The 56,326-nt window shown below is 71.1% G+C and carries 41 protein-coding genes, 2 tRNA genes and 1 pseudogene; 18 read left to right on the top strand and 26 right to left on the bottom strand.

Annotation, left to right across the window (positions count from 1 at the left end):
• Positions 1–212: 212 nt before the first annotated feature.
• Positions 213–286: transfer RNA gene (locus AB0I04_RS47950), tRNA-Ile, on the bottom strand.
• A gap of 99 nt (positions 287–385) precedes the next feature.
• Positions 386–1,780 carry a cation:dicarboxylase symporter family transporter gene (locus tag AB0I04_RS47945; protein ID WP_360901047.1) on the bottom strand — a complete coding sequence of 465 codons (1,395 nt, stop codon included), beginning with the start codon at positions 1,778–1,780 and terminating at the stop codon, positions 386–388.
• Between the two features lie 132 nt (positions 1,781–1,912).
• Here AB0I04_RS47945 and AB0I04_RS47940 point away from each other — a divergent pair, with 132 nt between their 5' ends.
• The 6 genes from AB0I04_RS47940 (at position 1,913) to AB0I04_RS47915 (ending at position 12,030) form a co-directional block, all read left to right on the top strand.
• Positions 1,913–3,802, top strand: a complete 1,890-nt coding sequence (locus AB0I04_RS47940) for an ATP-binding protein (protein ID WP_360901044.1) — start codon at positions 1,913–1,915, stop codon at positions 3,800–3,802.
• Positions 3,799–4,473, top strand: coding sequence for a response regulator (locus tag AB0I04_RS47935; RefSeq protein ID WP_360901041.1), 675 nt, complete (start codon positions 3,799–3,801; stop codon positions 4,471–4,473). The genes AB0I04_RS47940 and AB0I04_RS47935 overlap by 4 nt, the downstream gene beginning before the upstream one ends.
• Before the next feature lie 200 nt (positions 4,474–4,673).
• A complete protein-coding gene (locus AB0I04_RS47930) occupies positions 4,674–5,129 on the top strand; it encodes an ATP-binding protein (RefSeq protein ID WP_360901038.1) in 456 nt (151 codons plus the stop codon).
• A gap of 451 nt (positions 5,130–5,580) precedes the next feature.
• The gene (locus AB0I04_RS47925; RefSeq protein WP_360901035.1) at positions 5,581–8,484 is read left to right on the top strand and encodes an AAA family ATPase; all 2,904 of its coding nucleotides are present in this window, start codon (positions 5,581–5,583) and stop codon (positions 8,482–8,484) included.
• Between the two features lie 94 nt (positions 8,485–8,578).
• Positions 8,579–9,673, top strand: a complete 1,095-nt coding sequence (locus AB0I04_RS47920; protein ID WP_360901032.1) for an alpha/beta hydrolase — start codon at positions 8,579–8,581, stop codon at positions 9,671–9,673.
• Positions 9,670–12,030: a GMC family oxidoreductase gene (locus AB0I04_RS47915; RefSeq protein ID WP_360901029.1), complete on the top strand. Its 2,361-nt coding sequence runs from the start codon at positions 9,670–9,672 to the stop codon at positions 12,028–12,030. The genes AB0I04_RS47920 and AB0I04_RS47915 overlap by 4 nt, the downstream gene beginning before the upstream one ends.
• 13 nt (positions 12,031–12,043) lie before the next feature.
• Here AB0I04_RS47915 and AB0I04_RS47910 read toward each other — a convergent pair whose 3' ends face one another.
• Complete coding sequence (locus tag AB0I04_RS47910; protein WP_360901026.1) at positions 12,044–12,835, bottom strand: DeoR/GlpR family DNA-binding transcription regulator; 792 nt, start codon at positions 12,833–12,835, stop codon at positions 12,044–12,046.
• 172 nt (positions 12,836–13,007) lie between these two features.
• Positions 13,008–14,390, bottom strand: a complete 1,383-nt coding sequence (locus AB0I04_RS47905; protein WP_360901023.1) for an FAD-linked oxidase C-terminal domain-containing protein — start codon at positions 14,388–14,390, stop codon at positions 13,008–13,010.
• Positions 14,391–14,834: 444 nt separating this feature from the next.
• On the opposite strand from AB0I04_RS47905, the gene AB0I04_RS47900 reads away from it, so the two are divergent.
• Together AB0I04_RS47900 and AB0I04_RS47895 are read left to right on the top strand one after the other, a co-directional pair.
• On the top strand, positions 14,835–15,998 hold the full coding sequence (locus AB0I04_RS47900; protein ID WP_360901020.1) for a MalY/PatB family protein: 1,164 nt from the start codon (positions 14,835–14,837) through the stop codon (positions 15,996–15,998).
• Positions 15,999–16,063: 65 nt separating this feature from the next.
• Positions 16,064–16,642 carry a GNAT family N-acetyltransferase gene (locus tag AB0I04_RS47895; protein ID WP_360901017.1) on the top strand — a complete coding sequence of 193 codons (579 nt, stop codon included), beginning with the start codon at positions 16,064–16,066 and terminating at the stop codon, positions 16,640–16,642.
• A gap of 196 nt (positions 16,643–16,838) precedes the next feature.
• On the opposite strand, the gene AB0I04_RS47890 is transcribed toward AB0I04_RS47895, so the two are convergent.
• Positions 16,839–17,324 (bottom strand): hypothetical protein, encoded by a 486-nt coding sequence (locus AB0I04_RS47890; protein WP_360901014.1) that lies wholly within the window; start codon positions 17,322–17,324, stop codon positions 16,839–16,841.
• Between the two features lie 243 nt (positions 17,325–17,567).
• On the opposite strand from AB0I04_RS47890, the gene AB0I04_RS47885 reads away from it, so the two are divergent.
• Positions 17,568–18,779 (top strand): sulfite oxidase, encoded by a 1,212-nt coding sequence (locus AB0I04_RS47885; RefSeq protein ID WP_360901011.1) that lies wholly within the window; start codon positions 17,568–17,570, stop codon positions 18,777–18,779.
• A 349-nt stretch (positions 18,780–19,128) separates the two neighbouring features.
• Here AB0I04_RS47885 and sigE read toward each other — a convergent pair whose 3' ends face one another.
• Positions 19,129–19,740, bottom strand: coding sequence for an RNA polymerase sigma factor SigE (sigE, locus tag AB0I04_RS47880; RefSeq protein WP_360901007.1), 612 nt, complete (start codon positions 19,738–19,740; stop codon positions 19,129–19,131).
• Positions 19,741–20,070: 330 nt separating this feature from the next.
• On the opposite strand from sigE, the gene AB0I04_RS47875 reads away from it, so the two are divergent.
• On the top strand, positions 20,071–23,232 hold the full coding sequence (locus AB0I04_RS47875; RefSeq protein WP_360901004.1) for a BTAD domain-containing putative transcriptional regulator: 3,162 nt from the start codon (positions 20,071–20,073) through the stop codon (positions 23,230–23,232).
• Here AB0I04_RS47875 and AB0I04_RS47870 read toward each other — a convergent pair.
• A complete protein-coding gene (locus AB0I04_RS47870) occupies positions 23,186–23,695 on the bottom strand; it encodes a CHAP domain-containing protein (protein WP_360901001.1) in 510 nt (169 codons plus the stop codon). The genes AB0I04_RS47875 and AB0I04_RS47870 overlap by 47 nt on opposite strands.
• Positions 23,696–23,831: 136 nt before the next feature.
• A tRNA-Asn gene (locus tag AB0I04_RS47865) sits at positions 23,832–23,904 on the bottom strand.
• A gap of 364 nt (positions 23,905–24,268) precedes the next feature.
• Between AB0I04_RS47865 and AB0I04_RS47860 the strand changes: the two genes are divergently transcribed.
• Positions 24,269–24,604 carry a hypothetical protein gene (locus AB0I04_RS47860; protein WP_360900998.1) on the top strand — a complete coding sequence of 112 codons (336 nt, stop codon included), beginning with the start codon at positions 24,269–24,271 and terminating at the stop codon, positions 24,602–24,604.
• A 97-nt stretch (positions 24,605–24,701) separates the two neighbouring features.
• Here the strand turns inward: AB0I04_RS47860 and AB0I04_RS47855 are convergent, their stop codons facing one another.
• The 4 genes from AB0I04_RS47855 to efeO form a co-directional block, all read right to left on the bottom strand.
• Positions 24,702–25,166: a hypothetical protein gene (locus AB0I04_RS47855; protein ID WP_360900995.1), complete on the bottom strand. Its 465-nt coding sequence runs from the start codon at positions 25,164–25,166 to the stop codon at positions 24,702–24,704.
• Positions 25,167–25,236: 70 nt separating this feature from the next.
• Positions 25,237–26,511 carry a hypothetical protein gene (locus AB0I04_RS47850; protein WP_360900993.1) on the bottom strand — a complete coding sequence of 425 codons (1,275 nt, stop codon included), beginning with the start codon at positions 26,509–26,511 and terminating at the stop codon, positions 25,237–25,239.
• A gap of 178 nt (positions 26,512–26,689) precedes the next feature.
• A complete protein-coding gene (gene efeB, locus AB0I04_RS47845; RefSeq protein ID WP_360900990.1) occupies positions 26,690–27,910 on the bottom strand; it encodes an iron uptake transporter deferrochelatase/peroxidase subunit in 1,221 nt (406 codons plus the stop codon).
• Positions 27,910–29,037 carry an iron uptake system protein EfeO gene (gene efeO, locus AB0I04_RS47840; protein ID WP_360900987.1) on the bottom strand — a complete coding sequence of 376 codons (1,128 nt, stop codon included), beginning with the start codon at positions 29,035–29,037 and terminating at the stop codon, positions 27,910–27,912. The genes efeB and efeO overlap by 1 nt, the downstream gene beginning before the upstream one ends.
• A 333-nt stretch (positions 29,038–29,370) precedes the next feature.
• On the opposite strand from efeO, the pseudogene AB0I04_RS47835 reads away from it, so the two are divergent.
• Positions 29,371–29,466 (top strand): annotated as a pseudogene (locus AB0I04_RS47835) (zinc ribbon domain-containing protein); the annotation flags it as partial.
• A gap of 166 nt (positions 29,467–29,632) precedes the next feature.
• Here AB0I04_RS47835 and rpoD read toward each other — a convergent pair.
• Together rpoD and dnaG are read right to left on the bottom strand one after the other, a co-directional pair.
• Complete coding sequence (gene rpoD / locus AB0I04_RS47830; RefSeq protein ID WP_360900984.1) at positions 29,633–30,775, bottom strand: RNA polymerase sigma factor RpoD; 1,143 nt, start codon at positions 30,773–30,775, stop codon at positions 29,633–29,635.
• Between the two features lie 71 nt (positions 30,776–30,846).
• Positions 30,847–32,724 carry a DNA primase gene (gene dnaG / locus AB0I04_RS47825; RefSeq protein WP_360900981.1) on the bottom strand — a complete coding sequence of 626 codons (1,878 nt, stop codon included), beginning with the start codon at positions 32,722–32,724 and terminating at the stop codon, positions 30,847–30,849.
• Between the two features lie 264 nt (positions 32,725–32,988).
• Here dnaG and AB0I04_RS47820 point away from each other — a divergent pair, with 264 nt between their 5' ends.
• Positions 32,989–34,263 (top strand): ABC transporter ATP-binding protein, encoded by a 1,275-nt coding sequence (locus AB0I04_RS47820; protein WP_360900978.1) that lies wholly within the window; start codon positions 32,989–32,991, stop codon positions 34,261–34,263.
• A 465-nt stretch (positions 34,264–34,728) separates the two neighbouring features.
• Here AB0I04_RS47820 and AB0I04_RS47815 read toward each other — a convergent pair whose 3' ends face one another.
• Positions 34,729–36,459: an L-lactate permease gene (locus tag AB0I04_RS47815; protein ID WP_360900975.1), complete on the bottom strand. Its 1,731-nt coding sequence runs from the start codon at positions 36,457–36,459 to the stop codon at positions 34,729–34,731.
• Positions 36,460–36,922: 463 nt separating this feature from the next.
• On the opposite strand from AB0I04_RS47815, the gene AB0I04_RS47810 reads away from it, so the two are divergent.
• Positions 36,923–38,170, top strand: a complete 1,248-nt coding sequence (locus AB0I04_RS47810; RefSeq protein ID WP_360900972.1) for a transposase — start codon at positions 36,923–36,925, stop codon at positions 38,168–38,170.
• Here the strand turns inward: AB0I04_RS47810 and AB0I04_RS47805 are convergent.
• From AB0I04_RS47805 to AB0I04_RS47790, 4 genes are all read right to left on the bottom strand, one after another.
• Complete coding sequence (locus tag AB0I04_RS47805) at positions 38,153–38,608, bottom strand: carboxymuconolactone decarboxylase family protein (protein WP_360900969.1); 456 nt, start codon at positions 38,606–38,608, stop codon at positions 38,153–38,155. The genes AB0I04_RS47810 and AB0I04_RS47805 overlap by 18 nt on opposite strands.
• A gap of 86 nt (positions 38,609–38,694) precedes the next feature.
• On the bottom strand, positions 38,695–39,558 hold the full coding sequence (gene sigJ, locus AB0I04_RS47800) for an RNA polymerase sigma factor SigJ (protein WP_360900966.1): 864 nt from the start codon (positions 39,556–39,558) through the stop codon (positions 38,695–38,697).
• Positions 39,559–39,580: 22 nt separating this feature from the next.
• Entirely contained in the window at positions 39,581–40,816 is a 1,236-nt protein-coding gene (locus tag AB0I04_RS47795) for an FAD-dependent oxidoreductase (RefSeq protein WP_360900963.1), read from the bottom strand.
• Positions 40,817–41,053: 237 nt separating this feature from the next.
• Positions 41,054–42,313, bottom strand: a complete 1,260-nt coding sequence (locus tag AB0I04_RS47790; protein ID WP_360900960.1) for a deoxyguanosinetriphosphate triphosphohydrolase — start codon at positions 42,311–42,313, stop codon at positions 41,054–41,056.
• Positions 42,314–42,462: 149 nt separating this feature from the next.
• Here AB0I04_RS47790 and AB0I04_RS47785 point away from each other — a divergent pair, with 149 nt between their 5' ends.
• Positions 42,463–42,966 (top strand): NUDIX domain-containing protein, encoded by a 504-nt coding sequence (locus AB0I04_RS47785; protein WP_360900957.1) that lies wholly within the window; start codon positions 42,463–42,465, stop codon positions 42,964–42,966.
• An 85-nt stretch (positions 42,967–43,051) separates the two neighbouring features.
• Positions 43,052–44,572, top strand: coding sequence for a M48 family metallopeptidase (locus tag AB0I04_RS47780; RefSeq protein WP_360900954.1), 1,521 nt, complete (start codon positions 43,052–43,054; stop codon positions 44,570–44,572).
• A 29-nt stretch (positions 44,573–44,601) separates the two neighbouring features.
• Here the strand turns inward: AB0I04_RS47780 and AB0I04_RS47775 are convergent, their stop codons facing one another.
• Positions 44,602–45,096 (bottom strand): cupin domain-containing protein, encoded by a 495-nt coding sequence (locus tag AB0I04_RS47775; protein WP_360900951.1) that lies wholly within the window; start codon positions 45,094–45,096, stop codon positions 44,602–44,604.
• A 32-nt stretch (positions 45,097–45,128) separates the two neighbouring features.
• Complete coding sequence (locus tag AB0I04_RS47770; protein WP_360900948.1) at positions 45,129–45,500, bottom strand: DUF4267 domain-containing protein; 372 nt, start codon at positions 45,498–45,500, stop codon at positions 45,129–45,131.
• A gap of 90 nt (positions 45,501–45,590) precedes the next feature.
• Here AB0I04_RS47770 and AB0I04_RS47765 point away from each other — a divergent pair, with 90 nt between their 5' ends.
• Entirely contained in the window at positions 45,591–46,163 is a 573-nt protein-coding gene (locus tag AB0I04_RS47765) for a TetR/AcrR family transcriptional regulator (RefSeq protein ID WP_360900945.1), read from the top strand.
• A gap of 141 nt (positions 46,164–46,304) precedes the next feature.
• Here AB0I04_RS47765 and AB0I04_RS47760 read toward each other — a convergent pair whose 3' ends face one another.
• The 5 genes from AB0I04_RS47760 to ppdK all read right to left on the bottom strand — a co-directional run bounded on the left by AB0I04_RS47760 (position 46,305) and on the right by ppdK (position 54,036).
• Positions 46,305–47,879: a cellulose binding domain-containing protein gene (locus AB0I04_RS47760; protein WP_360900942.1), complete on the bottom strand. Its 1,575-nt coding sequence runs from the start codon at positions 47,877–47,879 to the stop codon at positions 46,305–46,307.
• A gap of 75 nt (positions 47,880–47,954) precedes the next feature.
• Positions 47,955–49,580, bottom strand: coding sequence for a cellulose binding domain-containing protein (locus tag AB0I04_RS47755; RefSeq protein WP_360900939.1), 1,626 nt, complete (start codon positions 49,578–49,580; stop codon positions 47,955–47,957).
• Positions 49,581–49,873: 293 nt separating this feature from the next.
• Positions 49,874–50,293 carry a PPOX class F420-dependent oxidoreductase gene (locus AB0I04_RS47750; protein ID WP_360900936.1) on the bottom strand — a complete coding sequence of 140 codons (420 nt, stop codon included), beginning with the start codon at positions 50,291–50,293 and terminating at the stop codon, positions 49,874–49,876.
• A gap of 38 nt (positions 50,294–50,331) precedes the next feature.
• Positions 50,332–51,342 (bottom strand): ElyC/SanA/YdcF family protein, encoded by a 1,011-nt coding sequence (locus AB0I04_RS47745; protein ID WP_360900933.1) that lies wholly within the window; start codon positions 51,340–51,342, stop codon positions 50,332–50,334.
• A gap of 33 nt (positions 51,343–51,375) precedes the next feature.
• The gene (gene ppdK / locus AB0I04_RS47740) at positions 51,376–54,036 is read right to left on the bottom strand and encodes a pyruvate, phosphate dikinase (protein WP_360900930.1); all 2,661 of its coding nucleotides are present in this window, start codon (positions 54,034–54,036) and stop codon (positions 51,376–51,378) included.
• Between the two features lie 228 nt (positions 54,037–54,264).
• On the opposite strand from ppdK, the gene AB0I04_RS47735 reads away from it, so the two are divergent.
• Positions 54,265–56,148 carry a glycoside hydrolase family 15 protein gene (locus tag AB0I04_RS47735; RefSeq protein WP_360900927.1) on the top strand — a complete coding sequence of 628 codons (1,884 nt, stop codon included), beginning with the start codon at positions 54,265–54,267 and terminating at the stop codon, positions 56,146–56,148.
• Positions 56,149–56,326 lie beyond the last annotated feature (178 nt).

Raw genomic sequence — 56,326 nt, 5'->3', positions numbered from 1 at the left:
TCGCCCCCCGGAAGGCATAGCGGCCAACGGCGAAGCCACCCCGAAAGGGCGGCAAGCAGGAAATGCGAGCGTGGCGGCCAGCGCGGCGACGGTCGGCACCACCAGGCGGGGCGAAGCCCCGCACCGGGGGGTCCGGGGGGTCGTCCCCCCGGACGGCATAGCGGGCCCCGGCGAAGACGAGCACAGCTCGTCGAGCAGGCAAAGCCGCCCCGTGGGGCGGGTGGGACTCGAACCCACGACCAAGGGATTATGAGTCCCCTGCTCTGACCGGCTGAGCTACCGCCCCCGAATGGTGAGCATCAAGCCCCCCTACCTTGCCTGCCCGCAGACGCCCGCGCAACTCGACACTTCTCGAGCCGCGCGGGCGTCCGGTGGGGGAAGGGGATCAGGTTCCGGCGCGTACGGGTGCCGCCGTGTCGGCGGCGGGCGCTGGGACGGGGACGGTGCCGGTTTCGGCGGGCGGCTCGTCGTCCAGGAGGGTGGTCTCGTCGAAGGGGAACCGCCCGGCGAGGACCTCGCGGGCGCGGTCGCGGTCGAACTCCTTGGTCCATGTTCCGATGACCACGGTGGCGACGGCGTTGCCGGCGAAGTTCGTGACGGCGCGGGCCTCGGACATGAAGCGGTCGATGCCGACGATGAGGCCGACGCCGTCGACGAGGTCTGGCCGGTGGGCCTGCAGGCCGCCGGCGAGGGTGGCCAGTCCGGCTCCGGTGACGCCGGCCGCGCCCTTGGAGGCGACGACCATGAAGAGGAGCAGGCCGACCTGCTGGCCGATGGACATCGGTGCGCCGGTGGCCGAGGCGATGAACAGCGATGCCATCGTGAGGTAGATGGCGGTGCCGTCGAGGTTGAAGGAGTACCCGGTCGGCACGGTGATGCCGACGACGGACCGGTCGACGCCGAGGTGCTCCATCTTCGCGATCAGGCGTGGGAGCGCGGTGTCCGAGGAGGACGTGGAGAAGATCAGCAGGAACTCGCGGGCCAGGTAGCGCAGCAGGGCGAATATGTTGATCCGCGCCGTGAGCCAGAGGACCGCCCCGAGGACGACGAACACGAACAGCCCGCAGGTCACGTAGAAGGCGATCATGACTTCCGCGAGGCTCTTGAGCGCGTCGACGCCGGTGGCTCCGACCACCGCCGCGATCGCTCCGAACGCACCGACCGGGGCGGCCCACAGAACGATCGAGAGGATGCGGAAGACGAGCCGCTGGAGGTGCTCGACGCCGCGGAGGATCGGCGCTCCGGCCCGCCCCATGGACTGCACCGCGAAGCCGGTGAGCAGGGCGATCAGCAGCGTCTGCAGGACCTGGCCCGAGGTGAAGGCGGAGAGCAGGGTGTCGGGGATGCTGCCGAGCAGGAAGTCGACCCCGCCTTCGGCCTTGCCCGTCACCGCCTGCGCGTGACCGGCCTGCTTCAGCGCCGCGGTCAGGTGCATGCCCGCTCCGGGGTGCACGACGTTGCCGACGACGAGCCCGATCGCCAGGGCGACGGTGGACATCACGAGGAAGTAGCCGAGCGCGAGCCCGCCCACGGCACCGACCTTCGCCGCCTTGGCCACCGAGCCCACCCCGAGCACGATGGTGCAGAAGATGATCGGCGTGATCATCATCTTGATGAGGTTGACGAAGCCGGTCCCGATGGGCTTCAACTCGACGGCGAACTTCGGCGCGGCGAAGCCGACGATGATGCCGGCGATGACCGCCGCGATCACCATCAGGTAGAGCAGATGGGTACGGTCCCGACGTCCTCCGGGTGTCCGGCGCACAGCCTCGGCAGCCATGTCCGCTCCTTCATTTCGGGGGGATTTGCCAGGGACTATGCGCAGGTTCGGAGGTCGAGTCACCGTTACGTTCATTTCGTTCACGAAAACCGCCGTTCACACCAGCGCAACGCACAGTGCACACTTGCGTACATGCGTTGGGTCTCCCGACCTGCGGGTCGGCGGCATCGAAGCCTGGCGAGCCGGCTCTTCGTCATGCAGATCATCGTGGTGGCCACGGTGGTCGCGGGCGGGTCCGTGCTCGCCTATCTGTACGCCGCCGGGCGCACGGAGGACGCCGCCCGGAGGCAGGTGACCGCCGTCACCGCAGGGGTGGCCGACTCACCGGCCGTCGTCGCGGCCGCCGAGGGGCCGGATCCGTCCCGGGTGCTGCAGCCGTACGCCGAGCAGGTGCGGCGGGACACCGGGGTGGCCTTCGTGACGATCATGAGTCCGGCGGGCATCCGATACACCCATCCCAACCCGAAGTTGATCGGGCAGTCCTTCCTCGGCCACATCGAGGAGGCGCAGGCCGGGCACGCCTTCACCGAGACCTTCACCGGGACGCTCGGGCCGTCGGTCCGGAGGGTGGCCCCGGTCTTCGGCCCGAGGCATCGGGTGGTGGCGCTGGTCAGCGCGGGCATCACGGTGCAGATCGTCGACCGGCAGGTCCGGGAGCAGCTGCTCGCCCTGGTCCTGCTCGCCCTGCTGGCGCTCGGCGTCGGCGGCGCGGGCACCTATCTGGTCAACGCGCGGCTGCGACGCCACACCCATGGCATGGACGCGACGCAGCTGGGCCGCATGTACGAGTACCACCACGCGATCCTGCACACCGTACGGGAAGGGCTGCTGCTGCTCGATCCCCACGCCCGGGTGGCGCTGGCCAACGGCGCGGCGCGCGAGCTGCTCCGGCTGCCCGACGACGTGGAGGGGCGCGAGGTGGAGACGCTGGCCCTGCCGGAGACCCTCCGGGCGTCACTCGCCTCCGCCGCACCGTGCGTCGACGAGATCCACGTGACGCGCGAGCACGTCGTCGTGGTGAACAAGTCGGCCGTGACCTCGGACTCACGGGACCTGGGCAGTGTGGTGACGCTCCGGGACCACACCGACTTGCAGGAGCTGAGCGGCGAACTGGACTCGGTGCGGGGGTTCGCCGAGTCGCTGCGGTCGCAGGCGCACGAGGCGGCCAATCGGCTGCACACCGTCGTCTCCCTGGTCGAACTGGGCCGTCCGGATGAGGCGGTCGAGTTCGCCACCGCCGAGCTGGAGCTGACCCAGCGTCTCGCCGACCAGATCGTGAACGCGGTGGCCGAGCCGACGCTGGCCGCGCTGCTGCTCGGCAAGGCCGCGCAGGCGAACGAACGCGGGGTCGAACTGGTCATCACTCCCGACACGCGCATCGACGACACGGTGATCACCGAGACGCTCGGCTCCCGTGACCTGGTGACGCTCCTGGGCAACCTGATCGACAACGCCGTCGACGCGGCCGTGGAGGCCGCCGGCGACGCCCCGCCCGCCGACACCTCCCCGTCCCCCGCCGGCACCTCTCCCGCCGACACCGCCCTCTCCCCCGCCGACGACGCTCCGCCCGTCGACACCCCTCCCTCCCACGTCGGCGACGCCCCACCGGCCGGCGTCCCTCCGTCCCACATCGGCGGTGCTCCGGCCGCCGGCGCCTTCCCCGCCTCCCCGACCGCCGACGGCGCCACCGGAGGCGGCTTCCCCATCGGTGACGGCCTTCCCACCGACGGCGCCGCCGCCGGTGCCGCCTCGTCCAAGGTCTTCGTCACCGCCCGTACGACAGGAGACGACCTGGTCATCCGCGTCGCCGACACCGGGCACGGGGTCGGCCCCGACGCTGTCGAGGACATCTTCAAACGCGGCTGGTCGACGAAGGACGGGGAGCGCCCGTCCGGGCGCGGGCTCGGGCTCGCCCTCGTCGCCCAGGTCACCGCCCGGCACGGGGGACGGATCGAGGTGGGCCGTGAGGTCGGTGCGGTGTTCACCGTGACGCTGCCGGTAGCGCGGAAGGCGCCGGCGTGATCAGCGTTCTGGTGGTCGAGGACGATCCGGTCGCGGCGGAGGCGCACCGGATGTACGTCGAGCGGGTGCCCGGGTTCACGGTCGTCGGAGTCGTGCACTCCGGGGCGGAGGCCCTCCGGACGCTGGAACGCCGGCCGGCCGACCTTCTTCTCCTGGACTTCTTCCTCCCGGACTGCCACGGCCTCCAGCTGTGCCGGCGGCTCCGCGCGGCGGGGTCGCGGGCCGACGTGATCGCGGTTACGTCGGCCCGTGACCTGACGACCGTGCGTTCGGCGGTCTCGATCGGCGTCGTGCAGTACCTCCTCAAGCCGTTCACCTTCGCGACGCTGCGCGCCAAGCTGGAGCGGTACGCGCAGTTCCACGCCACGGTCGCCCGGCCCGGGGAGGCGGCGGACCAGAACGAGGTGGACCGGGCGCTAGCCACGCTGCGCACCGCGGACCGTCCGGCGCTGCCCAAGGGGATGAGCGCGTCGACGCTGGAGACGGTGACGGCCACTCTGCGTAGTACCGATGAGGGGCTGACGGCCGGTGCGGTGGCCGCGGCCGCGGGCATCTCTCGGGTCACCGCCCGCCGGTACCTCGAGTACCTCGTCGATGGGGGGCAGGCGGCCCGGACTCCGCAGTACGGCCAGGTGGGCCGCCCCGAGCTTCTCTACCGCTGGTCCCACTGACCGCGCATCTGCACGTGCATTTGATTGTGCATCAGTTCTTGCATCGGAACGCGCTCCGAGGGAAGATAGCCGATCAAGCCCACTCGGCATGCCCGAGTCGTCTGGAGGCCACCCAGATGCCCCTATATCGCACGAGCTGTACGTCCACGCGGCAAGAACGCGCCGAGGATCCCCCCTCAGCGGCGTTCACGCGCGACAGTGTGCACGTACTGCCTCAGCTCGCGGCGTACGGCCCCGCCCTCGGGTCTTTCCAGGACGCCATGTGCCCCCTGCGGGCCACCGGCGCATCCCCCGGCATCGCACGCGAGTTCACGGTCGCGACCTTGCGGGCCTGGGGACTGGCGGACCTGGTGGACGACGCGACCGTCATCGTATCGGAGCTGGTCACCAACGCCCTGCGCTACGGGCTCCCGGTCGGCTTCGGGGCCGCCGACGACCGGCCGATCCGGCTGACGCTGGTCCGCCACGCCGGACTGGTCGTGTGCGTCGTCGCGGACGCCAGCCGCCAGGAACCCCTGGTGCGGGACCCCTGCGACATAGCCGAGAACGGCCGCGGGCTCCACGTGATCGACGCCCTCAGCCGTACGTGGGGCTGGACGCCCCTCCCCAGGGTCGGCAAGGCGGTATGGGCCGCCCTCGCCGTCCCCGCAGCCTGAGCCGTCCCCGCAGCCTGAGGCACACCGCGATGGCCGCCCTCACCGGCCCGTGCCCCGATCTCACGGAACCGGCCCGCCGACCCATTCCCCGGCCCGGCCCCGCCGGCCCATCCACGGGACCGGCCCGCCGACCCATTCCCCGGCCCGGCCCCGCCGGCCCATCCACGGGACCGGCCCGCCGGCCCCCTCCCACCGGACCTGTCCAGCCGGCCCGTCCTACCGGACCGGGCCGCCGACCGATCCGACCGGGCGTGTCCGTCCCCGGCCTCCGACGGCCGCCCCGGGATGCTTCCCCGAGTAACAATCTGATTACCTCCCTTCCGACGTGCGGCTGCGCGAACACCGGTCGTGACAAGGCCGACGACGCGAAAAGGCATGGCTCGGTAAACTGCCGCTGGCGGCCCGCTGGGCCGCAGCAGGCCGCGAAGCACCGCCACCTCAAGGAAACGGTATGGATCGTCGTGTCGGCGGGGCGACCGGTGCATCGTCGACCGCGGGCATGACGGGAGACGTCGACCCCCCGCTGGTCGGACGCCGCGACGTCCTCGATGGCTTCACGCAGCTCCTTCAGGCCGCCGCCGACGGCACCTTCCGGTTCGTGGGCGTGGCCGGTGACCCCGGCGCGGGGAAGACACGGCTGCTCGACGAGTTGGCCGCCGAGGCCGGGCGGCGAGATCTGCCCGTCCTGTCCGGCCGGGCCACCGAATTCGAGGAGATGCCGTTCAGCGCCGTGCTCGACGCGCTGGACGACCGCCTGGAGACGATCGCGAAGGAGCTGCCCGACCGGCTCGGCGCACCGGCGGCCGGCCTGCTGGCCACCATCTTCCCCGCGCTCTCCGGCGCCGCGACCGGCGACGCCGAGACACTGGTGCCCGCCACCGGTCGATACCACCTGTACCGCGCGGTCCGGCTGCTGCTGGAGGAGCTCGCCGGGCCCGACGGGCTCGTGCTCATTCTCGACGATGTGCACTGGGCGGACGAGTCGACGGTCGAGCTGCTCGACCACCTGGCGCGCCATCCGCCGCGCGGGCGGATGCTGGCGGCCGTGGCCTACCGGCCCGCCCAGGCGTCGCCCAGGCTCGCCGCGCTGATGGAGATCGCGGGCCGGATCCCGGTGAACCCGCTCAGCGAGGCGGAGGTCGGCGAGCTCCTCGGCCCGCAGATCAACCGGGCGCGCCGCAGGGCGCTGTACGAGGCCAGCGGAGGTAACCCGTTCTACCTCGACGCGCTCGCCCGCATGGGGACGGGCCTCGGGACGCTCGACGGCAGCGGTGAGCAGACCGAGATCGGCGAGCTTCCGCCCGCCGTACGCGCGGCCCTCGGCATGGAGTTGAGCGGTCTGTCCGCCACCGCGCTGCGCGTCGCGCAGGCGGCCGCCGTCGTCGCCGACGAGTTCGAACCCGGCCTTGTCGCGGTGACCGCCGATACGTCCGAAGATCTCACGCTGGAGGCGATCAACGAGCTGGTCGCACGTGACGTCGTACGGCCGGCGGCGCCGGGCCGGTTCCGGTTCCGGCATCCGCTCGTCCGGCACGCGGCCTACGAGTCGGCGGCGGCGGGCTGGCGCCACGCCGTGCACGCCCGGATCGCCGCCCGGCTCGCGGACCTGCGCGCCCCGGCGACCGCACGGGCCCCACACGTCGAGCGTTCCGCCCGGATCGGCGATCAGGCCGCCATCGCCACGCTCGTCGAGGCGGCCCGTACGGTCGCGGCGCAGGCCCCCGCGACCGCCGCGCACTGGCTGCAGGAGGCGCTCCGGCTCGTTCCGGACACCGTTGACATGAGGCTGGAGCTGCTGCTGGAGCTCGCCCGCGCGCAGGCGGTCAGCGGCCGGATCACCGAGGGCAGGGACACCGCGCGGGAGCTGCTGCGCCTGCTGCCGCCCGACGACTTCGGACGCCGCGCCCGGGCGGCCCGGCTGTGCGGCATCATGGAACGCCAGCTCGACCGCCCGCACGAGGCCCGCGCGCTCCTCCTCGATGAGCTCCGGCGGATTCCCGACACTCAGGCCCCGGCAGCCGTCGAGCTGCGCGTACGACTGGTGACCGAGAGCCTGATGCGCAGCGACTTCCGCGCCGCGCAGGCCGTGCTGGACCTGATGCCGGAGAACGCCGACGGCTGGGAGCCCAGCCTCGTGCTGGCGGTCGCCGCCGTACGCCCGATGCCCGCCTACGCCGCGGGTCGCATCGACGACGCCGCCGGCTACGCGACGGTGACCGCCGGGCTGATGGCGGCCGCGCCGGACGACCACCTCGCCGACTGGCTCGACACGGACATCTGGCTGGGCTGGCTGGAGCTGATGATGGGCCGGTACGCCGACGCCCTCCAGCACTTCGGCCGGTTCCTGACGGTGGCCCGCACCACCGGGCAGAGCTCGATGCTGCCGCACATCATGGCCGGCCAGGCGCGGACGCTGACGATGCTCGGACGGCTGGAGGAGGCGGCGGCCGCGGCCGAGGAGGGCTCGGAAGTGGCCCGTCTCCTGCGCTCCAACGAGTCGCTGGGCTTCGCGATGACGCAGCAGTGCCTGGCGGCGAGCTGGTCCGGCGACCACGAAACCGCCCTGCGGCTCGGTGAGGAGCTCGCCGGCCTCGGGCTCGGCCGCGGGGAGTGGTGGGCCGCCATGGCCCTGTACGCGCGGGGAATGGCGCTGATCCACGCCGGGCGCCTGGACGAGGGTGCCGAGCAGCTCCTCGCCGCCTGCGGCGACATCAGCGATCCCCGGCTCGATCCCGGCACGCTCATGGCCTGCTGCGAGACGCTCGCCGACGTCGAGGCCACACGGGGGCGGCCCCGGGAGGCCACGGAGTGGGCGGACCGCGCCGACCTGCTCGCCCGGCCCGGCCTGGAGACGAACGGCGGTTTCGCCATGCTCGCCCGCGCGCACGCGCTGGCGACCTCCGATCCGAGCGTGGCGGCCGAGCAGGCCCAGGCGGCGGCCGCCATCCTCGACGAGGGAGGTATGCGGATCCAGGCCGGGCGGGCCAGGCTCCGCGCCGGGATCGCCTACACGGCGGCCGGCGAACGCGCCCAGGCCCGGGCCGAGCTCAGCTCCGCCGCGGAGACCTTCGCCGAGTGCGGCGCCCGTACCCTCCACGCCCAGGCCGTCCGGGCGCAGCGCAAGGTCGGCGTGCGCGTGCCGGGCGCGACCGGCCGGTCGGCCGGCCCGCACGGACTGTCCCGTCGGGAGTTCGAGGTGGCGACCCTGGTCGCGGAGGGGTGCACGAACCAGCAGATCGCCGAGCGCCTCTTCCTCAGCATCCGGACGGTCGAGACGCACCTGTCGCACATCTTCGCCAAGCTCGGAGTGTCCTCGCGCGTCGGTATCGTCAGCGCGCTGAACCAGAACCCGTAGTCCCCCGTCGTAGGGAATCAGGGTTTACCACGATGCTGCACGCACCCCTCTGACTGCCATTGTGGGGCGCGGAGGCAGGGAGGTGGAAAAAATCATGGAACATATCCCGGCGCGGTACACCCTCGAGGGTGTGTCCGACGCCGAGGTGTCCGTGCACCCGTTCGCGACGGACGACGGTCTCGGGCTCAACCTGACACGCTTTCGGCGCGGCGACTGCGACGACGTCGTGCTGCTGCTGCACGGCCTCACGGCCTCCATCGACATGTTCATCATGCCCGAGCACCGGAATCTGGTGAACACCCTGCTGGACAACGGGTTCACCGACGTCTGGGCGCTCGACTTCCGGATGAGCTCCCGGTTTCCGTACGACGCCGAGACGCACCGCTACACGCTGGACGACATCGCGGCCTGGGATCACCCGGCCGCCCTGCGGGAGCTGCGCCGGCACGTCGGCGACCGGCGGGTGCACGTGGTCGCGCACTGCCTCGGATCGATGTCGTTCTCGATGAGCCTGTTCGGCGGCGCCCTCGACGGCGTCGCGAGCTTCGTGAGCAACAGCGTCTCGCTGACCCCGCGCGTGCCCACCTGGTCGCGGTGCAAGCTCGTGGCCGGCCCCGGCCTGTCCGAGTACGTCATCGGGCTGCCGTACATGGACTCCCGCTTCGGCGAGGCCCCGCTCCTCACGCGCGGCTGGATGGTCTCCCGTCTCGTGTCGCTGTTCCACCGGGAGTGCGGCGTGCGCGACTGCCACATGATCAGTTTCATGTGGGGCAGCGGCCATCCGGCCCTGTACGAGCACGAGAACCTGCTGCCGGTCACCCACGAGCGCATCGCGGACCTGCTCGGCCCGACGGGGGTCCACTACTTCCGGCACATCCGCAAGATGGTGTCGGCCGGTCAGGTCGTCAAGTACGACCCGGGCGACCCGCGTCACGCCGACCTGCCCGACGCCTACCTGTCGCGCGCGGGCGAGGTCACCACGCCGGTCCTCCTGCTGTCGGGTGATGTCAACCACGTCTTCCCCGGCGCGAACGCCGCCTGCCACGAGGCGCTCGAGCGGGTCCGGCCCGGGCTGCAGGAGTTCGCCTCCCTCCCCGGCTACGGCCACATCGATCCCTTCATCGGCAAGAACGCACACGTCGACGTCTTTCCGAAGATCCTCGACTTCCTGAAACGGCAGGCCTCATGACCAGCGAACACACCGATGTCGTGGTGGTCGGCTCCGGGTTCGGCGGAGCCGTCGCCGCTTATCGGCTGGCCGAGGCGGGCCTGTCGGTCGTCGTGCTGGAGCGCGGCCAGGAGTACCCTCCCGGCACCTTCGCCCGGACGCCGGCGCAGATGAGCCGCGCCTTCTGGGACCCGTCGGAGGGGCTGTACGGGCTGTACGACGTCTGGGGATTCCGGGGATTCGACTCGGTCGTCTCCAGTGGCCTCGGGGGCGGCTCGCTGATCTACGCGAACGTCCTGCTGCGCAAGGACGAGGAGTGGTTCGTCAAGGAGCAGGCGCTCCCGGACGGCGGGTACGAAAGCTGGCCGATGACCAGGGAGGACCTGGATCCGCACTACGACGCGGTCGAGGGCATGCTCGGGGGCACGCCCTACCCGCTCGACCATCCGGCCTACTCCGACACCGCCAAGGCCCACGCGATGCAGGATGCGGCGGCCGAGCTCGGGCTCGACTGGCAGCTGCCGTCACTGGCGGTCAGCTTCGCGTCGAGACCGGGGGCCGAGCCCGGGCTCGGGCTGCCGATCGCCGACCCGCCGTACGGCAACCTGCACGGTGTGGAGCGCCGCAGCTGCCGGCTGTGCGGCGAGTGCTATCTGGGCTGCAACGACGGAGCCAAGAACAGCCTCGACCACACCTACCTCTCCGCAGCGCAGCGGCACGGCGCGGACCTGCGCACGCTGCACGAGGTGCGCGGGATCCGGCCGCGCCCGGAGGGCGGCTACGAGGTCGACTACGCCCACCACGACCCGCTGGAGAAGGCCCGCAAGGTGACGCTGCGGACCATCTCCTGCGACCGCCTCATCCTGGCGGCGGGGGCGTACGGCTCGACGTACCTCCTGCTGCGCGACCAGGCCAAGTTCCCGGGACTGAGCGAGGCGCTCGGCACCCGGTTCTCCGGCAACGGCGACCTGCTCACCTTCCTGATGCGGGCCAAGGACCGGGCCCGGATCCGTCCGCTCGACGCCAGCCGTGGCCCCACGATCACCAGCGCGATCCGGCTCCCCGACGAGGTCGACGGCGTGCCGGGCGCGGGGCGCGGCGCGTACATCGAGGACGGCGGCTACCCGGCGTTCGTCGACTGGATGGTCGAGGAGGCCGACGTCACGCACGAGGTCGCGCGGGCGGTCCGGCTGGCGTTCGAGCGGTTCGTCGCGTTCATCTCCCGTGCGCCCGGCACCAACCTGTCCGGCGAGCTGTCGGAGCTGATCGGCGACGGGGCGTTGTCGGTGAGCTCACTGCCGCTGCTCGGCATGGGCCGTGACGTCCCGGACGGCGTGCTGCGCCTGCGGGGCGGCAAGCTGGACGCCGACTGGACGACGAAGACCAGCGAGGAGTACTTCGACCGGCTGCGCTCCACGATGAAGCGCATCGCCGCCGTGCTCGGCGCCTCGTACGCCGACAACCCGATCTGGTTCCGCAAGCGGATCATCACGGTGCACCCGTGCGGCGGGGCGCCGATGGGACGTCACGCGGACGAGGGGGTCTGCGATCCGTACGGAGAGGTGTACGGCTTCCCCGGCCTGTACATCGCGGACGGGGCGGCCCTGCCCGGCGCGGTCGGGCCGAACCCATCGCTGACGATCGCGGCGCTGTCCGACCGGATGAGCACGCGGCTGCTGGAGAACGCCGGGCGCCCGCGTGCGGAGCGCCCGGTCGGAGGGGCGGTGAACGGCACGGCGGGCACTGCGGAGGTTCGCAGGGGTGCCTCCCAGCGCACGTCGCTGTCGTTCACTGAGGAGATGAAGGGGTTCTTCGCCGAAGGCGTGCACGCTCCCGGGGCGGGGGAGCAGTCGGGGCGGGAGCACGGGCAGAAGCTCGGGTTCCGGCTCACGATCACCGTCGACGACGTGGACCGCTTCCTGGAAGAGCCCGACCACACGGCACGGGCCGAGGGATGGATTGACGCCGCTGTCTGCGGGGGCCGGTGTCATGTCCAGCGGGGCTGGTTCAACTTGTTCTGTCCGGGAGGTGCGCCGGACCGCAGGCTCATGCGGTATCGGCTGCACTTCACCGATGCGGAGGACCGGCCCCGCACCCTCTCTGGGTGGAAGGACATCCGGCACCGGCCGGCCTCGCGCGTCTGGCCGGACACCACGACGCTGTTCTTCCGGATCTTCGAGGGACACGTGCCCGAGGGCGGGGACGACGACGCGCCGATCGCGGGCGCGGGCATCCTGCGCCTGGGCCTGGACGACTTCGCCCGGCAACTCACCACCTTCCGCACGGAGGGACCGGACGGCCTGGCCGCCCTGGAGCGCTTCGGCGGGTTCTTCCTCAGCGAGCTGTGGGACATCTATCGCCCGAAGATGGTGAGTTAACACCGATTGCTGGTCACAGGGTCGCGATCTCGTACGCGACCTTGTGCTCGTCCAGGTCGCGTACGGCCTCGGGGGACGCGCCGTCGTCCACGATCACCTGGTCGAACGCGCTGAGCGGCGCCAACCGGTGCAACGCCACCCGGCCCAGCTTCGTATGGTCGATCAGGAGGACGTTGCGCGCGCCGGCGTCCAGCATCGCCCGCTTCACCGAGACGATGTGCTGCTCCTGGTGGTAGGCGAACCCGCCCGCCACCGCAGAGGTGGAGACGAAGCACAGGTCGACGTGGAGCGCCTCGATGGCGTCGACACAGGAGACCCCGAGGAAGGAGTCGTGCAGGGGGTCGTAGTCGCCACCCAGGGCCATGAGGCGGATGTCACGCACCTTGGCGAGCAGGTTGATCGCCTCGAGGAAGTTGGTGACGACCGTGAGCGGGGTGATCCCCTCGAGCCGGCGGGCCACGGCCAGCGCCGTGGTCGAGTCGTCGAGCATGACCGCCATCCCCGGCTCGATCAGCCGGACGGCCCGCTCGGCGATCGCGTCCTTCTGCGCCTGCATCGACTTCATGCGGTACGCGACGTTGCTCTCGAACACCCCGGACGGCTGCGCGGTGACCCCGCCCCGGAACTTCCGGACCACGCCCTGGCGCTCGAGCTCGTCCAGGTCGCGGTGGATCGTCATCAGGCTCACGCGGAACCGCTCGGCCAGGTCCGCCGCGGTCGCCGAGCCATGCGAGAGGACATGGTCGGCGATGGCCGCCTGCCGCTTGGCGGGCCCGCTACGGACGCTGTCACCGTCCTTGGTCATGAGGCGATCCTAACAATCAGATGTTGTAAGTTCACAGGCGACGACGCGAAATCGGGGGGCGAGTGCGACGCGTGTGGACGACGGCAGGGTCGGCACGACGCTTTTCGTTGTCCACCACGGCGAGACAGTCTGACACGACGGGAAGCGCTGCGCGGGAGGCGGCGAGATCCGTCTAGGCGAATACCTTGCCGGGGTTGAAGATGCCCGCCGGATCGAGGGCCTGCTTGATCGCCTGATGCATGCCGATGACGACCGGTCCGACCTCCTCGGCCATGCCGCGGCGTTTCAGCAGCCCGACCCCGTGCTCGCCGGTCACGGTGCCGCCGATGCCGATCGCCTCGTCGACGATCCGCTCGAAGGCGGCCTGGGCCCGCTCCCGCGCCGCGTCGTCGTCCGGGTCCGTGATCATCAGCGGGTGCAGGTTGCCGTCACCGGCGTGCGCGACGTTCGCGATCAGGATGTCGTGCTCGGCGGCGATGCGCTCGATGCGGCCGAGCATCTCCGGGACCAGCATGCGGGGCACGCAGATGTCCTCGGTCAGGACCGGCCCGAGGCGTTCGATCGCCGGGTACACCAGCCGGCGCGCCGCGAACAGCGCCTCCGCCTCTTCCGGATCGGTGGAGCGGGCGCTCCAGGTCGCTCCGGCGGACTCGAAGCAGCGCAGGATCGTGTCGGCCTCCTCCTCGCCCGCCTGACCGGGCGCGTCGCTGCGGCCGAGCAGCAGGACGTTGCCCGCGTCCGTCAGCCCCATGTGCCGCCACTCGTCGACGGCGCGCAGGCAGTACCGGTCGATCAGTTCGAGCGCGCTGGGGACGACTCCGGCGGCCGTGACCGCGCTGACCGCCTCCCCCGCCGCCACCAGCGTGTCGAAGTAGCCCACGACCGTACGCTCGGCCGCGCGGGCGCCCCGGAGTCGCACCGTGATCTCGGTGATGACGCCGAGCGTGCCCTCCGAGCCGACCATCAGGCCGGTCAGGTCGTACCCGGCCACGCCCTTGGCGGTGCGCCGGCCCAGGCGTACGACGTCGCCCCGCCCGACGACCGCCTCGAGCCCGAGCACGTAGTCCCGGGTCACGCCGTACTTCACGCAGCACAGCCCGCCCGCGTTGGTCGCGACGTTGCCGCCGATCGTCGACCACGGCGCGCTCGCGGGATCCGGCGGATACCAGAGCCCGTGCTCGGCGCAGGCCTCGCGCAGGTCGTCGTTGACGACACCGGGCTGGACGACCGCGACGCGCTCGGCCGGGTCGATCCGGATGATTTCGTTCATCGCCTCGAACGACAGCATCACGCAGCCGTCGATCGCGTTGGCGCCGCCGGACAGGCCGGTGCCGGCTCCGCGCGGGACCACCGGCACACCCCGCCGGGCACAGCGAGCGACGACCTCACGAACCTCCGCCGTCTCCCGGGCCCGCACCACGGCCACCGGCTTGCCGTACGGCGCCCACTCCGCCTCGTCGTGCGCGTAGGAGGCCATCACGTCCGGGTCGCGAACGACCCTGCCGTCGTGAAGAGCCCGTTCCAGCTCCGCCGCCAGATCATCCGACACCGTCATACGCCGCACCCTACGCCCGCCCGCCGCGCTGCCGAGGCACGCCCGCCGGGGCCCACCCTGCGCGGCCCGATCCAGCGCCGGGCTCAGCCGGCCGCCGCGGTGAACAGGCCGTACGCGTGGCCGCCGGCGACAAGCCCGCCGTGCTCCCCCGTGCGGGACCCCGGGGGCACCGGGCTCTCCGTACGGGACCCGGTCCGGGCACCGGGCTCTCCGTACGGGACCCGGTCCGGGCACCGGGCTCTCCGTGCGGGACCCGGTCCAGCCGTCCAACCCCACGGTGCGCGGCCCGGTCCGGCCATCGGGCGAACCGTCGGGATGCGGCCGGCGCGGCTCCGACCCGGTCAGGGCCCCTCCGAGTGGGCGGCCCGCCTGACCCCGGGTGCGGGTGTGCGGATCGCGCCCAGCAGACTCGTGCCGTTGACGATGAACACCGAAGGACGTGCCATGCCCCCGAATCCCCTCACCGCGTTCGAGCTGACCGATCTGCGCGAGCGGCGCAGCGTCAAATGGAGCGAGTACCCGCCGGACGTGCTGCCGATGTGGGTCGCCGAGATGGACACACCCCTCGCCGAGCCGATCGCCGCCGCGCTGACCGGAGCGATCGCCCGCGGCGACACCGGGTACGCGGCCGCCGGGCGGCTTCCCGAGGCGTTCGCGGACTTCGCCGCCGACCGCTACGGTTGGCGGCCGGCGTCGGACACCATTCGCCTGGTCCCCGACGTCATGTACGGCATCCGGGAGGTCGTAGAGATCATTTCCGAGCCCGGTGACCGCGTCGTGGTGAACACGCCCGGCTATCCGCCGTTCTTCTACTGGCTCGAGCGGGCCGGCCGTCAGGTGGTGCGCAACCCCATGGTGTCCGGCCCGGACGGGTTCCGTCTGGACCTGGACCGGCTGGAACGCGACTTCGCCGCCGGAGCACGGGTCTACCTGCTGTGCAGCCCGCACAATCCCACCGGACGGGTCTTCACCCGCGAGGAGCTCCTGGCAGTCGCGGCCCTCGCCGACCGGTACGACGTCCGCGTCGTCGCTGACGAGATCCACGCGCCCCTGACCCATCCGGGCGCGCGGCACATCCCGTTCGCCTCGCTGGACACACCGGCCGCGGCGCGCGCGATCGTCCTCGCCTCGGCGTCGAAGGCGTGGAACCTCGCCGGTCTCAAGGCGGCGCTGGCCATTCCGGGCCCCGACGCCCGCGCCGACGTCGCGGCGATCCACGTGGAGGTCAGCGAGGCCGCCGGCCTGTTCGGCGTGATCGCCTCCGAGGCGGCGTTCACCCACGGACGCCCGTGGCTGGCCGACCTGATCGACGCGCTCGACGCGAACCGGCGGCTCGTGGGCGACCTCCTCGCCGCCCACCTGCCCGACATCGGCTACCACGTGCCCCAGGCCACCTTCCTGGCCTGGCTCGACTGCCGTGCGCTCGGCCTGGGGGACGACCCCGCGCAGGCCTTCCTGCGGGACGGCGAGGTCGCGTTCACCCCCGGGCCCAACTTCGGCGAGGCGGGCCGTGGCTTCGCCCGCCTCAACTTCGCGACGGCGCCGGACCGTGTCACCGAGGCCATACGTCGCATGGCGGCCGCCCTCGACCGGGCCGGCGCGCGATGAGACAGGCGACCGCCGCGGCCTGAGCCACCCACCGCGCCCGCGCCTCCCCGCTGAAAGGACCCCCGTTGGCCGAACACGTCTTCCTGACGACGGAGCGCCTCGTCCTCCGCCCCTTCACCGAGGCCGACCTCGACGAGGTGCTCGCGCTGCACGGCGACCCGGAGGTCATGCGCTTCATCAACGGAGGGCGCCCGGCCTCCCGGACCACGATCCGCGACGAGATCCTCCCCCGGCTGATGCGGCACCACGCCTCTTTCGGGACTCGCGGTTTCTGGGCGGCCGAGGACAGGACGACCAGGCGCTTCCTGGGCTGGTTCGAACTCCGGCCGCTCGCCGACGACGGTCCCGTGGTCGTCGAACTGGGCTACCGGCTGCACCGGTTCGCATGGGGCCGGGGCCATGCCACGGAAGGAGCCCGCGCCCTCGTCCGCAAGGGCTTCACCGAACTGGGCGTGCGCCGGGTCATCGCCCAGACCATGGCGGTGAACACGGCCTCCCGGAGCGTGCTGGAGAAGACCGGCCTGACCTACGTCCGGACTTTCTACGAGGACTGGCCGGACCCGATCGCGGGCGCCGAGCACGGCGAGGTGGAGTACGCCCTGACCGAGACCGACTGGCGCCGACGGCTCGGGCAGGCCTCCTGACAAGGCGGACGGGCGCCGACGGCTCGGGCAGATGCCCTGACCAAGGCCGACCTGCGGCGACGGCTCCGGCAGGCGCCCTGGCCGGGGCGCCCGCGCCGGACGCCCGACGGGCCGCCGACCGGCCGAAGCGCCCTGAGCTGGGACACCCGCCCTGGGCACCCCAGTGAGCCGCCGGCCGGCCGAACCGCGCGGCCCGCTATCTACTACAGTGGCCGGACACCCGCCGCGAGTTCTTCACGATCCCCTGGTCCTCGTCGTCGACGCTCAGCCCCGCCTTCGCGTACGGCCTCTTGCAGACGATGCGCACCGTGTCGCCATCGCACGCCACGGCCGACTTCCGGGCCACCCCGATCACGCAGTAGTGCTCGCCGCCGACCGACAGCGCGGGAAGCGCCTCGAAGCCGTTGCGAATCCTCTTGGTGCCCTTGTTCGTCAGGATGATCACGGCCTTGGCCTTGCGCCCGTCCTTCGTACGGACCACGCAGACCTGCCCGTAGAGGCTCCGGAGGGTCTTCGCGTACGAGCCCTTCGGGAAGGCCCTGCTCTGCGCGCCGCAGGTCCAGTACTTGGTCTTCATGCCGTTCGTGAACCGGTACGGGACGCCGGGACGCACTGCGGTGACGGAAGGCGGCGTGGCGGCGGAGGCTGCCGCCGTGGTCCCGAGGACGGCGGTTCCGGTCACGGCGAGCGCCAGGAGCGCCCGGCCCGGCGATCTCCGGGATGGTAGAGGGGGTTCGGCGTCAGGCATCGGCATCGCTCCCAGCTCGTATTGATCTTGGGGAATTCGCCCGAATTCTTTCGCCCATCCGCCGCGCTGACAAGGCCGCCGGCTCGATCTCCGACGCCATCCTCTGGGCGTGCATGCTGGAGCACGGAGGGTTTTCACAACTATATTGGTCGGAAAACCCTCCTAGAGGAGTCGCACGTGGGCATCACCGGAGAAGGCGACTGTCGGCTGTCACGACGCACGATGCTCCGCATGTCCGCCGGCCTCGGCTCGACGTTGGCCGTCACGGTTAACGTCGAGCCGGCCCGCGCCGCCGACGGCCCGATCGTCAAGCCACTGCCGCCCGAACTGTTCATCGTGTACGGGACGAACGCCGAGATGCGCTGGGAGGCGATGCACGGGCAGGGGCATCTCACGCCGACCGATCGCTTCTTCGTCCGCAACCACACCCGCACCCCGCTGATCGACGTCCGCACGTGGCGGCTCCGCCTGTTCGGGCGCGGTCTGCGCGGCGCCCCGACCCTCGACCGGCCGGTCGAGTTCTCCTATGAGGACCTGCGAGGAATGCCGGCCCGGACGATCGACGCGTTCATCGAGTGCACCGGGAACGGCCGCAGCTTCTACGCGACACAGCAGAACCAGTCGGTCACGGGCACACCGTGGAGGCTGGGGGGTGTGGGGGTGGCCCGCTGGCGTGGCGTCCCGCTGGCTCACGTCCTCGAACGCGCCGGCCTCACGCATCGGGCGGTCGACGTCATGCCGCGCGGCCTCGACCCCGACTTCATCGACGCGGGACGGAACCACGGGCGGGTACGCAGGCCGCTGCCGATCGCCAAGGCGCTCGACGACGTCCTCCTGGCCTACGAGATGAACGGCCGTCCACTGCCTCCGGACCACGGATTCCCCGTACGGCTCGTCGTGCCCGGCTGGGTGGGCATCGCCTCGATCAAGTGGGTCGGCGACATCGAGGTCTCCGACGCGCCGCTGTCGTGCCCCTGGAACACCGTCTACTACCGGATGTTCGGCCCCGGATACCCGCCGGAGGGCAGCGCCCCGGTGACCCGGCAGGTGCTCAAGAGCGCGTTCGAACTGCCGTGGAACGCACGGTTCGACGCAGGGCGGACCACCGTGCTGCGTGGCCGCTCATGGTCCGGCGACGGGGCGGTGCGCCACGTCGCGGTCAGCACCGACGGAGGCGGGACCTGGCGGCGGGCGGCCCTTCACGGACGGCGCAGCGCCCTCGGCTGGGTCCGCTGGGAGCTCCCCTGGCGCCCACCGGCCCCGGGATCGTACGAACTGCTGGCGCGGGCGACCGACGTCACCGGTGTGACGCAGCCGGACGCCGCGCCGTACAACACGTTCGGTTACCTGTTCGGCGCGGTCGTACGCCATCCAGTGACGGTGACCTGACAGCGGCCCCGGTCGGCGGCTCGCGTCTGAAGCGCTTTCCACGCCGAGGACATTGTCTGGACGCGCACTCGGTCAGGCCGCGTTCACACCTGAGACACGTGCCTACGACGTCGTCCGGTCCGGATGATGCGGATGCGGCCGCGCCACCGCTCGCACGCCCGGCACCCAGGACGGATGGTGCGTGTCCCGGCCGGGCAGCCGCTCACGCTGCCGGCGCCCACGACGCTACTCAGGCCGGATGGGTGCGCGCCCGGCTGCACGGCCGGTCGCGCGTCGACCATACGCCCGGTGCCCAGGACGTCGCCCGGGCCGAACCCGCTGCGGCTCGTGCCCGGGACGCGGGCGGCGTCTACGACGTGGTCCAGGCCGGGTTGGTGCGCATGCGGCTGCGGCGCGGCTTGCGGCGGGCGGCGCGCTCCTCGTACGCCTGCCGCTCCGGAGCCCGGTGCGCCAGTGCGTCGCGGAGCTGGGCGCGGCCGCGGTGGATACGGCTGCGGACCGTTCCCATCTTGACACCGAGGGTCGCGGCGATCTCCTCGTACGACAGGCCCTCGATGTCGCACAGCACGACCGCGGCACGGTACTCCGGTGCCAGCGCGTCCAGGGCCATCTGGATGTCGTCGTCGAAGTGCCGGTCCTCGTACACCTGGGCGGGGCTCGGCTCGCGTCCCCGCAGGCGCTCGGCCGCGTCATCGGCGAGGCCCTCGAACCGGATGCGCTGCCGTCGGCGCACCATGTCGAGGAAGAGGTTGGTGGTGATCCGGTGCAACCACCCCTCGAACGTGCCCGGCGTGTAGTTCGACAGCGAACGGAACACGCGCACGAAGACCTCCTGTGTGAGGTCCTCGGCATCGTGCTGGTTCCCGGTCAGCCGGTAGGCGAGGCGGTAGACGCGCGCGGAGTGTTCACGCACGATCTCGTCCCAGCTGGGCGGCGTCCACGCCACGGTGTCACCCTTCACCTGTCACCCCCGATATCACTGTTTCGCGTCAAAGTCTGTCCTGCCGGGGGTAAGAGCGGTGTAAGGGAATCCCGCCGCGGACGGCGCCTTTTGGTGGCCCTTCGGCCGGACCCTTTCCTCCGACGCTGTCCAGCATCGCAGCCTGGACCTTGTCCGACGTCGCCCGTCAGGTGGGTGTTGCCCGGCCCGGCGTCGGCCGAGCGACGGAGGACGGGACCCCTCCCTCATCCTCAGGGGGGAGAAAACGAACCGCCCGCTCTTGATCACCTTCGGGGTTGTCGGCATTCTGGGCGCGGGCGGCTCCTCCCCGCCGACCGCCCGGGAGCCGCGATGGAGATTCGCATTCTCGGCCCGTTCGAGCTCGTCGACGGCGAACGCCGGATCCGGATCGACGCGCCGAAACAGCGTGCCCTGCTCATCGCCCTGGTCCTGCGCGCCAACCGGGTGGTGCCGACGGAGGAGCTCGCCGAGCGGATCTGGGGGGACGACCCGCCGTCGAGCGCACGGCTCACCCTCCAGGGGTACGTGCTGCGGGTCCGCCGGGCCCTGGCCGGCGTGCCGGATGTGGCCATCGTCACCGAGCCGGCGGGGTACCTGCTGCGCGTGGACCCCGAGCGGATCGACGCGCACCGGTTCACCCGGCTGGTCGAGGAGGCGGACCGGGCGGCGGCGGGCGGCGACGCGGACGCCGAGGCCGGCCTGCTCCACGAGGCCCTCGGGCTGTGGCGCGGGGAGCCTCTGACCGATGTGGGCTCCGACGTCCTGTGGCGCCAGGAGGCCGGCCGGCTGGCCGAGATGCGCGCGCGGGCGGTCGAGCGGCGCATCGACGCCGATCTCCGCGTCGGACGGCACCTGGAGCTGATCGGCGAGCTGACCGCACTCGTGACGGTCCACCCCTTCCGCGAGGGGTTCCGCGCCCAGTTGATGCTCGCCCTGTACCGGGCCGGGCGCCGGGCCGAGGCCCTCGAGGCGTACCGGGACGCCCGGGCCGTCCTCACCCGAGAGCTCGGGGTCGAGCCGGGGCCGCGGCTGCGTCGGCTCGAGCACGCCGTTCTGACCGCCGACCCCGCACTGGATCCGGCGCCACGGGAGGAGCACAGCCCGTTCGCGCTGCCGCCGGACGTCCCGCACTTCGTCGGCCGGGAGGTCGAGCTGGCGCGGCTGCTCGCGCCCCCTCGTACGGACGCCGGCCCCTCCGTGCGCGCCGTGGCGGGCATGGCCGGGGTGGGGAAGACGACGCTCGTCGTGCACGCCGCCCACCGGCTGGCCGACCGGTACCCCGACGGGCGGCTCCACGTGGACCTCGGCGGGACCACCGGCCATCCGATGGACCCGACGGCCGCGCTCGACCGGTTCCTGCGCCTGCTCGGCGTCTGGGGCGGCCGGATCAGAGGCGGTGTGGACGACCGGGCGGCTCTGCTGCGCGACCGGCTCGCGGGCCGCCGCGTACTCCTCGTCCTCGACAACGCCGTCGACGAGGCGCAGGTACGGCCCCTGATCCCCGGCACGCCGGGCTGTGCCGCGTTCATCACCAGCCGGTCACCGCTCATCGGGCTGGAGTACGCCGACCTGATCGACCTCGACGTCCTCGCCCCGGACGACGCCATCGACCTGCTGGCCGGGGTGATCGGCCGGCGGCGCATCCTCGCCGAGGAGGACCGCGCCCGCACTCTCGTCGCCCAGTGCGGCCACCTGCCCCTGGCCGTACGGATCGCGGCGGCGCGCCTGGCCGGGCGTCCCGAGTGGACCCTGGACCGGCTCGCGGGTCAGCTCGCCGACGAACACCGGCGGCTCGACCGCCTGGCCGCCGGAGACCTGGAGGTCCGGTCCAGCATCGCGCTGAGCCAGGACGCCCTGCCTCCCGCGCACCGGCGGCCGTTCCACCTGATCGGGCTGCTCGACCTGCCCGACGTCAAGCCCTGGATGGTCGCCGCCCTCCTCGACCGGCCGGTCCCCGAGGCCGAGGACGTGATCGACGCCCTCGTCGACGCCCGCCTGCTGGAACCCGGCCGGGCGGACGCCCCGGACGGCCCCCGCTACCGCTGCCACGATCTCGTCCGGCTGTTCGCCCGCGAACAGGCCCTCGGCACCGAAGCTCCAGAGGCGCGCGACGCGGCCGTGCTCCGGGTACTGCGGGCGCTACTGGACCTCGCCGAGCGGGCCGACGACGCGCTGCCGAGCCGGCGGCTGCGCCTACCGGATCCGTCTCCCCGCCCGAACCGGCCGACGTCCGCCGAGGCCACCCCGGCCGACACGACCCCCGCGGATGCGACAGCGGCGGGCACGGCGTCCGCCGACGCGACGCGCGCCGATGCGATGGCCGGGAGCGCAGCGGCCGCGGGTGTGGCGGCGGGCTCCGGGGCCTCGGATGCGAACGACACCGGTGTGACCGCCGGTGATGCTGCGGCCGGCGGGGCGACGGCTGCGGGTGTGGCGGCGGCGCCGCTCGCGTGGTTCGAGGCGAACCGCCAGGTCCTCGCCATGGCCGTCCACCGTGCGGCTTCTGTGGGCGCGGCGGAGCTTTCCTGGCGGCTGGCCGCCTCCCTGCTGAGCTTCCACGACCTGCGCGGGCACTGGGACGACTGGCGCCGTACGCACGAGGTCGCCCTGACGGCGGCGCGCGCATGCGACGACCGGTGGGGAGAGACCGCGATGCGCTACGGCCTCGGGCTCCTCGCGACCGCACAGGACCGGTACAAGGACGCGGCCGGGCAGCTGACCGCCGCGGTCACCGGGAGCCGGGAGCTCGGCGCGCCGGTCCGCGCGGCCCGGGCCCTGAACGCGCTCGGTGACGTCCACCACATCTGCGATCGGCTGGACGACGCGTTCGCCTGCTTCCAGGAGGCCCTGCGGATCGCCGAACGCCACGACGACCCCACGGGACGGGCCAACAGCCTGCTCAACCTGGGCCTGGTCCATCGTGACCGCGGAGACCCGGCCGCCTCCCTCGCCCACCTGGACCGGGCGCTGGAGACCTTCCGCTCGGCGGGCGACGAGTACGGGGAGGCGCACGTCCTGCGCTTTCTCGCCGCGACGCACTATCACTCCCGCACCGACCTCGCGGCAGCGCACCGGCACGCGACGCGCGCCATCGGGCTGTTCCGGCGGTTCGGCGACGGTCTCGCCGAGATCCGGTCCCTCCGCCTGCGGGCGATGGTCCTGACCGCCGAGGGCCGCCCGCGGGCGGGGATCGACCTTCTCGACCGCTGTCTCACGGCCTTCCGCGAACAGGGTGATCTCTTCGGCGAGGCGTCCACCCTGTGGGCCCTCGGCGGAGCGGCTCACGACGCCGGCGACACCGTACGGGCGGTCGCGTGCCTGGAGGAGGCCCTGAACCTCTTCCGCCGCCTCGACGTGCCCCTGTGGGAGGCGCGCACGCGGTCCCGGCTGGCGGAGGTGCGCGGGGAGGGAGCCGCCCCCGTGGACGGCGCCCTCCCCATCGTCATCACCGGTGGGGCACCGCCGCAGCCGTCCAGCCCAGGTAGTTGCTGAAGTGGCTCACGCTCGACGCGTGCCCGATCTTGCCGCCGATGCTGGTCGAGTAGAACCCGCCGTTGCCGTCGGCGATGCCGACGTGCCCGTAGGAGCTGATGTTCCAGTACACGAACGACCCTGCGGGGGGCTTGGTGCCGCTGTGGTGGGTGGCGCCGTTCCAGTGGGCGATCGCCGAGGCCCACACCCCGGTCGTGCCGTAGGCGTTCTCGACCGCCTTCTCGCAGTAGTGCTCCCAGCCGGTGCTGCCGACGTGGTTCTTCATCCACTGGACGGCTCCGGCGGCCGACCCGTCGCCGGCGCTGAGCGGGGACGCCTGCCCGGCCGTGGAGACGCTGACCGGCGTGGACACCGTACGGGCGGGCGCCGCGTGCGCGGTCGCGGGGATACCGGCGGCGATGAGGACCGTGGCGGGGACGATTGCGGCTCCGGCGCGCAGCCGGAGCCAGGAAGGACGACGCATTTGCCAACCTCCGGGGTTGAGGGGGAATGCGTCGGCAAGCGTCGCAATCGCCGCTTGTGCATCGCTTGTGCGGCTCGTACGCCGCCCCGGAGTATGGCGAAGGGCCGGACTCGACGAGCCCGGCCCTTCACGTTCGCTCCCCCGACTGGACTCGAACCAGTAACCTGCCGGTTAACAGCCGGACGCTCTGCCAATTGAGCTACGGGGGATCACACGGATGAGGCCGCCCTGACCGCTGGCCGCCCCAACGCGCACAAGGTTAGCGCATAACGCACGTGCTCGTTTCCTCGACCGGCCCGCGCTCTTCGGGGTGGTCAACGTTCGTCTCCGAGGCCGTATAAGTGCGCATGAGAACGATTTGACTGCCCCTGACCGGCGCTGCCTGGCATACATGAACACTCTCAATAACACAACGGATCCAGATGATTACGTTGGGTTGACGCCGCAATCGGGATGTCGCCGGCCTGACCAGCACGCCCACCACCGTTCGGGACGTGCGGGTGAACAGGAACCCATACCTGCACACTGAAAGGGAACGGTATGTCCTAGGGCGACTCAGCAGAGGAGTTGATCATGAAATACCGCGCTGTGTTCCTCGCCGGGGCGGCGGCCGGATACGTACTGGGGACGCGGGCCGGCCAGGAGCGCTACGAGCAGATCAAACGGCTGTCCCGGCGTGTCGCGGAGAACCCCACCGTGCAGGAGGCCGCCGGCGTCCTGCGTGCCCAGGCCGGTGAGCTGGCCGGGACGGCCCGGCAGAAGGTCGGCGACAAGGTCCAGACGGTGAGCGGCAAGGTGCAGGAGAAGGTTCCCGGTATCCACCGGACCGGTCAGTCGACCCCCGCCGACCTCACCGACCGGCCCGGTCACGCCGCCCGCTCCGGCGACGAGCCCGCCGACATCACTTGAACCGGCGGCCTGGCCGACGACGCCCGGGCCGCCGACCGCACCGACCGCGCGCGGACCGGCCACGTGGCCGGTCCGGGCGTATCCGTGTCCGCCGGCCCTACAGGCCCGTCTGCCGGCGGATCTCCTCGAGGGCCTGCTCAGCTTGGGCCAGCAGGCCCGGGTCGTCCGGGTCGAGGCCCCGGTCGAAGACGAACGTCCAGCCCAGGATGCCGTCGGCCGTGGGCGGCCGGCGGCCGACGATCCGCACTCCCCCGGCGGGCAGCTTGACGTGGGTGCTGACGACGACGGTGGCGGTGACGCGCTCGCGAACGGCCTCGGGCACCGAGCCGGGCTCCGCCAGCGGTACGGTGTGGCGCCGGCCGCCGACCTCACGCACCAGCAGGACGCCGTCCTGCCAGGTGGCCTGCTCCACCTGCTCCCACGGCAGCCGGATGTGCTCGTCCGCTCCGGGGAGGTAGAGGGCGGCATCGGTCGCGACGGTCTCGCCGCCGACCGCCAGGACACGCTCGCCCCGCTGGACGGCCACGCCGTCCGGCACATTCTTGCGCCACGTCAGTCGCATGGCAGATCACGCTATAACGTCCCGATCAAGACGCGCGGCGCGCATGGCAGATCACGCCACAACGCCCCGATCATGGCTCGCGGCGCGCGGTCAGCAGATCGAGCACCAACGCCGCCGACCAGCTGAAGTCGTGGCTGCCACGGCCGCTGCCGTCGAACGGGTCGAAGTACTCCCGGAACCCGGACTGGCGCACCAGCCGCACCGTTGACCCGAACAACAGGTCCGCGACCGTGCTGAGCCCGTGCGCACGGGCCCCGGCCCACAGCAGCCAGTTGGTGTTGACCCACGTCGGCCCCCGCCAGTACGCGCTGCGGTCGAAGGCCTCCGACTGGATGTCACAGGTCGGCACCGGGTAGCCGGCCGCTCCGGCGAAGTGCGCCGACAGCAGCAGGTCGGCCAGCGAGCGCACGATCTCGTCGGGCAGCTCCGGGTCCAGGAGCGGGACGAAGCCGGCGACGGTCGTCTCCCTGATCAGCCGCCCGGTCCGCAGGTCGCGGGCCCGGAAGCAGCCGGCCGAGTCGTCCCACAGTCGCTCGAGGAGGGCGTCGTGGATGCGCTCCGCGGCCTCCCGGTGGGGACGGGGATCGGCCCCGACAAGGTCGGCGAGCTCGGCCAGCGCGTGCGTGGACGCCAGGTAGACCGCGTTGAACAGCGGATCTTCGATGACGAAGGGGTGGTCGTCGCGGAGGTACTCCGCGCGGTATCCGGCGGCCCGCATGCCCGCGACCAGCGTGACGTACCGATCGTGATCTCCGCCGGCGTACGCCGCGCCATGCGGGTCCACGGCGGTCAGCGGCGGATCCCACGCCGGACTGTCGTCCAGCCCCGACTCCCACGGGTGGCACAGGCTCACCAGGCCGCTGCCGCCGATGTCACGGTCCCGGGCGAGGTAGGCGTGCTGGGCCACCAGGCAGGGGTACAGCGGGGTGAGGAAGGACTGGTCCGCGCCGCCGGTCGCCCGTACGACGTGCAGGGCGGTGAGGGCCTGCAGCGGCGGCTGGGTGAGCCCGGAGGTGTCCACTCCGCGTGGAGCGGCGGGCTGTGCGGCGCTGAGCCACAGCTCGGGACCGGGGAAGTACGCGCGGCGCGGCTCGGTCGAGCTGAACACGATGTGCGGGACCAGACCCGTCTCCCACTGACCGCGGAACAACGACAGCAGCTCCGTCTCGGCGCGATCCGGTCGATGGTGGGCGAGGCCGATGCCGGTGAAGGCGGAATCCCAGCTCCACTGGTGCGGATAGAGTCCCGGAGAGGGGACTGTAGCCGCGCCGGTCCAGTTCGCGTCCAGCACGCGGGCTGCGGCCGCCCAGAGGGCCGTCTCGTCGCCGATGAGCCGGGGCCCCATTGGGACAGCGTACGGCCCCGCGGCGCTCCCGGCGATGCCCGGACCCGGCAGAACCGTCAGAACACCGTGCAACCCCGCCCCACTCCGGCCGACGCCCCGGATCCGGCGGAACCATCCGGACAGCGTCCGGCCCCGCCGCGCACCCGGCGACACCGGACCGCAGAACCGCCCCGCGGGTTCAGGTGAAGAGGCCCTCGCCCCAGTAGCCGCCCTTGCGGACGCCGGGCGGGCACGCCCAGATGCCCGAGCCGACGTGCTGGACGTACTCGTTCATGGCGTCGTTGCCGGCGAGCTTGTTCTGCAGGGGGACGAACTGCTTGCGAGGGTCCCGCTGGTAGGCGATGAAGAACAGGCCGGCGTCGAGGCGGCCGAGCCCGTCCGTGCCGTCGGTGAAGGAGTAGCCGCGCCGCAGGATGCGGACGCCGCCGTTGCTGTCGGGGTGGGCGAGCCGGACGTGGGAGGTGGCGGGCAGCTTGCCGAGCGGGACCGGGTCGTGCTCGCTCTTGGCGCCGTACGCGTTGCCCTCGCCCTTGGTGCGGCCGAAGATGTCCTGCTGCTCCTGCAGGGACGTGCGGTCCCAGGTCTCGATGTGCATGCGGATGCGCCGGGCGACGACGTACGAGCCGCCGGCCATCCAGGCCGCCCCGTCGGAGCCGGACGCCCAGACGTGCTGGTCGAGGGCCTTGGCCTCGGTGCCCGCGATGTTGCGGGTGCCGTCCTTGAAGCCGAACATGTTCCGCGGCGTCTGCTTGTCCGGCGTCGTCGAGGACGTCTTGCCGAAGCCGAGCTGCGACCAGCGTACGGAGACCACGCCGAAGCCGATGCGGGCGAGGTTGCGGATGGCGTGCACGGCGACCTGTGGGTCGTCCGCGCAGGCCTGGACGCAGATGTCGCCGCCGGTGCGGGCGGGGTCGAGGTTGTCGCCGGCGAAGTGCGGCAGGTCGATGAGGGCGGCCGGGCGCTTGGCCTTGAGGCCGAAGCGGTCCTTGCCGTCCTTCTCGAACAGCGTGGGCCCGAACCCGATCGTGAGGGTGAGCCGTGCCGGGGGCAGGCCGAGCGCCTCCCCGGTGTCGTCGGGCGGTGAGTCGCCGAGGCCGCCGGCGGCGGAGCCGTACGGGTGCCCGCCGGTGAACGCGGCGGCGGACGCGGTCCACTCCTTCAGCATCCGGATCAGGCGGTTGCGGTCGTCGGTGACGACGTCGAAGGCGGCGAAGTGCAGCCGGTCCTGTACGGGGGTGGCGATCCCGGCCTGGTGGGCGCCGTAGAACGGGACGGCCTCCTCGTCGGCGGGCCGGTCGTCGCCTGCATGGGCGACGCTGACGAGCCCGGCGCCGGCGGCGGCGCCCGCCGCCAGCGTCACACCGGAGTACCCGAAGAGCCTGCGCCTGCTGAGCTCCATTACTTGGCCACCGCCCCGGCGAGCTTCGACAGCGGCTCTCCGAGCGCGTTCACCTCATCGGAGAGGTCCTTGCGGTCCTTGGCGCCGACCTTGTCGTAGGAGACGTAGCCGTCGCCCTTCTGGAACTTGGTCAGCAGCTTCTGCACCTTGGCGAACTCGGTGTCCAGGGTGGAGGCCAGCTCGGCGTCCTTCTCCTGGACGACCGGCTTGAGCAACTCGTACACCTTCTGCGCGCCGTCGACGTTGGCCTTGAAATCGACCAGGTCGGTGTGGGAGAAGGTCTCCTCCTCGCCGGTCACCTTGCCCGTCGCCACCTCGTCGAGGAGCTCCTTGGCGCCGTTGGCCATCGAGGTGGCGGTGATCGCGGCGGTGCCGACCTTGGCCTTGAGCGCCTGCAGGTCCTTGATGAGCTGGTCGGCGTACGGCCCCTCGGCGGAGATCGAGCCGGTCTTCCACAGCGCCTTCTCGATCTGGTGCCAGCCGGTCCACTTCTCGCCCGCCTTGAGGTCGGCCTCACGCAGGTCGACCTTCGGGTCGATGTCCCCGAAGGACTCGGCGACCGGCTCGATGCGCTCCCACCCGACGCGGGAGGGGGCGTACAGCGCCTTGGCCTTCTCGACGTCGCCCTTCTTCACGGCTGCGGCGAACTCCGTCGCCTTGGCGAGTGTGTCGTCGACCTGCGCGGCGACGTACGTCCGGTAGGCGGCGACGGCCTGGTCCAGGCGCGGGTCGGCCGCCTTGCCCTGGCCGGTCACGGTGATCGGCTGCGACGGGCCCTTGCCGGTCATCCCGGCGCTGCACATGACCTTGTACGTGCCGGCGGAGAGCTGGACGGTGACCTCCGCGCCGGTGCCGGGGCCGATGTTCTCGCGCTCTGAGACGATCTTGCCGTCCGGCGCGAGGATCTCCAGCTCGTTCACCTGTGAGCCCTTGTTGGTGACCTTGAAGGTCACGGCTCCGGCCGCCGCGCTCTTGGCGCCGACGTCGCAGGAGGAGTCGGTGGCGGTGACCTCGATCGCCCCGGTGCCGCCCTTCGCACCGCCCTTGTCGTCCTTCCCGCACGCCGACAGCGTGGCCAGGGAGACGAGGGCGGCGCTCGCGGCGGCGAGCACGTGGACAGGACGCATGGGGTCTCCAGTGAGGCGAAGGATGGTCAGACGCCGGTTGTGGCGGGCATGAGTCGGGGACACCCGATAAGGCATACCTAACTTAGCTTTACCTAACCTCACTTCGTCAAGCGGCAGCGGGGCCGGCGCGGTGTGAACATCACCACGCCGGGCCCCGCTGGAGACCGCTCACCCGGCGAACGGCCGCCGGGCCACGGGGCTTCGTCCGTAGCGCTCCAGCGGCTGGAGGCGAAGCATCGGCGGGCGCTTCCTGCGCCGAGCGGAGAAGAAACTCAAGCGGCTGCAGCGTGCGCTGTCCCGCAAACAGCCCGGATCGAACACCTTGCCGGGTCGATGCCGCTGAACGTCCGGTCGTGGACCTGCCCGTGCGGGACGGTCCACGATCGGGACGTCAACGCAGCCAAGAACATCCTCGCTGCCGGACGGGCGGAGAGGCTGAACGCCTCCCACATCAGTGGGCGGGACGGCGCAAGCCGTCCCGGTGGAGGGCAGGTAAGACCACCCCACCAGGTGGCGAGCCCGTTGAAGCAGGACGCCACAGAGGTACCGCCTGGTGCGGCACGGACTGACTCCCCGGGCCTTTCAGGCCGGGGATTCAGTCCAGGTACTCGCGGAGCATCTGTGCGCGCGTCGGGTGCCGCAGCTTCGCCAGGGTCTTCGACTCGATCTGCCGGATGCGCTCCCGCGTCACCCCGAACTCCCGGCCGACCTCCTCGAGCGTGCGCGGATGGCCGTCGGTCAGGCCGAAGCGCAGCTGGATGATCCGCTGCTCCCGGTCCGACAGCGACCCCAGGATGCCGCCGAGCTGATCCTGGAGGAGGATGAACGCCGCCGCCTCCATCGGCACGACCGCGTCGGCGTCCTCGATGAAGTCACCGAGGTCGGAGTCCTCCTCCCCGATCGGCGACTGGAGGGACACCGGCTCCTGGGCGACACGCTGGATCTCGACCACCCGGTCGGGCGGCAGCCCCATCTCCACCCCGATCTCCTCGGGAGTCGGCTCCCGACCGAGATCCTGGTGGAGCTGGCGCTGGACGCGCACCAGCTTGTTGATGGTCTCCACCATGTGCACCGGGATCCGGATGGTCCGGGCCTGGTCCGCGATCGCCCGCGTGATCGCCTGGCGGATCCACCATGTCGCGTACGTCGAGAACTTGTACCCCTTGGTGTAGTCGAATTTCTCGACCGCACGGATCAGCCCGAGATTCCCCTCCTGGATCAGATCGAGGAACAGCATGCCGCGGCCGACATAACGCTTGGCGATGGACACCACCAGGCGCAGATTGGCCTCGATCAGTCGTTGCTTCGCCCGTACTCCGTCATGGGCGAGCAGTTCGAGGTCGGAGCGTTCGCCGGGAGCGATGATGGCCGCGCGGGCCAGTTTCTCCTCGGCGAACAATCCCGCCTCGATCGATTTCGCGAGTTCTACTTCTTCTTCTGCCGTGAGCAGCGGTACGCGTCCGATCTCGCGCAGGTAGATACGGACCAGGTCGCTTGTCGGCGCCCGCCTTCCGAGGTCGTCCCCGTCAGCTCGCGCGGAGTCCTCGTGCCCACTCGGGGACTCGAGGACCTCCACCCCCTGCTCCGCGAGCATCCGGACGACTCGGTCGGCCGAGTCCGCCGGCAGTTCGGAGCGATCGATCGCGGCGGCGACGTCGTCTACCGTTATTCCACGTTCTCTGGCACGTGCGACGAGGTCCGCCACCTGATCAACCGGCGGCGTCTCGCTAGGCAACACCGAAGGGCCCACGGTGACAGTGTGCGGCAAGGGGCCCGGATTCCGGGGGACCCATTTTTGAGTCCCAGGGGTCACAGAGAGCTGATCGCTCGCTCCCGCAACACCTTTCGCTGCAGCTCAAGGGCCATGAGGTCGCCGAACAGGCGGTTGTACTCGTCTTGGTACTCGACCGGATTCAGCCGCCGGAGTTTGGACTGCAGTTTGGTGATCTCTCGCGTGACCTGGATCTCCTGCAATCTGGACAGCATCGCGGCGGCATATCGGTCATCCGGATCTCCGGCGGACCGCATCGGCTCCACGGCCAGGCCGGTGATCAGGTCTCTGACCTCGTCATTCGGCGCGGCGTCGCGCAGCCGCCCGGCCCACTCCGGCCCGCCGCCCGCCGACGCGACGCCGCCTTGCTCCGCGATCAGCGCCCGTACGGCGGCATGGCCCGGGACGATCAGCGCCTCGGCGGGCATCGCGTCGAACGCCGGCCCGAGTAGCGCCGGCCGCTGCAACGCGAGCTTCAGCGTCTCCCGCTCCACCTGAACGACCGGGTCGTTCGTGTCGTGGGCCGGACGCCGCGGCGGCGCCGCCTCGGGCCGCCGGGCGCGCGCGTCGCCGCGCCGGGTCTCGCCGGGACGGCCGGTGGCGTGCTCGCGGACCCGCCGGAGCACGAACTGCTCGTCGAGGAAGCCCGTCCACTTGTCGAGGTCGATGGCGTACCGGTCGCGCATCCCCCGGTCCCTGATCCCCGCGATGATCGGCGCGGCGGCGTCGATCGCGGCGAGCCGGCCCTCGGTGGTGTCGAGGTCGTACTTGGCGATGGTCGCCTGGATCGCGAACCGGAACAGCGGCACGCGGGAGGCGACCAGATCGCGCACTGCGGCGTCGCCGTGCTTCAGCCGCAGGTCGCAGGGGTCCAGGCCGTCCGGCTGCACGGCGACGAACGTCTGGGCGGCGAACCGGTGCTCCGACTCGAACGCCCGCAGCGCGGCCTTCTGCCCCGCGGCGTCGCCGTCGAAGGTGAAGATCACCTCGCCGCTGGCCTCGTCCTGGTCCATCAGCAGCCGGCGCAGGATCTTGATGTGCTCGTCGCCGAAGGAGGTGCCGCAGGTGGCGATGGCGGTGCCCACTCCCGCCAGGTGGCAGGCCATGACGTCGGTGTAGCCCTCGACGACGACCGCCTGCCGCCGCTTGGCGATGTCCTTCTTCGCCAGGTCGGCGCCGTACAGCACCGAGCCCTTCTTAAACAGCGGCGTCTCGGGGGTGTTGAGGTACTTCGGGCCGTCGTCGCGCTCCTCCAGGCGGCGCGCGCCGAACCCGATGACGTCGCCGGTGAGGTCGCGGATCGGCCAGATCAGCCGGCCGCGGAACCGGTCGATGGGCCCGCGCCGCCCCTGGCTGGCCAGCCCGCCGGTGACGAGCTCCTTGTCGGTGAAGCCCTGGCCGCGCAGGTGGCGGACGAGCGCCTCCCATTCGTTCGGCGCGTAGCCGACGCCGAACCGCTCGGCGTCCTCTCGTCCGAAGCCGCGCTCGGCGAGGAACCGGCGGCCGATCTCGGCCGCAGGAGTCATCAGCTGCTCGGCGAAGAACTCCGCCGCGGCGCGGTGCGCCTCCACCAGGCGAGTCCGCTCGCCCTTCTGCCGGCCGGGGACGTAGCCGCCCTCGTTGTAGCGGAGCTGCACGCCGGCCTTGGCGGCGAGCCGCTCGATCGCCTCGGCGAACGAGAGGTGCTCCATCTTCTGGACGAAGCCGATCGCGTCGCCGCCTTCTCCACAGCCGAAGCAGTAGAACATTCCGTTCGAAACGTTGAAAGACGGCGATTTCTCGTCATGGAACGGACAGAGGCCTTTGAGCGCGCCGCCGCCGGCGTTGCGGAGCTGGACGTACTCCCCCACCACCGCGTCGATCGGCGACCGTTCACGTACGAGGGCGATGTCTTCATCACGGATCCGGCCTGCCACGTCGGCAGTCTAGTCGCGACCTCGGACACCGGCGGCCGTACCGGACACCCCGCCGAAGGCCGCCGGAGCCGCTCACCGGCCTTCCGCAAAAGCGTCAAAGCACTCTGGACAAATCACGGAACGGCGCGATGTACTTACTCAACTTCGGCGGCCCACGGCGGATGCCGCCGTCACTCGGCATCGAGTGGTTCGGGGGCCGGATCGGAGCACGCGCGAGCGACGGAGGACACGCCACGGGTCGTCCCCGTGACGCGAGGTGAGTCGATGACCGAAGTCGTCCTCGATGCGGTGAACAAGGTCTACCCGGACGGGTTCCACGCCGTACGGGACGTGAGCCTGCGCGTTCCCGACGGCGAGCTGTTCGTGCTCCTCGGCCCGTCCGGCTGCGGGAAGTCGACGCTGCTGCGCATGGTCGCGGGCCTGGAGGAGATCACCGCCGGCGACCTGTACCTGGGCGGCCGGTTCGCCAACCACCTCGCGCCGCGCGAACGCGACCTCGCGATGGTCTTCCAGAACGGCGCGCTGTACCCGCACCGCGACGTCCGGGGCAACATCGCGTTCCCGCTGGAGATCTCCGGCGACGACTCGGCGGCCGCCCATGAGCGCATCGTGGAGCTGTCGCGGGCGCTCGGGATCGAGGAGACGCTGCACCGCCTGCCCTCGACGCTGTCCGGCGGCCAGCGGCAGCGGGTCGCGATGGGCCGGGCGCTGATCCGCGAACCCGGGATCTTCCTGATGGACGAGCCCCTGTCCAATCTCGACGCGGGCCTGCGCACCGAGCTTCGCATGGAGATCGGCGCCCTGGTCCGCTCCCTCGGCGTGACCACGCTCTACGTCACGCACGACCAGACCGAGGCGCTCACGCTCGCCGACCGCGTGGCCATCATGCGGCAGGGCGTCCTACAGGACGTCGGCACTCCGCAGCAGGTGTACGACGACCCGGCCACGATGTTCGTGGCCGCCTTCCTCAGCTCCCCGCCGATCAACCTCGTGCGGGCCTCGGTCTGGGCGGACCAGGGCGAGGGGATCGTGCTCGGCCTGGGGAACCATCGCCTGGTCCTGCCGTGGACCGACCCCCGGTCGCCCGCGCTCGTGCCCCGCCACGGCACGTACGTGACGGCGGGGATCCGCGCCGACGCCCTGCGCCCGGCGGCTGACGGCCTGCTGGCGGGGCGGGTCCGGGCGCTGGAGTTCCACGGCTCGGAGTGGCTCGCCTACGCCGAGGCCGGCCTGCCGCACGTCGACGCCGAGGCCCCGTACGAGAACGAGGCGCCCTCGCCCGCTCCCGGGCGGCAGGCCAACGGGCACGGCGATGGCGGCATGCTGCGCCGGATCCTGCGGACCGCCGGGCTCGTCGCCGAGGAGGCTCCCGCCGAGCGGATCTCGCACGGGGGCACCCACCGCCGGTCCGACGTGGTCTTCCGGCTGGAGTCGCGGTCCGGCGTCACCGCGGGCGACACCGTACGGCTGTCCGTCGACACCGACCGCGTCCTGTTCTTCGGCGAGGACGGCCGCCGCATCGACCCGGTGCGCCGCTGAGCCTGGCCCGGGGCAAGAGGTCAGATGCCGGTCCGGTCCGCGCCGGCCTTCCGGAGCACGCGCTCGAGGACCGTGATCCCGTCGGTCTCGGGCGGGAGCTCGGCTTGAGAAGAACGTCCCGAGCGCCAGCAGCGCCACGAGGCCGACGGCGATGACGGGCGGGTCGGTGGACTGCAGGTGCCGGCAGACCCGGACGGTCCTGCCGGCGCTCGTGAGCTGCTGATCGCAGACCTGTACCTGGAAGAACGCCACGACGCTCAACGCGGCGAGGACGAGGACACCGATGCCCGCGAGCCATCGGATGGGGAACGGGTGCCTGCTCTTCTCCGCACGGGACTCGGTCTCCATCCGGCACATGCTCTCCGAGCGATGATCCGCTGTCCACCGGATGCCGCGAGGAGACCGGCCGTCCAGAGCCCGGCCCGTGGCGGCGACGGACCGGGCCGGCTCACGTCGAGCCCCGGATCAGGGCACCATCCAGCCGAGCACCGGTGTGGACTGGAGCCAGACGAGCACGCACATCAGCAGGAGCAGCAGCGCACTCCAGCCGAACACCCGCCGGAACAGCGTGCCCTCCGCGCCGACGATGCCGACGGCGGCGGTGCCGACCGCGAGGTTCTGCGGGGAGATCATCTTGGCCATGACGCCGCCGGAGGTGTTCGCCGCCCCGAAGAGCACCGGTGACACGTTCAGCTGGTGCGCCGCCGTCACCTGCAGGTTGCCGAACAGCGCGTTGGACCCCGCGTCGGTGCCGGTGATCGTCACGCCGAACCAGCCGACGACGGGCGACAGGAACGCGAAGAACCCGCCGGCCTTGGCCAGCCAGACGCCGAGCGTAGAGATCTGCCCGGACAGGTTCATGACGTACGACAGCGCGAAGACGCACAGGATCGTGAAGATCGCCCAGCCGAACTGACGGACCGTCTCGGCGTACGCCTTCAGGCCCGTGAGCGGGCTGATCCGCAGGGCGGCGAGCGTCAGCAGCCCGGAGACGAACAGCAGGGTGCCCGTCGCGCCCATCCAGTTCAGCACGTACGTGGCGGCGACCGGCTTGCCCGTGGGGCCGGTGATGTGCTGCAGCCCGGGCCACTTGAAGACGTGCCCGACCGGTACGCCGAGGACGGTGCCGACCGGTTTGCCGGGGGTGACGGCCAGCCGATTCTTGACGGCGTCGATCTGCGCGAGCGAGAACAGCGCGATGACGATGACGTACGGGGCGAACGCCCGGACGACATCGGCCTTCGAATCGCCGTCCGGCGGGCCGATCCGGCGCTCGAACGCCGGATCGTCGACCGAGCCGCCCGCGATGACCGGCGCCGTGACCGGCGTCTCGCTCTCGCCAGGCCGCCACACCCGGCCCAGCAGGATGATCGCGCCCGCCGAGACCAGCGCGGCGAAGATGTCGCAGAGCCGGTACGACCAGTAATTGGAGAACACGAACTGGCAGACGCCGAAGGTCGCACCGGCGGTGAGAGCGGCCGGCCAGGCCTGGCGCAGCCCTCGCCGGCCGTCGGCGACGCCCACGAGGATGAAGGGCACGAAGACCGCGAGGATCGCGGTCTGCCGGCCCGCCATCGCGCCGAAGTCCTCCGGCTTCAGGCCGGTCGCGGTGCCGAGGATGGTGATCGGGTTGCCGAGGCCGCCGAAGGCGACCGGCGCGGTGTCGGCGATCAGCGCCAGCGCGGCGGCCTTGATCGGATCGAAGCCGATCGCGATGAGCATGACGGAGCAGATCGCGACCGGGCCGCCGCCCCCGGCCAGGGCCTCGAGCAGCGCCCCGAACGAGAAGGCGATCACGATGGCCTGCACCCGGCGGTCGTCGCTGACGGCGGCGAACGCCCGCCGCAGCACCGCGAAGTGCCCCGACTTGACGGTCAGGTTGTAGATCCAGATGGCGTTGAACGTGATCCAGAGGATGTTCAGGACGCTGAGCACCGCGCCGTACAGGCCGGCGTCGAGCGTCTGAGCCAGCGGCATGGAGTAGGTGAACAGCGCGACCCCGATGGCGAGGACGAGGGCGACGAGGCTCGCCCAGTGCGCCTTCCAGCGGAGCCCGCCGAGGAGGACGAGCAGCGCGATGAGCGGAAGAAGGGCCAGCAGGGCGCTGAGGGTGAGGGAGCCGGTGGGATCGAGGTTCTGATGGAACAACGGGCACCTCCCGGAGGCGTGGGCGTGCACCTGTGAGGGTGAGATCATCGTCCCATCCCCTCCGAGACAAGAAAAGTCAGAGATCCGAGCAATACAGCCGACTTCCGCCTCCGACATGCAGGCTGGGCCTTCGACCGGTGCGATTGGTCGGATCTATAAAGACGAACGGCGCGCCGTCCGATGGACGACGCGCCGTTCCCGGAGTGATGCCAGCGTTTTCTTGTGAGGAGCCCGGACCTTCAGGCCTGGGAGGAATCGCATCCTGATCTTTGCAGCGCGGAACGCCGCGGCAGCGCTCCGGGAACTGCCCGCTCCGCTCAGGCTGGACGCTCCTGGTCGGTGGGCTCCTTGGTGATCGACAGTGGGTGCGCTTGCATCAGGCGGCGAAGCGGAAGGCGGACCAGAGGCGGTCGCCCCGTGCGAATGCGGCCCGGGGAGCCCTTACCTCCCCTGCGAATATAGGTTCGATTTCCCGATGCGATGACATAAAGCGATGCTATGGTCGCGATCTGTGAAGGTCGTGGTGCAGGTCAAGCTGATGCCGACGCCCGTGCAGGCGGCGGCACTGAAACACACCCTGCGCACGGCCAACGAAGCCGCATGCTGGGTCTCTGGCGTTGCCTTCGAACGCGGGGTGCCCCGTGAGTACGAACTGCGCAGGCACACCTATGCCGAGCTCAGGAAACGCGGTCTGGGCGCGCAGGTCGCCCAGCATGTGATCAAGAAGGTCCGGGACGCCTACACCAGCCTGCACGCCAACCTGCGGGCCGGAAACCTGGGCAAGAAGGGTTCCAAACGGCGGATCAAGGCCGAGTCCAAACCGATCACCTTCCGGCCCCAGGCCGCCCAGCCGTACGACGATCGTTGTCTCAGCTGGCAGTACGACGCCCAGGCGGTATCGATCTGGACGATGGCGGGCCGGTTGAAAGGCGTGCGGTTCGCCTGCTCACCGAACGCACTCAAACAGCTGATCGCCCATCGCAAGGGCGAGAGCGACCTGATCGAACGCGACGGCGTGTTCTACCTGATCGCGACGTGTGAGGTACCCGAAGCCCAGACCAGTGAGCCGGACACCTTTATCGGGGTGGATCTAGGCATCGTCAACATCGCCACCACCTCCACCGGCCACCGGGCCGCCGGACGCACCCTCAACCGCTACCGCAAGCGGCAACTCGCGCTGCGGGCCAAGCTGCAGAAGAAGGGCACCAAGTCCGCCAAACGCCTGTTGAAGAAACAGCGCCGCAAGGAATCGCGGCAGGCCAAGGACATCAACCACTGTGTTTCCAAGACGATCGTGACCGAGGCTGAACGCACCGGACGCGGCATCTCCCTCGAAGACCTCACGGGGATCCGTGAACGGGTACGGCTCCGCAAGCCCCAACGGGTCGCGCTCCACTCCTGGGCCTTCGCCCAGCTCGCGGACTTCATCGTCTACAAGGCACGCCGGGCCGGTGTCCCTGTCGTGTTCGTCGATCCGGCCTACTCCTCCACCCAATGCGCCGAGTGCGGGCACATCGACCGGCTCAACCGGATCTCTCAAGCATTGTTCACCTGCCGGGGCTGCGGCGTCGTTGCGCACGCGGACCGGAATGCCTCCCGCGTCCTGGCCCGAAGAGGCCAGGACACGTGGGATGCGGGGCGGAAGTCACACGTCCCGACCACCAGCCCACCCAGGCTGATGGCCAAGACGCGGCAGACCCACCTCACAGCCAGTGAGGCTCTAGCTGCAAGCTCGGCCCTTTCAGGACCGAGAAGCTGACTCGCGATTCGGGGGCTCGGTGTGCATGGTCCCGGCGATGCGGTTCCACATGTTGATCTGCGCGACCTGGGCCACGAGGAACGCGGCCTCGTCCTCCTTGAACGCGTCGGTCACCGCGGTCCAGATCTCGTCGGTGACCTCCTCGGGCCCCTTCGTGGCGGCCTCGGCGTAGGCCAGCGCGGCCTGCTCCGCCTCGGTGTACAGCTGCGACTCCCGCCAGGCGGGCAGCTGGATGATCCGGTTCAGGTTCTCGCCGAGTTCGAGGGCCTCGTGGGTGTGCATGTCGATGCAGAACAGGCACTTGTTCATCTGCGAGGCGCGGATCTTGACGAGCTCGCGGATGGTGGCGTCCAGCGGGCCCTGGCGGATCGCCTGCTCCGCCAGGAGGAATGCCTTGTACGCCTGGGGTGCCAGTTCGGCGACGTTCAACCGCGACATCGTCGTCGGCCTTTCTCTCGGGTGTCCGTGTCGTCGCCATGGAGACGAGACGGCCCCTGCCAGTGTGACGGGATCCGGCGGAAAATTCAGCGGGCCAGATCGACGTGCGCGAGCTTGTCCGGATTGAGCACTCGCCGCACCGCCAGGATCCGGCCGTCGGCCGTGATGTCAAAGGTGTCGACGAGCCAGAGGTGCCCGTCGCGGTAGACCGCCAGCGCCGGCTCGCCGCCGACCTCGCAGGGCACGACGACGCCGGTCGGGGTCCAGCGCCGGCGGACGCGGTCCAGCACCTCCGCGATCCGCTCGCCGCCGAGGATGAGCTTGCGCGCCGCCGAGACCTTGCCTCCGCCGTCGGTGACGTAGACCGCGTCGGGGTGCAGGAGCTTGATGAGCTGCCCCAGGTCGCCCGCCTCGTAGGCGGCGCGGAACACGGTGAGCACGCGCTCGCGCTCGGGGCGGCTGGCCCGCGGTCGCTCCTTCGCGGCGGCCACACGACGGCGGGCCCGAGAGGCGAGCTGCCGGCTCGCCGCCGGCGTGTTCCCGAGCACGGCGGCGACCTCGTCGAAGGGCACCTCGAAGACGTCGTGGAGGACGAACGCGACCCGCTCCGGCGGCGTGAGCTCCTCCATGACGAGGAGCATCGCGGTGCTCACCGACTCGTCGACGAGCACCGGCTCGGCGGCGTCCGGCCCGGTCAGCAGCGGCTCGGGCAGCCACGGGCCGACATACGTCTCCCGGCGCACGCGCGCGGACCGGAGGATGTCGTACGACCTGCGGGCCGCGACCGTGACCAGCCACGCGCGCCGGTCCGCCACCTGGGACATGTCGGCCGCCGTGGCGCGCAGCCACACGTCCTGGACGACATCCTCCGCGTCGGTCACGGTGCCGAGCAGCCGGTACGCCACCCCGAACACCGCCGGCCGATGCTCCGCCCACTCCTCCTCGGTCACACCGCGACGGTACCCCGAGGGCTCAGAGCAGATCGCCGAGGGGCACACCCGGGTCGGCCAGCCGCGCGGCGTCCACCGGCTTACCCGACCGGATCAGCGCCTGGATGTCCCCGGTGACGTCCCAGATGTTGACGTTCATGCCGCCCACGACCCTGCCGCCCGACAGCCAGAACGCGATGAACTCCAGGTCGTCGGTGTCGCCGGAGACGTACGCGGCCGGGTCGCTCCCGCGATAGACGACCTGGTCGTAGCCGCCGACCCAGGCGCCGGACGCCTCCATGCCGAGCTCGTACTGGTCGGTGTAGAAGTACGGGACGCGGTCGTACACGACCGGCTGCCCCAGCATCGAGCGGGCCGCCGCCGGGCCGCCGTTGAGGGCGTTCGCCCAGTGCTCTACGCGGATCCGCCGGCCCAGCAGGGGGTGGTGGGCATTGGCGACGTCGCCGGCGGCGTAGATGTCGGGGTCGGAGGTGCGCAGCGAGGCGTCGACGACGATGCCGTCGTCGACCTCCAGGCCCGCCTCCGCCGCCAGGGCGGTGTTCGGCACGGCGCCGACGCCGACGATCACGACGTCGGCCTCCACCTCCGCGCCCGCCGTGGTGACCACGGACGAGTCCGTGATCTTCTCGACGCCGCCCTGAACGAACTCCACGCCGTACCGGCGGTGCAGGGCCGCGAAGACCTCTCCGAGCTCGGTGCCCAGGGAGCGGCGCAGCGGCGTGCTCGGCGCGATCACCCGGACCTCGTTGCCGTACCCGCGGGCCGCCGCGGCGGCCTCCAGCCCGATCCAGCCGGCGCCGACCACCGCGACGCGCCGGTCCCCGGACTCCAGCGCCGCCCGCAGCCGCTCGGAGTCGGGCGCGGTCCGCACGTAGTGGACGTTGTCGAGGTCGGCGCCGGAGACGGCCGGCCGCCGGACGGACGCGCCGGTGGTGAGAAGGAGCTTGGTGTAGCCGACGCTCTCCCCGTCGGCGAGCCGCACCTGACGAGCCGCGCGGTCGACGCCGGTCGCCCGGACGCCGAGCCGCAGCTCGACGTCGTTGTCGGCGTACCAGGCCTCCTCGTGTACGTACGCCTTCTCCAGGGGGTTCTTGCCCGTCAGGAACTCCTTGGTCAGCGGCGGCCGCTCGTACGGCCGCAGCGACTCCTCACCGATGAGGACCACGCGCCCGGTGAAGCCCTCCTCCCGCAGCGTCTGCGCGGCCTTGGCCCCGGCCAAGCTCGCTCCGACGATGACGTACGTCTCCGGGACGGGCATGTGCACCTCCGTATTCGCATGTTCGGCTGAGCGTCAGCCAGTATCCTCCGGCACGGTCGGTCCCGGGATGCTCACCCGGCGAAACCGTCTGCCGAAGAGCCCTCGGCGCCGCCGACCGCAGAGCACGCGACGCCGCCGGCCGACGGCCCGGTGCGTCAGCCGACGATCGCCCTGTCCCGCCGACCGACGACCCGATGCATCGGCCACGCATCTCCCGGCACCGGCGGCCTCGTGCCGTCAGCCGAGGAGTTCGCCGTGCCAGGCCAGCGCCGAGGTGTCGGTGAGGGAGGCGACCTGGTCGACGACGACGCGCAGCCGCGCGCCGTCGTCGGCGGCCTCGGCGTAGAAGCCGCGGAAGACCGGGTCGAGCACCACCGGGGCCTCCCGCCCGACCGCGTCGGCCAATTCGGCCACGAGTTCACGCTGCCGGGCCTGCCGGGCTCCGTGGTCCGCGCGGCCCATCACGTACTGCGCCGCGACACCCTTCAGCACCGCACACTCCAGCCGCTGCTCGCGCGGCACGACCAGGTCGCCCGCGTAGCGCGTCAGCGGACCCGTGCCGTACGCCTCCTGGGTGGCCTGTTCGGCGGCCCGGCAGAACCGGCCGATCAGCTCGCTCGTGAGGTTCTTCAGCGCGGCGGCGGCGCGCAGGCTGCCGTCGTAGACGCTCGGCCAGTACGGCTCGGCGAGCAGCGCCGCGAACCGCTCCTCCAGCTCGGCGACCTCGGCGTCGCAGTAGGACCGGGCGGTCAGCTCGCAGACGGCGCGGCGTTCGGCGGGGTCGGTCAGCCGGTCGAGGTGGATGTGCCCGGCGTGCAGCCCGTCCTCCAGGTCGTGCACTGAGTAGGCGACGTCGTCGGCCCAGTCCATGACCTGCGCCTCGAAGCAGGCCTGGCCATCCGGCGAGCCCTGCCGGATCCACGCGAAGACCTCGCGGTCGTCGTCGTACACCCCGTACTTGACGCCGTTCGCCCGCTCGGGAGGCGCGCCGAACGGCACGCGCCTCGGCCAGGGGTACTTCATCGCGGCGTCGAGGGTGGCGCGGGTGAGGTTGAGGCCGACGCTGCGCCCGTCCGGCGCGAACGACTTGGCCTCCAGGCGGGTCATGAGGCGCAGGCTCTGCGCGTTGCCCTCGAACCCGCCGCACGCCGCGGCCACCTCGTCGAGCACGGCCTCGCCGTTGTGACCGAAGGGCGGGTGGCCGAGGTCGTGCGACAGGCAGGCGACCTCCACCAGGTCGGGGTCGCAGCCGACGGCCTTGCCGAGCTCCCGGCCGATCTGCGCGCACTCGAGGGAGTGGGTGAGCCGGGTGCGCGGGCTGTGCTGCCCGCGCTGATCACCGGCCGCGGGCTCGACGACCTGGGTCTTGGCGGCGAGCCGCCGCAGCGCTGCGCTGTGCAGCACGCGGGCGCGGTCGCGCTCGAACGGCGTGCGGTCGCGCCGCTTCGGCGGCTCGGGCGCCCAGCGCGTCCTGTCGTGCTCGCTGTAACCGCTCATCGGAGTCCGAGCGTATCCGTCCAGGGGGGATACGGCGGATCTTGTCCGTGGCGCGCAGCCGAACGGAGATCCACCGGATACCCCGAGGCGCGCTCCGGGCGCCGCGCAGCCGGACAGCGGATTCGTCAGACACGCCCTAGTCTGCGGCCATGCCCGATGAGTCGTACCGGCGCCGCAGTGCGCGCGTGATCCTGCTCGACGACGCCGACCGCGTCCTCCTGCTCAACCTCTACCACAATCACCGGAAGCCCCGCCGTGGTCACTACTGGCTCACCCCCGGCGGAGGCGTCGACGCGGGTGAGGCGCTCCACGAGGCGGCGGCTCGGGAGCTGCGGGAGGAGATCGGGCTCGTCGTCGCCCCGGAGGATCTCGGGAGGCCGGTCGCGACGACCTCCGGGTACGCCGAGTTCAGCTGGGCGAAGGGCACCTTCCGCGACGACTTCTTCTTCCACCGGGTCACCGCGCACGACGTCGACCCCGGCGGCCTGGAGCCGTACGAGGCCAAGCAGGTCATCGGGCACCGGTGGTGGACCGTGGACGAGCTGGCCGCGACCACGGAGGACGTCTATCCCCTCGGCCTCGTCCCCCTGCTGCGGGACCTCCTGAACGGCCGGGTCGGGCCCGAACCGGTCCTTCTCCCCTGGCATCACTGAGCCGGCCGGTGAAACGCGAGGGCGAGATTCGAAGATCCTAGGTTAGGGTCCTCTTCATCCCTGTTCGCACGTCTTGAGGGCGCCCATGCTCACCACGTTCCGCGCCGCGGTCGCCGTCGTCCTGCTCGCAGGCTTCTACGTGCTCGTGGCCGCCTTCACGGCCGGGACGGTCGTGTTCGACTTCTATGCGGTGAAGTACGGCCACGCGGGCGGCTTCAAGGTCGCGGCGCTGGCCACGCTGGGGGTCCTGGCGATGCTGCGCGGCGTCTTCGTCGTGGGCCGCCGCAAGGCCGAGGAACTGCCCGGCGTCGCCGTGTCACCGCGGGACGAGCCCGAGCTGTGGCGGACGGTCACCGAGCTCGCCCACCAGGTGAGCACGCGGGTGCCCGACGAGATCCGACTGGTCCCCGAGGTGAACGCCGCGGTGAGCGAGGACACCCGGCTGCTCGGCCTGATCCCGGGCCGGCGGTACATGTTCATCGGCATCCCGCTGATGCTGAGCCTCACCGCCGACGAGATGCGCGCCGTGCTCTGCCACGAGCTCGGGCACTACAGCGGATCGCACACCCGCCTCGGCGGCATCACCTACCGGGGCCGTACCTCGCTGATCCGCACGATCGAGCGCCTGCGCGACCACGCGATCATCCGCACGGTCTTCCTGCTGTACGCCAAGCTCTACCTGCGCGTGTCGCAGGCGGTGTCGCGGCGGCAGGAGCTGGAGGCCGACGCCTCGGCCGTCGCGATCTCCGGACGGCGGCCGATGGGCGACGCGCTCCGGAAGGTCCGCGCGAGCGCCGCGGCCTGGGACTTCTATATCGCCTCGTACTGCTCACTGATCGGGCCGGCCAAGGCGCGCCCCGCCGACCTGTTCGCCGGGTTCTACACGCTGCTGCGGGAGCCGAGCCGCCAGGAGGAGCTCGCCAAGGTCGTGAACTCCCCGGAGGAGCGCTCGCCGTACGACTCGCACCCGAGCCTGGCCGAGCGCCTCGCCGCGATCGCCGTGCTGCCGGAGCCGAACGTCCGCCCCGACCACCGGCCGGCGCTGGCGCTGCTCGCCGACCCGCAGCGCGCCGCGCTCGCCACGCAGGCGTCGATGCTCACCGAGGAGGCGCAGCGCCTGCCCGTCCTGGAGTGGCCGCAGATCGTCGAGCGGGGCCTGTTCACCGGCGCGAACGCCGAGGCGATGAAGGACGTCTTCACCGCGGCGGCTCAGGCGGCGAACACCCCGCAGCCGACGGTCGACACGGTGCTGCGGATCCTCGCGGGCGGCGGCGCCGCCGACCTCGGCACGCGCCTGCGGATGGCGGGCTGGCGGGGCGACGACACTCCCGCCCTCGTGGCCCGCGTCGTCGCCCGCGCCTTCGAGGGCCTGCTCATCCAGGCGGGCCGCGCCCGCTACACCTTCTCCTGGTCCGACGTCGCCCGCCTGGTCGACGGCGGCGGCACCGAGGTCGACCTGACCGATCTCGTACGGCGCGCGGTCGACGATCCCCGTCAGGTGAACGCCCTGTACGAGGGCCTGATGCGCCTCGGCGTCACGCCCGCGTCCGCCCCGGCGCCGGTCCCCGGCGGGATGGTGCCGCCACCCGCCGGCGTAGGGGCCTGACGGGTGTTCGGCGTCGGAGCCGCCGGCGATCATGACCGGACGTCGTTCCACATCGGGCTGGAGAGGAAGTAGGTGTCGTAGAGCTCCTGGACGTCCAGGAGGCTCTCGGGCGGCACCTTCCCGTAGGCGATGCGCTCCAAGTGGCGGAAGTACTCGAACCGCTCGACGCCGGGCGTGATGACGATGAGGATGTCGGCGTCCTCCCCCGGCGCGGCGGCGAAGGCGTGCGGGGCGTCGGGCGGCACGACCACCAGGTCCCCGCGCTCGGCGGTGACGACCTGGTCGCCGGACAGGAGCTGGGCCATGCCGTCGAGCATGTAGAACAGCTCGGCGGACTTTCCGTGCCGGTGCGGCTTGGCACCGTCCGCGCCGTTCGCCAGGGTGACCCGCTGGGTCGACAGCGCGCCGCCGGTGGAGCTGCTGTCGGCCAGCAGCCGGATGGTGGTGGGGGCCTGGCCGATCACCTCGGCCTCGGCGGAGCGGACAACGACGGCCTCGTTGAACTCGGGTGTGATCAGGGACATGGCGCTGACTCCGTATCGGGGTTTCGAAGGTCTCAGATGGCGAACATCAGGGCGGCGCTGATGAGCACGGCCACGGCGGTGGCGAAGTGGATGCCGAACGCCACGGCCTTGGCGCCGCCGTGGCGCAGGACGATCAGGGTGTCACCCAGGGGTGCGATCGCCACCGCGAGCATGTACCAGCCGACGGCGTGCGCGTTCGAGAAGGCGAGCAGGGCCGCGCCGACGACGCCGAAGGTGAAGTCGCGCACGCCCTTGATCGTCAGGTACGCGGGGTCGCCGTCCTCCTTGGCCGCCACGCCGTAGCCAGCGGCAGCGGCCCGCGGGACCACCAGGAACCGCAGGCCGATGAAGGTGACGAGGGCGACGAGAACGATGGCGAGTCCGTACGCGATGGGGGTGAGCATGGCGATCTCCGTTTTTGCTAGCAGTGCTAGGAACGAGATCGACACTAGCAGAGCGATGACAGGTTGGCTAGCGGTGCTAGGATTCGTGTCATGTCGATCCAGACGCGCCGGGAGCGCGAGCGGACAGAACGGGAACGATTGATCGTCACGGCGGCCCGGGAGCTGGCCGAATCCGAAGGCTGGGACGCGGTGACCACCCGCCGGCTGGCCGCCGAGATCGAGTACAGCCAGCCGGTCCTCTACAGCCACTTCAAGGGCAAGGACGCCATCATGGCCGCCGTCGCCGTCGAGGGCTGCGCCGACATCGCCGCCGAGTTGCGCGCGGCGCGCACGGCGGCGTCCGGCCCGCAGCAGGCCCTCGCCGCCGTCGGCGCGGCGTACGCGGCGTTCGCCGAACGGCGTCCCGCGCTGTACGACGCGATGTTCACGCTCGCCGTGGACCTGCCGTTCGCCACTCCGGAGGCCCCACCGCCCCTCAAGGCGGCCTTCGGCGAGCTGCGCGAGGCCATCCGGCCCTTTGCCGGCGACGACAACCTCGAGACGCTCACCGAGACGTTCTGGAGCGGCCTGCACGGGCTCATGACCCTCATGCGCAGCAGTCGCCTCCGCCGCGCGGACCACGACAAACGGCTGGCCATCCTCATCAGCCGCTTCGCCCGCTGACCGCACCTGTGGGCCGACCTCGGCCTTGCCGGGCCTCGGGTCCGCTGCGACGACACCGCGCGTGGCACCCGACGGCCGTTCCCGCCCGAGGCGGAGGGGCGGGAACGGCCGGGGGGCTCTCCCTCCTCGATGGCCTCCGTGTCAGCCCGTGAATCCCTTGAAGATGTCGGTGAACTCGTACGTGCTCTGGCTGATCCCGCTACAGGTCGGCGAGACGGATCCGTTCGGGCAGCCGCCGTTGTCGCGGCCGACCGACCAGAAGCCGATGTACCCGACGTGGTTGCTCTGGGCGTAGCTCAGCAGCTGGCGCGCGATCGCCTGGGTGGTGGTCGGGCCGGTGTCGTTCTTACCGATCATCGGGGTGAGGCCGAGCATCTCTTTGAGGTCGGCGTCGCTCTTGCCGGTCCAGATCTGCTTCATCTGGCCGAGCGTCGCGTTCGCAGCCGCGATCAGGGCGTCGCCCCACGATCCGGAGTACCCGAAGTCCATCAGCATCGGGTTGACGGTGACGTTGAGGCCGCGGGAGGCGGCGTCCTGCAGGATCTGGACCGAGAACGGGTCGACGCCGTAGTCCTGGGCCTGCACCCGCAGCGTGTACGTGACGGTCGTCCCGCGTTCGCTCTGCAGCTGCTTGAGCGCGGTGTTGACCTGCGCGACCGGGATGGACGCCTCGACGTCCACGTCGATGTGGTTGCTGCCGACGGCGTCGAGGGCCTTCTTGTACGCGGCGAGCAGCGCGGACGAGCTGCCGCAGGTGTTCTCCAGGTACGGCCCGGTGGCGCCGCCGGTGGCCACGGTGACGTCGCCGCCGACGCTCTTGAGGTCATTGACCTCCCCGATGACGCGGGGGTCGTTGAGAGCGATCGTGCCGCCCCAGGACGGGTTGCAGCCCGTGCTGTCCGCGAGCGCGAAGGCCAGGGTGAAGTGCTTCTGGCCGGTCGCCGACGCCACGTCCTTCAGCGTCGGGGTGGCCATCGTGATGTCGACGTACGGCGAGAACACGCCGCCGCCACCGCCTCCGCCGCCGCTGCTGCTGTCGGTGGTGGTGCTGACCGAGGCGCTGAACGCCGACGCATTGCCCGCGGCGTCCTTGGCCCGCACCTTGAAGGAGTACGAGGTCGAGGCGCTCAGCCCGGTGACGGTGGCGCTGGTTCCGGACACCGTCGTGGCAAGAGACGAACCCTGGTAGACGTCGTAGCCGGTCACACCCACGTTGTCCGTCGACGCCGTCCACGACAGCGACACGCTCGACGAGGTGTGGCCCGTCACCGTCAGCCCGGTCGGCGTGCTCGGCGGCTGTGTATCGGAACCACCGCCTCCACCACCGCCATCACAGGCGGCGCCGTTGAACGTGCAGCCGGTCGGGGTGCCACTGCCCGAGACCACGAACCCGAACGTCGTCGACGCACCCGCCGCGACCGAGGCGTTGTAGTCCCGGTTCTTGAACGTGTAATGCGACCCCGACTGGGTCAGCAACGCGTCCCAGTACGTACCGACGGACGAGCCCGACGGCAGATCGAACGCCACCGTCCACCCGTTGATCGCCGACGAACCATTGTTCGTGATCGTGAACTGCGCTTGATAACCGCTCCCCCAGTCCGACGTCTTGACGAACGTCGCCGTGTTCGCCGCCGCGTACGCGGGCACGGCGGTCAGGACGGCCAAGGGCAGTAGCAGCATCCCGAAGATCAGGGACGCGATCTGAGATCTCTTCAAGGCGGGGAACCTCTCTCGTGGGATGGTCCGGCTCCCGGCCGCGCCGGCGGGGGGACGGCGGCCGGGAGCCGGTGCTCAACCGGCGAACTGGCCGATGATCTTGGCGAAGTCGTACGGCTGCTGGGTGACGCCGCTGCACTTGCCGTCGACCCAGCCGGTGGTGCCGGTGCACTGGCGGTCGCGGTTCAGCGACCAGAACGACAGCCGGCCGATATGGTGCTGCTGCGCGTAGCCGAGCAGCGTGCGGAAGGTGTCCTGCGTGAACAGCTCGCTGGGCTGGTCGGTGTGGCCGTTCATCAGGATCAGGCCCGTCCGGGCGTAGACGGCGGCGTCGCCGAGGTCGGGGCGGAGCGTCGCCAGCTGGGTGTGGGCGGACTCCATGACCTTCTGGACGTCGGCGGCCATGGACGCGGCCGGGCCTCCGTAGTCGAAGGCCATCACGGCGTACAGGTCGATGTCGGCGCCGTTGTCCTTGGCCCGCTGGATCTCGGCCTTGTCGAGGTCGCTGAGGCCGACGGTCGTGACCGGCATCGTCAGGGAGACCTCCAGCTTCCGCCCGGCCGCCGCGGCGTTCTGCTTGAGGATCTTGATGGCCTGGAAGCGCCGGGCCTCCCCCGACGCGTCGCCCAGGTCGTCGCCCTCGATGTCGAAGTCGACGTGGGTGAGCGCGTACTTGTCGATCACCTGCTGGTACGCCTGGGCCAGGGACGAGGCGTCGGAGCAGGCCGCGCCGAGTTCGAGGCCGTTGTAGCCGCCGAAGGAGACCGCGACGTCGCCGCCCGCCGCGCGTACGGCGTCCACCTGCGCCTTCACGGCCGTGTCCGAGGACACCTTCAGCGTCGCGTCGCCGTCCCAGGTCGGGGTGCAGCCGCCGCCGTTCGGGGCGAGCACGAAGGCGAGGACGAGCGAGTTCACGCCGCTGCCGGAGACGACGGCGGAGATCGGCTGCGGGTCGTTGTCGAGCGGCATGAAGTACGGGGCCGCCCGCAGGCCGCCGGACGGCGTGGTTCCGCCGCCGGTGTCGGTGGTGGTGCTGACCGAGGCGCTGAACGCCGACGCATTGCCCGCGGCGTCCTTGGCCCGCACCTTGAAGGAGTACGAGGTCGAGGCGCTCAGCCCGGTGACGGTGGCGCTGGTTCCGGACACCGTCGTGGCAAGAGACGAACCCTGGTAGACGTCGTAGCCGGTCACACCGACGTCGTCCGTGGAGGCCGTCCAGGACAACGACACGCTCGACGAGGTGTGCCCGGTCACCGTCAGCCCGGTGGGCGTGCTCGGCGGCTGCGTGTCCGAGCCACCACCGCCGCCACCGTCACAGGACGAGCCGCCCAGCGTGCAGCCGGTCGGGGTGCCACTGCCGGAGACCACGAACCCGAACGTGGTCGACGCCCCTACCGCGATGGAGGCGTTGTAGTCGCGGTTCGTGAACGTGTAGTGCGACCCCGACTGGGTCAGCAACGCGTCCCAGTACGTACCGACCGACGAGCCCGACGGCAGATCGAACGCCACCGACCACCCGTTGATCGCCGACGAACCGTCGTTCTTGATCGTGAAAAGGCCCTGGTAGCCGCTTCCCCAGTCCGACGTCTTGGCGAACGTCGCGGTGAGCGAGCCGGCGGCCTGGGCGGGTCGGCCGGTGAGGGCGCTGAGGACGAGGAGACAGGCGGCGAGGATGGTCAGGGCACGTGGGCGAGCACGCACGGGTCCTCCTTGCGGGGCACCCGCGCACAGGCGCGGGCGGGGGTCGCGTCCGGCAGTAGGAACCCTGTCGCTGTCGTCGGGCGAGCCCCCGGAGGCGTACGCCTGCGCCTTACGTGAAGCGGCAGTCGCTCCGAGTGGACCCGATGTGAACGACGGCCGTCAATACTCTTAAGAAAGTTTCTTGTTAGTTATGGAACGGTTCCGGCGGACCGCTCGTCAGTGGCTAGACCAGACCAACGATGGCCTGTCCGGAAAGCCCGATCGAGCGGTCCGAAATGCGCCTCCTCGGTCGATCAGTCGACGTTGCGGGCGAGCAGGTCCGGATTGTCGGGGTCGATGTGCCAGCTGTTGACCCGTCGCGGATGGATGCGGATCACCTCGTTGCTGAAGAAGCCGGGCGCCAGGGGAGGTTCCTCGACGGCGAGCGTCTCGGCGCGGCCCCGGATCTCGACGCCCCGCCCCCAGCCGGGCTTGACCTCGCCCGGCTCGTCGGGCGTCATGTCGTCGACCACGAACGCGACCACGGGGTTGTTCTGGACGTTGCGGTACTTCTGGCTGGCGCTCAGGTTCGGGCCGCCGATGTCGATCGTGCCGTCGTCGTTCAGCCGGAAGCCGACCGGCCGTACCTGGACGGCGCCGTCGGGGGCGACGGTCGCCAGGCGGCCGAGGCTCTGCCCGGCCAGATATATGCGTTCCCTGTCGGTATAGACCATGCGCTCGACGCTAGGACCTCGAGCGGACTTGAGGTCAATCAGGAGTCGCCGCGATAGCGGCCGATGAAGACGTAGTACAGGTAGCCGCCGGTCTCGCGGACGATGTAGTGGAACTGGGTGTCGCGAGTGCCGACGGTCGGCCCGCTGCGGGTCGGCGAGGTCACCGCCTTGATGCCGTTGTCGTCGGCCATCGTCCGGCTGCGGAGCGCGTGCCAGGGGTCGGTGACGATGACGGCGGTGTGCCAGCCCTCCTGCTTGTACGCCTTCCCCACGTCGACCATGCTCTGCAGGGTGTCGCTGCCGCTGCGCACAGCCACGATCCGGCTGCTCGGCACGCCGTGCTTGATGAGCCACTCCTTGCCGGTGCCCGCCTCGGTGTAGTTGTCGCCGGGCCGGTTGCCGCCGACGGTCACGATGTGCGGCGCGACGCCGTCGCGGTACAGCTTCAGGGCGTGCAGCAGCCGCCATTCGAGGACGGACGAGGGCACTCCGTTGTACTGCGCCGCCCCCAGCACGATGATCGCGTCGGAGTGCCGGTGGTCGTCCTGCCGTGCCACCCACCAGACGCGGAACCCGGAGAACAGCGGTGTCCCGATGATCAGCGCGAGGAGCAGGTAGACGACCCGGCGCACCCACCGCCAGCCCGAGCGACGGCGCGGCGGCTCTCCCCTGCCGTCTTCCGCGCGCCGGGCCGGGGGACGCTCGAGGACGTCCCCGTACGGCTCGTCATCGGCCGCGCGCCCGGCGGAGCGACGCCCGTCGTCTGCCGAGGGACGTTCCAGCACGCTCGTCTCGTACGCCTCATCGTCGGTCGTACGACCACCGGCCGAAGGGCGCTCAAAGACGCTCGTCTCGTTCTCCCGAGGGTCCTCGGGCGCGTCGTCGCCCGGGCGGCCGGGCAGGTCCTGACGCGTGGGGTCCGGCCGCCACTGCGGCAGGTCGCTGCGGGTACGCGCGGGCTCGGCCGGGACGTTGGACGCGTCCCGGCCGACCTCGACCGTGGGCTCGACGCCGTCAGACCGCTCGGTGATCGTTCCTCCGTCTCGCACGACCCTTTTGACGCCTCGACCGGGTCGGTGGTTCTAGCGGCTGTCACTTCCCGCCGACTCTATAGCGGCCCGACCGGCCTCCAGCCGCGCCACCGGGACGCGGAAGGGCGAGCAGGACACGTAGTCCAGGCCGACCTGGTGGAAGAAGTGCACCGAGTCCGGGTCGCCGCCGTGCTCGCCGCAGATGCCCAGCTTGAGGTCCGGGCGGGTCTTGCGGCCCTCCTCCGCGGCGACGCGGACGAGGCGCCCGACACCGTCGACGTCGAGGGTCTCGAACGGGGAGACGCCGAAGATGCCGAGCTCCAGGTAGCGGCTGAAGAACGCCGCCTCGACGTCGTCACGTGAGAATCCCCACGTCGTCTGGGTGAGGTCGTTGGTGCCGAAGGAGAAGAACTCCGCCGCCTCGGCGATCTGCCCGGCCGTGAGCGCGGCGCGCGGCAGCTCGATCATGGTTCCGATCGGCGCCTCGACGCCGACCTCCCGCAGCACCTCCTCGGCCTGGTCCCGGATGAGCTCGAGCTCCTGGACGGCGACGACCAGCGGGATCATGATCTCGGGGTGCGGGTCGCGGCCGGCGGCCATCTGCTCCGCGGCCGCCTCGGCGATCGCGCTGACCTGCATGGCGAACAGGCCGGGAATGACCACGCCGAGCCGTACGCCGCGCAGGCCGAGCATCGGGTTCTCCTCGTGGAGCCGGCGTACGGCGTCGAGGAGCCGGCTCTCGTCGGCTGACGCCTCGCCGGTGGCCACCTTGACCGACAGTTCGGTCAGGTCGGGCAGGAACTCGTGCAGCGGCGGGTCGATCAGTCGGATCGTGACCGGCTGCCCGTCCATGGCCTCGAAGATCTCGGCGAAGTCCTGCTTCTGCAGCGGCTTGAGCGCGTCGAGGGCGGCCTGCTGGTCCTCTTCGCTCTCGGCGAGGATGAGGTCCTCGACGAGCCGCCGCCGGTCGCCGAGGAACATGTGCTCGGTGCGGCAGAGACCGATGCCCTTCGCGCCGAACCTGCGGGCCCGGGCTGCGTCGGCCTGGGTGTCGGCGTTGGCCCGTACGTCGAGGCGGCGGCGTGCGTCGGCGTGGGTCATGATCCGGTCGACGGCCGCGACCAGTTCGTCGCCGTCCTCCAGGGAGAGCGTCCCCTCGAAGTACTGCACGACCGGGGAGTCGACGACGGGGACCTCGCCGAGGTAGACCGCGCCGGACGACCCGTCGATCGAGAGGACGTCGCCCTCGGAGATCGTCACACCGCCGGGCGCGATCACCTTCCCGGCCCGTACGTCGACCTCGAGCTCTTCCGCGCCGCAGACGCAGGTCTTGCCCATGCCCCGAGCGACGACGGCGGCGTGCGAGGTCTTCCCGCCCCGGGAGGTCAGGATGCCGCGGGCGGCGATCATGCCGTCGAGGTCGTCGGGGTTGGTCTCGCGGCGGATGAGGATGACGTCCTCGCCCTGCTCGGCGAGTTCGACGGCGCGGGCGGAGGAGAAGACGGCCTTCCCGACCGCCGCGCCGGGCGAGGCGTTCATGCCCTGGGCGATCTTCTCGGTCTTCGCGTCGTCGGCGAACCGGGGGAACATCAGCTGGACGAGCTGTTCGCCGGTGACCCGGCTGACCGCCTCGTCCTCGTCGATGAGGCCCTGCTCGACGAGCTGGCACGCGATGCGGAACGCCGCCGCGGCGGTGCGCTTGCCGACGCGGGTCTGCAGCATCCACAGCTTGCCGCGCTCGATCGTGAACTCGATGTCGCACAGGTCGCGGTAGTGGTTCTCCAGCGTCTCCATGATCTGCAGGAGCTCGTCGTAGGAGCGCTTGTCGATGCGCTCCAGGTCCGCCAGCGGCACGGTGTTGCGGATGCCGGCGACGACGTCTTCTCCTTGGGCGTTCTGGAGGTAGTCGCCGTAGATGCCCTGGTGGCCGCTGGCCGGGTCGCGGGTGAAGGCGACGCCGGTGCCGGAGTCCATGCCCAGGTTGCCGAAGACCATGGCAACGATGTTGACCGCGGTGCCCAGGTCGGTGGGGATGCGCTCCTGGCGGCGGTAGAGGATGGCGCGGGGGGCGTTCCAGGACTCGAACACCGCCTTGACCGCCAGGTCCATCTGCTCGCGCGGGTCGGTCGGGAAGTCGCGGCCGGCCTGCTCGCGGACGATGCCCTTGAACGTTTGCACGAGGCCCTTGAAGTCGGCGGCGTCCAGGTCGAGGTCGTCGTCGATGCCCTTGGCGCGCTTGGCGTCCTCAAGTGCCTCCTCGAAGTGCTCGCCGTCGATGCCGAGAACGGTCTTCCCGAACATCTGGATGAGCCGCCGGTAGGAGTCCCAGGCGAAACGCTCGTCACCGGCCCGCTCGGCCAGACCGTGCACGGACTCGTCGTTGAGACCGACGTTGAGGACGGTCTCCATCATCCCCGGCATCGAGAACTTCGCACCAGACCGTACGCTCACGAGCAGCGGGTCGTCGGCCTGGCCCAAGCGCTTGCCCATCTGCTGTTCGAGCGCCGTGAGGTAGCGGCCGATCTCGTCGTCCAGCCCGTCCGGAACGGCTCCGTGCTCGAGGTAGTGCCGGCACGCCTCAGTGGTGATCGTGAATCCCGGCGGGACGGGAAGACCGAGATTGGTCATCTCGGCCAGGTTCGCGCCCTTGCCCCCCAGCAGATCCTTCAGGTCCTTGTTGCCCTCGGTGAAGTCGAACACGTACTTCGGCATGGGACGCTCTTTTCTCCTCCGGTCCACGCTGAATGCGGCGATGCTACCCAGCTCTCGGTGAAACGATCGTCACTGTCAGCGTCCGTCGGCGTTTGCGCAGGTCAGCACCCCTGTAGTGGTCTATTCCAATACCGACATTCCCCCCATTCCGCCCAATAGCCCTCGGGGAGCCGGTGCCTCGGCCGCCAAGATGTGCGTACCGCCTCGTGCCTGGGGGATGATGTGCCGATGAGGCCGGTGACCAATCCTGGGGCAGGCGAGGCGTTCGCGCCGATCGCCGATTATGGGTTCTTGTCCGACACCGAGACCACCGCACTGGTGGCCCCGAGCGGCAACATCGAGTGGATGTGCCTGCCGCGCATGGACTCACCCAGCGTGTTCGGCTCGTTGCTGGACCGGGACGCGGGCTACTTCCGGGTCGGGCCCGCCGGCGTCGAGGTGCCCGCGGCCCGCCGCTACATTCCCGGCACGATGGTGCTGGAGACCACCTGGTGGACCCCCGGTGGCTGGCTCGTCGTCCTCGACGGCTTCCTGATGGGGCCGTGGCATCACGAGGACCAGCGATCGCACACCCATCGCCGCGCCCCGACCGACTACGACGCCGACCACGTGCTGCTGCGGATGGTCCGCTGCGTGAACGGCCAGTCGCAGGTGCGCCTCGACTGCATGCCGATCTTCGACTACGGCAAGGACGCCGCCCGGTGGGAGCACACGGGCGCGGGCTACCACGAGGCGGTAGCGCGGGGCAACGGCGTCGAGCTGCGGCTCACCAGCGACCTGAACATCGGGTTCGAGGGCTCCCTCGCGACCGCCCGTACGCTCCTCAAGGAGGGCGAAACCCGGTTCGTCGCGCTGTCGTGGAGCGAGCACCAGCCGCCACAGTCGTACGAACAGGCGCACGAGCGGCTGACGTGGACCGTCCACCACTGGCAGCACTGGCTGGACCGCGGCCGGTTCCCCGACCACCCCTGGCGGGCGCACCTGCAGCGCAGCGCGCTCACGCTCAAGGGCCTGACGTATGCGCCGACGGGCGCGGTCGCGGCGGCGGCGACCACCTCCCTGCCCGAGACCCCGGGCGGCGACCGCAACTGGGACTACCGCTACACCTGGATCCGCGACTCGACGATGGCCCTGTGGGCCTTCTACACGCTCGGGTTCGACTGGGAGGCCAACGACTTCTTCCACTTCATCACCGACATGGCCGAGGCCGCCGACGGGCACCTGCAGATCATGTACGGCATCGACGGCCGCGCCGAACTGGAGGAGTCCACGCTCGACCACCTCCACGGCTACGACGGGGCGCGTCCCGTGCGCATCGGCAACGGCGCGTACGTCCAGGAGCAGCACGACGTCTGGGGCGCGATCATCGGCTCCATCTACCTGTACGTCCGCAAGCGCGACCGGCTGGACGACCGGCTCTGGACGATAATCGTCAAGCAGGTCGAGGCCGCCCTGGCCAACTGGCGCCTCCCCGACCGCGGCATGTGGGAGGTGCGCGGCGAGCCGCAGCACTTCACCTCGTCCAAGCTCTTCTGCTGGCTCGCCGCCCACCGCGGCGCCCAGCTCGCCCACGTCCGCGGCGACGGCGAGCGGGCGGAGCGCTGGCAGCAGGCCGCCGACGAGATGCACGCCGACATCCTGGAGAACGCCGTCGACGAGCGCGGCGTCTTCGTCCAGCACTACGGCACGAAGGCACTCGACGCGTCCGTGCTGCTCATCCCGATGCTCGGCTTCCTGCCGCCGGACGACAAGCGGGTCCGCGAGACGGTTTTCGCGATCGCCGACGAGCTCACCCAGGACGACCTCGTCCTCCGCTACCGCACCACGGACACGGACGACGGGTTCGAGTCCGAGGAGGGCACCTTCACGATCTGCTCGTTCTGGCTGGTCTCCTCGCTCGTGCTCGTCGGCGAAGTGGACCGTGCCAAAGCGCTGTGCGAGAAGCTGCTGTCCTACGCCAGCCCCCTGCAGCTGTACGCCGAGGAGATCGACGCGCACAGCGGCCGCCACCTGGGCAACTTCCCGCAGGCGTTCACCCACCTCGCCCTGATCAACGCGGCGATGCACGTGATCCGCGCCGAGCAGGCGCAGCGCGAGGTCCCGATGATCTGACCGGGCCCGGTCGCCCAGGCCAGAATTCTCGAACATAACAGGTAAAGCAAAGAATGAGAAAGGGCTCAGTTGCGGCCATAAGCGGCGCGCAGGAGCTTCTCGACATATTGCTTCGAGGCGTGCGATTGAGCGTGGTAGCCGATGGTCGCCGCTTCAGCGGCCTCGCGGTGGATCTGTA

The sequence above is a fragment of the Actinoallomurus sp. NPDC050550 genome, assembly GCF_040655075.1.
Lineage (GTDB): Bacteria > Actinomycetota > Actinomycetes > Streptosporangiales > Streptosporangiaceae > Actinoallomurus.
The sequence above is the reverse complement of the archived record's forward strand: the minus strand, read 5'-3'. Positions and strand labels throughout refer to the sequence as shown.

Bases quoted from the DNA above. Each gene is read 5' to 3' on its own strand.
- AB0I04_RS47770 (WP_360900948.1), bottom strand. From the start codon at position 45,500: ATGCTCACCCCCATCGCGTACGGACTCGCCATCGTTCTCGTCGCCCTC.
- AB0I04_RS47925 (WP_360901035.1), top strand. From the start codon at position 5,581: ATGGATCGTCGTGTCGGCGGGGCGACCGGTGCATCGTCGACCGCGGGC.
- AB0I04_RS47900 (WP_360901020.1), top strand. From the start codon at position 14,835: ATGCCCCCGAATCCCCTCACCGCGTTCGAGCTGACCGATCTGCGCGAG.
- efeB (WP_360900990.1), bottom strand. From the start codon at position 27,910: ATGGAGCTCAGCAGGCGCAGGCTCTTCGGGTACTCCGGTGTGACGCTG.
- efeO (WP_360900987.1), bottom strand. From the start codon at position 29,037: ATGCGTCCTGTCCACGTGCTCGCCGCCGCGAGCGCCGCCCTCGTCTCC.
- AB0I04_RS47870 (WP_360901001.1), bottom strand. From the start codon at position 23,695: ATGCGTCGTCCTTCCTGGCTCCGGCTGCGCGCCGGAGCCGCAATCGTC.
- AB0I04_RS47850 (WP_360900993.1), bottom strand. From the start codon at position 26,511: ATGGGGCCCCGGCTCATCGGCGACGAGACGGCCCTCTGGGCGGCCGCA.
- AB0I04_RS47775 (WP_360900951.1), bottom strand. From the start codon at position 45,096: ATGTCCCTGATCACACCCGAGTTCAACGAGGCCGTCGTTGTCCGCTCC.
- AB0I04_RS47875 (WP_360901004.1), top strand. From the start codon at position 20,071: ATGGAGATTCGCATTCTCGGCCCGTTCGAGCTCGTCGACGGCGAACGC.
- AB0I04_RS47860 (WP_360900998.1), top strand. From the start codon at position 24,269: ATGAAATACCGCGCTGTGTTCCTCGCCGGGGCGGCGGCCGGATACGTA.
- AB0I04_RS47940 (WP_360901044.1), top strand. From the start codon at position 1,913: ATGCGTTGGGTCTCCCGACCTGCGGGTCGGCGGCATCGAAGCCTGGCG.
- AB0I04_RS47915 (WP_360901029.1), top strand. From the start codon at position 9,670: ATGACCAGCGAACACACCGATGTCGTGGTGGTCGGCTCCGGGTTCGGC.
- ppdK (WP_360900930.1), bottom strand. From the start codon at position 54,036: ATGCCGAAGTACGTGTTCGACTTCACCGAGGGCAACAAGGACCTGAAG.
- AB0I04_RS47920 (WP_360901032.1), top strand. From the start codon at position 8,579: ATGGAACATATCCCGGCGCGGTACACCCTCGAGGGTGTGTCCGACGCC.
- AB0I04_RS47855 (WP_360900995.1), bottom strand. From the start codon at position 25,166: ATGCGACTGACGTGGCGCAAGAATGTGCCGGACGGCGTGGCCGTCCAG.
- AB0I04_RS47820 (WP_360900978.1), top strand. From the start codon at position 32,989: ATGACCGAAGTCGTCCTCGATGCGGTGAACAAGGTCTACCCGGACGGG.
- AB0I04_RS47905 (WP_360901023.1), bottom strand. From the start codon at position 14,390: ATGACGGTGTCGGATGATCTGGCGGCGGAGCTGGAACGGGCTCTTCAC.
- AB0I04_RS47815 (WP_360900975.1), bottom strand. From the start codon at position 36,459: ATGATCTCACCCTCACAGGTGCACGCCCACGCCTCCGGGAGGTGCCCG.
- AB0I04_RS47910 (WP_360901026.1), bottom strand. From the start codon at position 12,835: ATGACCAAGGACGGTGACAGCGTCCGTAGCGGGCCCGCCAAGCGGCAG.
- AB0I04_RS47735 (WP_360900927.1), top strand. From the start codon at position 54,265: ATGAGGCCGGTGACCAATCCTGGGGCAGGCGAGGCGTTCGCGCCGATC.
- AB0I04_RS47945 (WP_360901047.1), bottom strand. From the start codon at position 1,780: ATGGCTGCCGAGGCTGTGCGCCGGACACCCGGAGGACGTCGGGACCGT.
- AB0I04_RS47795 (WP_360900963.1), bottom strand. From the start codon at position 40,816: ATGCCCGTCCCGGAGACGTACGTCATCGTCGGAGCGAGCTTGGCCGGG.
- AB0I04_RS47765 (WP_360900945.1), top strand. From the start codon at position 45,591: ATGTCGATCCAGACGCGCCGGGAGCGCGAGCGGACAGAACGGGAACGA.
- AB0I04_RS47790 (WP_360900960.1), bottom strand. From the start codon at position 42,313: ATGAGCGGTTACAGCGAGCACGACAGGACGCGCTGGGCGCCCGAGCCG.
- AB0I04_RS47750 (WP_360900936.1), bottom strand. From the start codon at position 50,293: ATGGTCTATACCGACAGGGAACGCATATATCTGGCCGGGCAGAGCCTC.
- AB0I04_RS47805 (WP_360900969.1), bottom strand. From the start codon at position 38,608: ATGTCGCGGTTGAACGTCGCCGAACTGGCACCCCAGGCGTACAAGGCA.
- AB0I04_RS47785 (WP_360900957.1), top strand. From the start codon at position 42,463: ATGCCCGATGAGTCGTACCGGCGCCGCAGTGCGCGCGTGATCCTGCTC.
- AB0I04_RS47780 (WP_360900954.1), top strand. From the start codon at position 43,052: ATGCTCACCACGTTCCGCGCCGCGGTCGCCGTCGTCCTGCTCGCAGGC.